Annotated in this window: 38 protein-coding genes, 1 pseudogene and 1 riboswitch; of the genes and pseudogenes, 21 read left to right on the top strand and 18 right to left on the bottom strand. The window is 59.4% G+C overall.

Annotated elements, in window-relative coordinates; translation table 11 throughout:
- From JWR14_RS24355 to JWR14_RS24370, 4 genes are all read right to left on the bottom strand, one after another.
- On the bottom strand, positions 1-416 hold a 416-nt coding region (locus JWR14_RS24355), incomplete at its 3' end, for a low affinity iron permease family protein (protein WP_299713230.1).
- A gap of 157 nt (positions 417-573) precedes the next feature.
- A complete protein-coding gene (locus JWR14_RS24360; RefSeq protein ID WP_299713233.1) occupies positions 574-2,133 on the bottom strand; it encodes a hypothetical protein in 1,560 nt (519 codons plus the stop codon).
- A 93-nt stretch (positions 2,134-2,226) separates the two neighbouring features.
- Positions 2,227-2,979: a helix-turn-helix domain-containing protein gene (locus JWR14_RS24365; protein WP_299713236.1), complete on the bottom strand. Its 753-nt coding sequence runs from the start codon at positions 2,977-2,979 to the stop codon at positions 2,227-2,229.
- Positions 2,980-3,858: 879 nt separating this feature from the next.
- Complete coding sequence (locus JWR14_RS24370) at positions 3,859-6,015, bottom strand: glycosyl hydrolase family 28-related protein (protein WP_299713239.1); 2,157 nt, start codon at positions 6,013-6,015, stop codon at positions 3,859-3,861.
- 411 nt (positions 6,016-6,426) lie between these two features.
- Here JWR14_RS24370 and JWR14_RS24375 point away from each other — a divergent pair, with 411 nt between their 5' ends.
- The 9 genes from JWR14_RS24375 to JWR14_RS24415 all read left to right on the top strand — a co-directional run bounded on the left by JWR14_RS24375 (position 6,427) and on the right by JWR14_RS24415 (position 17,888).
- Positions 6,427-8,649: a GNVR domain-containing protein gene (locus tag JWR14_RS24375; RefSeq protein WP_299713242.1), complete on the top strand. Its 2,223-nt coding sequence runs from the start codon at positions 6,427-6,429 to the stop codon at positions 8,647-8,649.
- A gap of 54 nt (positions 8,650-8,703) precedes the next feature.
- On the top strand, positions 8,704-9,822 hold the full coding sequence (gene gmd, locus JWR14_RS24380) for a GDP-mannose 4,6-dehydratase (RefSeq protein WP_299713245.1): 1,119 nt from the start codon (positions 8,704-8,706) through the stop codon (positions 9,820-9,822).
- Positions 9,823-9,962: 140 nt separating this feature from the next.
- Positions 9,963-11,273 carry a lipopolysaccharide biosynthesis protein gene (locus tag JWR14_RS24385; protein WP_299713248.1) on the top strand — a complete coding sequence of 437 codons (1,311 nt, stop codon included), beginning with the start codon at positions 9,963-9,965 and terminating at the stop codon, positions 11,271-11,273.
- 67 nt (positions 11,274-11,340) lie between these two features.
- Positions 11,341-12,666 carry a glycosyltransferase gene (locus JWR14_RS24390; RefSeq protein WP_299713251.1) on the top strand — a complete coding sequence of 442 codons (1,326 nt, stop codon included), beginning with the start codon at positions 11,341-11,343 and terminating at the stop codon, positions 12,664-12,666.
- A gap of 60 nt (positions 12,667-12,726) precedes the next feature.
- On the top strand, positions 12,727-13,515 hold the full coding sequence (locus JWR14_RS24395) for a glycosyltransferase family 2 protein (protein ID WP_299713253.1): 789 nt from the start codon (positions 12,727-12,729) through the stop codon (positions 13,513-13,515).
- A 331-nt stretch (positions 13,516-13,846) separates the two neighbouring features.
- Entirely contained in the window at positions 13,847-15,034 is a 1,188-nt protein-coding gene (locus JWR14_RS24400) for a glycosyltransferase family 4 protein (RefSeq protein ID WP_299713255.1), read from the top strand.
- A gap of 258 nt (positions 15,035-15,292) precedes the next feature.
- A complete protein-coding gene (locus tag JWR14_RS24405; protein ID WP_299713257.1) occupies positions 15,293-16,738 on the top strand; it encodes a hypothetical protein in 1,446 nt (481 codons plus the stop codon).
- The gene (locus JWR14_RS24410; protein ID WP_299713332.1) at positions 16,719-17,738 is read left to right on the top strand and encodes a glycosyltransferase; all 1,020 of its coding nucleotides are present in this window, start codon (positions 16,719-16,721) and stop codon (positions 17,736-17,738) included. Before JWR14_RS24405 ends, JWR14_RS24410 begins: the two co-directional genes overlap by 20 nt.
- On the top strand, positions 17,739-17,888 hold the full coding sequence (locus tag JWR14_RS24415; protein WP_299713259.1) for a hypothetical protein: 150 nt from the start codon (positions 17,739-17,741) through the stop codon (positions 17,886-17,888).
- Here the strand turns inward: JWR14_RS24415 and JWR14_RS24420 are convergent.
- From JWR14_RS24420 to JWR14_RS24465, 10 genes are all read right to left on the bottom strand, one after another.
- Positions 17,848-19,098 (bottom strand): MFS transporter, encoded by a 1,251-nt coding sequence (locus JWR14_RS24420; RefSeq protein WP_299713261.1) that lies wholly within the window; start codon positions 19,096-19,098, stop codon positions 17,848-17,850. The genes JWR14_RS24415 and JWR14_RS24420 overlap by 41 nt on opposite strands.
- Positions 19,099-19,217: 119 nt before the next feature.
- Positions 19,218-19,526 carry a type II toxin-antitoxin system RelE/ParE family toxin gene (locus JWR14_RS24425; RefSeq protein WP_299713264.1) on the bottom strand — a complete coding sequence of 103 codons (309 nt, stop codon included), beginning with the start codon at positions 19,524-19,526 and terminating at the stop codon, positions 19,218-19,220.
- Positions 19,523-19,801: a YlcI/YnfO family protein gene (locus JWR14_RS24430; protein ID WP_299713267.1), complete on the bottom strand. Its 279-nt coding sequence runs from the start codon at positions 19,799-19,801 to the stop codon at positions 19,523-19,525. The genes JWR14_RS24425 and JWR14_RS24430 overlap by 4 nt, the downstream gene beginning before the upstream one ends.
- A gap of 187 nt (positions 19,802-19,988) precedes the next feature.
- Entirely contained in the window at positions 19,989-20,495 is a 507-nt protein-coding gene (locus tag JWR14_RS24435) for a 6,7-dimethyl-8-ribityllumazine synthase (protein WP_299713270.1), read from the bottom strand.
- Positions 20,496-20,580: 85 nt separating this feature from the next.
- Positions 20,581-20,775: riboswitch (FMN riboswitch) on the bottom strand.
- 116 nt (positions 20,776-20,891) lie between these two features.
- On the bottom strand, positions 20,892-21,707 hold the full coding sequence (locus tag JWR14_RS24440) for an ABC transporter permease subunit (RefSeq protein WP_299713335.1): 816 nt from the start codon (positions 21,705-21,707) through the stop codon (positions 20,892-20,894).
- Positions 21,708-21,742: 35 nt separating this feature from the next.
- A complete protein-coding gene (locus JWR14_RS24445) occupies positions 21,743-22,534 on the bottom strand; it encodes an ATP-binding cassette domain-containing protein (RefSeq protein WP_299713273.1) in 792 nt (263 codons plus the stop codon).
- A complete protein-coding gene (gene tauA, locus JWR14_RS24450; RefSeq protein ID WP_299713276.1) occupies positions 22,531-23,550 on the bottom strand; it encodes a taurine ABC transporter substrate-binding protein in 1,020 nt (339 codons plus the stop codon). Before tauA ends, JWR14_RS24445 begins: the two co-directional genes overlap by 4 nt.
- A 157-nt stretch (positions 23,551-23,707) precedes the next feature.
- The gene (locus JWR14_RS24455; RefSeq protein ID WP_299713279.1) at positions 23,708-24,514 is read right to left on the bottom strand and encodes an amino acid ABC transporter permease; all 807 of its coding nucleotides are present in this window, start codon (positions 24,512-24,514) and stop codon (positions 23,708-23,710) included.
- Entirely contained in the window at positions 24,504-25,247 is a 744-nt protein-coding gene (locus JWR14_RS24460; RefSeq protein ID WP_299713282.1) for an ABC transporter permease subunit, read from the bottom strand. The genes JWR14_RS24455 and JWR14_RS24460 overlap by 11 nt, the downstream gene beginning before the upstream one ends.
- Before the next feature lies 1 nt (position 25,248).
- A complete protein-coding gene (locus tag JWR14_RS24465; protein WP_299713285.1) occupies positions 25,249-26,085 on the bottom strand; it encodes a transporter substrate-binding domain-containing protein in 837 nt (278 codons plus the stop codon).
- 342 nt (positions 26,086-26,427) lie between these two features.
- Here JWR14_RS24465 and JWR14_RS24470 point away from each other — a divergent pair, with 342 nt between their 5' ends.
- From JWR14_RS24470 to JWR14_RS24510, 9 genes are all read left to right on the top strand, one after another.
- A complete protein-coding gene (locus tag JWR14_RS24470; RefSeq protein WP_299713288.1) occupies positions 26,428-27,321 on the top strand; it encodes an amino acid ABC transporter ATP-binding protein in 894 nt (297 codons plus the stop codon).
- Between the two features lie 33 nt (positions 27,322-27,354).
- On the top strand, positions 27,355-27,981 hold the full coding sequence (locus JWR14_RS24475) for a cysteine dioxygenase family protein (RefSeq protein WP_299713291.1): 627 nt from the start codon (positions 27,355-27,357) through the stop codon (positions 27,979-27,981).
- Positions 27,981-29,168, top strand: a complete 1,188-nt coding sequence (gene metC / locus JWR14_RS24480) for a cystathionine beta-lyase (protein WP_299713294.1) — start codon at positions 27,981-27,983, stop codon at positions 29,166-29,168. Before JWR14_RS24475 ends, metC begins: the two co-directional genes overlap by 1 nt.
- Before the next feature lie 33 nt (positions 29,169-29,201).
- On the top strand, positions 29,202-30,824 hold the full coding sequence (locus JWR14_RS24485; RefSeq protein ID WP_299713296.1) for a rhodanese-like domain-containing protein: 1,623 nt from the start codon (positions 29,202-29,204) through the stop codon (positions 30,822-30,824).
- Positions 30,821-31,642 (top strand): transporter substrate-binding domain-containing protein, encoded by an 822-nt coding sequence (locus JWR14_RS24490; protein ID WP_299713299.1) that lies wholly within the window; start codon positions 30,821-30,823, stop codon positions 31,640-31,642. The genes JWR14_RS24485 and JWR14_RS24490 overlap by 4 nt, the downstream gene beginning before the upstream one ends.
- 155 nt (positions 31,643-31,797) lie before the next feature.
- Positions 31,798-33,240 carry an NAD(P)-binding domain-containing protein gene (locus JWR14_RS24495; protein ID WP_299713302.1) on the top strand — a complete coding sequence of 481 codons (1,443 nt, stop codon included), beginning with the start codon at positions 31,798-31,800 and terminating at the stop codon, positions 33,238-33,240.
- 183 nt (positions 33,241-33,423) lie between these two features.
- Positions 33,424-34,515, top strand: a complete 1,092-nt coding sequence (locus JWR14_RS24500; protein WP_299713305.1) for an ABC transporter permease subunit — start codon at positions 33,424-33,426, stop codon at positions 34,513-34,515.
- The gene (locus JWR14_RS24505; protein ID WP_299713308.1) at positions 34,509-35,378 is read left to right on the top strand and encodes an ABC transporter ATP-binding protein; all 870 of its coding nucleotides are present in this window, start codon (positions 34,509-34,511) and stop codon (positions 35,376-35,378) included. The genes JWR14_RS24500 and JWR14_RS24505 overlap by 7 nt, the downstream gene beginning before the upstream one ends.
- A gap of 74 nt (positions 35,379-35,452) precedes the next feature.
- Positions 35,453-36,508, top strand: coding sequence for an ABC transporter substrate-binding protein (locus tag JWR14_RS24510; protein WP_299713311.1), 1,056 nt, complete (start codon positions 35,453-35,455; stop codon positions 36,506-36,508).
- Between the two features lie 34 nt (positions 36,509-36,542).
- On the opposite strand, the gene JWR14_RS24515 is transcribed toward JWR14_RS24510, so the two are convergent.
- Positions 36,543-38,024 (bottom strand): PLP-dependent aminotransferase family protein, encoded by a 1,482-nt coding sequence (locus JWR14_RS24515; protein ID WP_299713314.1) that lies wholly within the window; start codon positions 38,022-38,024, stop codon positions 36,543-36,545.
- A gap of 177 nt (positions 38,025-38,201) precedes the next feature.
- Between JWR14_RS24515 and JWR14_RS24520 the strand changes: the two are divergent.
- Both JWR14_RS24520 and ggt read left to right on the top strand, forming a co-directional pair.
- Positions 38,202-38,900, top strand: a pseudogene (locus JWR14_RS24520) (GNAT family protein); the annotation flags it as partial.
- A 304-nt stretch (positions 38,901-39,204) separates the two neighbouring features.
- On the top strand, positions 39,205-40,827 hold the full coding sequence (gene ggt / locus JWR14_RS24525) for a gamma-glutamyltransferase (protein ID WP_299713338.1): 1,623 nt from the start codon (positions 39,205-39,207) through the stop codon (positions 40,825-40,827).
- A gap of 105 nt (positions 40,828-40,932) precedes the next feature.
- On the opposite strand, the gene JWR14_RS24530 is transcribed toward ggt, so the two are convergent.
- The 3 genes from JWR14_RS24530 to JWR14_RS24540 form a co-directional block, all read right to left on the bottom strand.
- The gene (locus JWR14_RS24530; protein WP_299713320.1) at positions 40,933-42,243 is read right to left on the bottom strand and encodes a UDP-N-acetylglucosamine 1-carboxyvinyltransferase; all 1,311 of its coding nucleotides are present in this window, start codon (positions 42,241-42,243) and stop codon (positions 40,933-40,935) included.
- Positions 42,244-42,436: 193 nt separating this feature from the next.
- On the bottom strand, positions 42,437-43,177 hold the full coding sequence (locus JWR14_RS24535; RefSeq protein WP_299713323.1) for a hypothetical protein: 741 nt from the start codon (positions 43,175-43,177) through the stop codon (positions 42,437-42,439).
- 314 nt (positions 43,178-43,491) lie between these two features.
- Complete coding sequence (locus JWR14_RS24540) at positions 43,492-44,055, bottom strand: TetR/AcrR family transcriptional regulator (protein WP_299713326.1); 564 nt, start codon at positions 44,053-44,055, stop codon at positions 43,492-43,494.
- Between the two features lie 129 nt (positions 44,056-44,184).
- On the opposite strand from JWR14_RS24540, the gene JWR14_RS24545 reads away from it, so the two are divergent.
- Positions 44,185-45,390, top strand: a complete 1,206-nt coding sequence (locus JWR14_RS24545) for an MFS transporter (protein WP_299713329.1) — start codon at positions 44,185-44,187, stop codon at positions 45,388-45,390.
- Positions 45,391-45,443: the final 53 nt, after the last annotated feature.

Raw genomic sequence — 45,443 nt, forward strand, 5'->3', positions numbered from 1 at the left:
AGCTCTTCTTCAGAGGCATCCTCAATCCCGATCAGGTGATTGTCCGCAGACCGGTGAGACGCAAGTAACTCGTTGAGTTTCAGGTGAAGCGCCACGCTGTCCTTGTTCTGGCTTTGCTGGATCAGGAACACCATGATGAACGTGACAATAGTCGTCCCGGTATTGATCACCAGCTGCCAGTTTTCCGAGTAGTGGAAAATCGGCCCGGTTACGGCCCAGACCACAATGCTGATGACCGCAAGGCCGAACGCCACAGGGGAGCCGGTCCAGCGGGTCACGGCGCTCGCGAAGATATCGAAGGCGCGGGTAACAGGGTGACGGGTCGCGTAAGCGGGACTCGATGTGTCAGGGACGGTGCCCAGCGCGTCAGTTGACGATTGCAATGGGGGCAATGGGTGCGAAGTTTCCTTTCGCATGGCTTTCTCCGGGCTATGCTTGTTTCGTGTCACCAGACCACGAGCAAAAATCATTCCGGATACGCAGATGTGCGGAGTGTCGTCTCGCAATTGGTAACGTGACGTAATGTGATTTCGCAAGGGGCAGGCGCGTCCCTGCGCCTCTGTCACGCAGGCGTCAGTGTCCCTCGCTATCCAGACGTCGGCTGGCACCTCGATCGGCAGCAGGGCTAGCCAGAAGCCTGCGTTCCCGGTTGCCGGCCACGACCGTGGCGGCCGATATATAGACCCGGCCTTCAGGACGCAAGCGATTCGACGACCGCCCTCGCACGGGTCGCTTTTGCCATGTGAAGCGGAAGATCCGCATCACGATATTGCGCATGACGATAGCAGTCATGGGAAACAGATAGAACCACGCAATCAGGATGATCGGCCCGCGCATGACGAGGAAAAGCGTGACTAGCGAGGTGAGGTACAGGCCGCATTCCAGCCCATAGGGACGAGCTTGGCGAACGCGGCTGTAGATCCGATAGACGCCCCGTGTCAGGCAAAGGTAGCCAAGGTTGTATAGCAGGATGCCGTACATGCCGGAGTCCGAGATCCGGTCGAAAAGGAAATCGAAGTACATCGGCATGCCGACGATCTTATCGTCGTAGAGGATGGCGGAGACGTCGTAGATTGGCTTGTTAGGGAAGAGCGCGCGCGGGGTGAACGAGCTGACCAGTTGCATGAACCACGAACCGTTATGGTAAAGGTGGTGATCGATGATGTACTGGAGGTACCTGAGATAGTCCGCGGTCGCGTCGCTGTGGGCGAAGTAGTTGCTGTTCTCGGCCGCCGCCCCAATGCCGGGCAGTCCACGGGTGTCCGAGGTCATGGCTGTAATGAGCGACATGCCCATCTGCTTTTGCCAGTCCGCAAGGAGCGAGATGGCCGCGACCAGGGCCAGTAACACAGCGGTCCGGCCTGAAATAACGCGCCAGTTCAAGCGCGGCACCGCAGCTAGCGCAGCGAGGCAGGTGATGGCGATCGGGGCCAGCATGGTGGTCCGGTTCGCGGCACTCGATGAAAAGACTGCGCTCGTATAAATACACATTAACGCGACCAGGCCCCAGCGACCACGCTGGGCGTACGACGCCTGGATCGTTGCGAACGTGACTACCATGAATGAACCCAGGACGGAGGCAAGGGGTATGTCGGACGACTCGAGTTGCACAATGACGGCGTACGCAAGGCTCACCACGATGAAAAATAACAGCCTTAGTGCACCGGTTTTGCTTTCGCGTCCAGCTTTGCGTTTCATGGCTTTCTGACGTGGATCTCCGACGCCGACTTTATCCTTCCAGAAGAGCAGCACCAACATGGTCGAGAGGACTACGCCGTACCCATACATGGTAAGTGCGCCGTTGTACTGCTGCAGCAGCGCGCCGGAATTCTGCGCTAGCAGCGCGACGCCATAGCAGTGGTTAAAACTCCATACTGTTATTGAGAACAGATACACGATCCGGTAGTCGAGCAGGCCACGATAGCGTGGCATGACGGCCAGCAGAAAGCTTAGCGGAAAAATCAAGCTGAGCTGAGCACCCCACGCCGGGTCGGTCCATAACAGCCAAAGCAGACCCGTTCCAATCAGCATCGGAATCATGGGTACAGAGCCGAGTCCCGTTACTCCTACTCCCGTGGCGCGTGTCATGGGTAAAGATGCCGGCATAGGCGTGTCAGTCCCGAATCGGTTCATGTCATGTTCCACGAACGCCACGATGGCAGATCACCCGCGAGGCGCCCATCACTGTTCGTGCTTCCGCTCAGGCGGCTCACTCGGGTAGCTCGCTCAGGCAACACCAACGCGTGCCCGAGTGCGGAATGCAGTCGGTGACATGTTGAGTCGTTTGCGAAAGACCTTGGCTAGCCGTGCACCGCTGCCCATGCCGCTGCGACGGGCGATCTTGTCGATCGGCAGATCGCTTTCCTTGAGCAACTGGCAAGTACGGTTCAATCTCGTGCACAGCAAGTACTCGGAAGGTGTCACGCCCATCTCCTCCCGGAACCGTCGCAGGAAGTTGCGCTCGCTCATTGCTACGGCCCGGGCGGCATCGGCAACGGAGATCAGGCGATCACAGTTCGCCGCCAGCCATTTTGCGGAAGCAAGAATCTTCTCGTTGCCTCTTGAAGCAGGAACTGGGGACTCCAGATGAATCTGGCCGGTTCCGTCATTGAACTGGAAGCGCGCCGTCCAGGGTTGAGCAGGTGCAGAGTCGACGTGGGCGCTAGTTACCGTCGATGCACTTGCCGGCGCTTCATGCGGTTCCGGGCCGTACTGCGTGACGGACGTCGGGTGAGGACCGGTTCGAGGCGCGAGCAGTAGCCGCACGTTATAGTTACGGCCATCTGCTCCTTCCAGCGACGGGATCTCACTGACCACGTGCAGCACGCCGGTGATCGTATCCGGCACGTTGTCCGAAGTGCCATGCCCGAAGTCCTGGAAAAACACGATGCCGACTTGTGCGGTCGCAGGGTTCCAGTTGTGACTTGGCGCACTCTCGCCGAGACCCAACAGGTGCAGATTGCGTTCAGCGTCGCCCATACAGCCTCCTTAACAGAAGGGATTGCTTTTTTTCGTGGCGGTGGGAACCTGCCGCACCGCGCCCAAATACGATCGATCGGCCCTGGCTGACTTTTTTATTTCCCTAATGGACTGACTTATATCGACCATAGGGAAGGCTGGATTTTTCCTTATCAAAAGACAATTGACATGAGTGTCTTTAAATCGAAATTATATTGATGCAGGAATTAAAATAACAAGTGCTTACTGCTGCCCGCAAACGTTGTCCTGAAGTCACCAATGCAACTGCTGGATGAAAACAATATCAGTTGTAAATCCAGCTATAAAAATCAGAAAATTATTTATTAATTTTCAACTGTGCGGTACCGCACATTCGATCGAACGTTTCTCTTTGCGTCCGGCTTTCCGATACCATCCAGGCACGCCCCGATGAGACAAACATGAACGTTCGCGATGGCTCATTTCGACTCCGCACGGTTGGGCGAGCGGCGCATGATGGCTGTAATACCGTTGCCATCATGTCCGTAACACAATCTCACTGCTGTATCTCATACGATCATTACGGAAACGCGAAATGCCCAGACCTCCACCATCGGGACGTTCCGCTGAGTTAGTTTGACGCGACGACGTTTCGAACCACCGCGTCGTCAAACGACAAGTGGCGAAATCGCAGGAATTGAGCAACCCGTCATTGCGGCTAATAGTACATCTTTAAAATTAAGTCAGACTAAGTGAATGGAATTTAACAACACTTTCGATGTGCCGATGACAAAATTACCAGCATATTTTTGCTACTTAATCTTAATAAGATTAAGAAAACGATAAGGATATGGACTTGGGAATCGTGACTGAAGAAGCGTGTCGCGGTAGATGCGACATTAAGACTTGTCAGGTTGGTCTTCAGGCAGATGAAGCACGCGACAAGGCAAGCCAGTCTATTCCCGACACATTCGCGTTGCTGCTCGTCGCCCTTATCCAGCCGAGCACGCCCTCGCCAATGCCGGGCACCGGCCGTCCATGCCCCGACGCTGAATTCCATACGAAGTCGCCCTGTGTCCACGTGCCGCGAGCCGGCATGGACGGCGCCGAGAAGGTCGGCACAGCGACCACGGGCACAATATAGAGGGCACCCGAAGGGCCAAAGAGCACGTTGCCAAGCGCTGCCACCAGGTATTGGCTGGAAGACGGGCGGGCGGTCAGCTCAACACGAGCGAAGGCGGCTCTTGCCGGCGGCACAATATGTTGTGAGTAGATCGTGGACGTGCGTGCATTCTGGATAAAGCCATAACCGTTAGTCGGCGATACGCCGCCAAGCAGGAAAACGCCGGCGTTCACACCTTCGCCAATGCGGCGTTTGCTTGCGTCATGAAACGTGACCTGCACGCCGACATCGCCGCCGGCTGGCACCGCGGCCGCTCTCAACTGCACGAATACGTCTGCGGAAAAATCATAGCAAGTGGTCGGGTCGACGGGAATGAACCACGCCATGGAGTTCGCTGTGTCGAGCGATGCGCCATAAAGCCATCGGCCGCCGCGCTGAACGGGCGAGGCGAAACCGATGAGGCTCTCTGCATCGAAGGAATCGTCCGACAGGTATGAAACAGGAAGATGCCGCACTCCGATCGCGGACGCGTAATCAGACACCAGGCTGGGTGCACATTCCGTGCGCGCGGACAGCGCAAACGTTTCATGTCCGCATATCACCGCCGCTACGCCGGTAATATTCCGAAGGCTATAGAGACGATGATCGAACGCCGCGCTGGTGTTAGCCGCCGGGTTTGTAGTCGCGTCGGGCTGCTGCACCGCGGAGCTTAGCGTAAGTTGTTTATCGAAGCATCCACGTCCGATATCCAGTCCATCGATATCAACGGTAGTACCCAGTCCGCCGATGTTGATCAGATCGACAACGCCCTTATAGGCGACATCGGCGACCACGTTTTCGCCGTTGCATTTTCGAATGCGCAAGACTCCCTGCGTAGTAGTTAGCATCGCGATCCCGCCCATCAGGTAACAATGGTCCAGGTAGATGTTGGAGCCTCCTGAGTCGCACTGTTCGTGAATGGCATAGGTGTGCTGCTGTGCGACCGAGGGAGCCGACAGGAGTGAGTTGCTGAACTGGATGTCGCCGGCGTTGTTTAGTTGCAGGGTGTAAAGCGCATGGTCGTTTGCGTTTTCGAACGAGCACGTGTCGAATTCAATGTTGACGCTTTGTTGCCTGGCCGCCTCGAATGCGAAGCACTGGCTCAGCAGCCTCTGCCCGCCGCTATCGAGCGCCGCCAAAGGATCAAGGCTTCCGTCTGAGAATTCGATAACCTCCGAGTGAAATACGCAATTGCGCAATTGCATCTGCGCAAAGTCCACCGTCATGGCGGTTCCACCGGTCGGTGGATCGATCTCGAAGCCGTGTTTGCCCGACCTTGAGAATCGGCAAGCTACGCCGCCTGAAAAGCACACGCCGGCATATCGGATATCTACTTCCTCCAGAACATTCCGCCAGAACGTCCCGTTACCGAGCACACCATAGAACGGCGTATGGTAAGCATCCCCAAGGTACTTCCGGCCGCCCACCAGTGCGAGTCGCCTGAGGCCGACAAAGCCCTGGAGAAAGATCATGGGTTTTTTTGCGCTCGACATCGGCACGCGGCTGGCCCAGAGCAGGTAGGTGGAGTGCGGGCCGTCGCCGGTCAGCGTGATCGCGGTCACGTTGTTTGCAAGGTCCTTTCCGTTCGGGCTGTACTTGTGCGATAGCTCTAGCGTCTCCGTGATCAGGTAGCAGCCGGCAGGTGCGTAGACGCTCCTGCCCGTATCGAACGCGTGCGAGATGGCCGCCCTGAAGGCCGCGGTGTCGTCCGCACGGCCGTCCCCCCTGGCGCCGAACTGCATGACATTGATGTGCTCTTTGGCTTGAATGCAAAGCACCTCGGCAGGTGTCGGAGGAAACGCCCGCGCGTTGACTTTCGCTGTGGGCAGCTCAGGCTTGTGAGTGTCGGGCGTGTTATTTGCCGCGAAATGATCGGGCGCCGCTCGCTTCGTGGGCGCCTGGGCTGCGCTTGTCATGCTTAGCGCGCAGCCTGCGAGGCATGCCCTTAGGGTGTCTCTTCTCGATGGCAACTCAGGATCTCCGTTGGGCCTTCGGCGAAAATGATTAAGCAAGACGAATTAAAATTGGCTGCGAGGAATGGCTCTTCAGAACGTGTTTCGTTCTCGCGATGACGCTCAAGCATATCGCTTAAGCCGGTTGCTATCGAGATGACAAATGGTACCGGCTGTTCCTCACGCGCCAACATCTTGTCCACATCGGTCAAGCCGGTTGCGCCATCAATTCGGCTGCGTATGATCTGAAGCGTCAAACCAGCCCAGAGGATTCGAATGTAATGAATGCGGGTGCATGCAGGGGCATGCCTTGCGTTAGCGATCAGTAGTCCGCATTGAAAAAGTCATTCAGGAACGCACCCGGGAAATGATCCTATGAATCAGGCTTCAGAAAACATTCCAATGGACTCGACGAATGGCAACGACTTTCATATCGGTGACTACTTTGCTTTCGTGCTTCGAAACTGGCGCATCATCGCTGCAATAACGTTCGCAGTTTTGGTAGTCGGTCTCGCCTACGCTTGCTTTGCACCGCCGGTCTATCGCGCCGATGCAAGTATCCAGGTGGAAGCAGACGGCCCGGATAATCGCGAGCAGGTCGGCCAATTGCAGGAGATCTTCGACTCGAGGGCCAAGACAACCGCAGACACGGAAATGGAGTTGATGCGCTCGCGCCTCGTCATCACGGCGGCCGTGCGCAAGTTAAACCTGGATATTCAGGCCGCTCCGCGCTACTTTCCTGTGGTTGGCGCATGGTGGGCTTTGCATCATCCGGTAGACCAGCCGGCAGATCCGGTGCTCGGACTGTCGCAATACTCGTGGGGCGGCGCAACAATAAGCGTGTCGCGTTTCGATGTCGCGCCCGCTCTTGAGGGAAAGGAATTTTTCGTCGTCGCGGGAAATAACGGATCGTTTGAGCTTGTCGATCCGGACGGTGGCGTTCTCGCTCGCGGTAAGGTGGGTGAGAACGTGTCGGCCATGAGCGCCAGGGGACGCGTTGAACTAAACGTGGGTCAGCTTCAGGCACGAGCCGGAACGGAATTCAAATTGACCCGCGCGTCTGAATTGCAGACGATCACGGACCTCCAGGAGGCGCTGTTCATCACGGAAAGAATCAAGCAATCCGGTCTCGTATCGGTGTCGCTTGATGGACGTGATCCGAAGCGTCTGGCGCAGATCGTCAATGCGGTCGCTAACGAATATGTAGCCCAGAACGTCAACAGAATGTCGGCTGAGGCGGAGCACTCGTTAGCGTTCCTCGAGCAGCAGTTACCTGTGTTGCGCGATGAGCTCGAAGCGTCTGAGCAGCGGTATAACGCGTTCCGAAATGAAAAAGGCACCGTCGATCTTAGCGAAGAAGGACGTTTGTTATTGCAGCAAATAGTCGATAACAAGTCCAAGACGATATTGCTCGAGCAGCGCCGTGCCGATGCGGCGCAACGTTTCCAGCCGTCGCATGAAGCGGTCGCCACGTTCGATGCCCAAATAGCATTGCTCACCCGGGAGTTGGGCGTGTTGACCAAGCGCGTGGCCGCGCTTCCGGACACGGAGCAGAGCGCGCTGCGTTTGTCGCGTGACGTTCGGGTCAATACAGAGCTCTATACGAACTTGCTGAATAGTGCGCAGCAGCTAAGGGTTATCAAGGCCGGGAGGATCGGTGGCGTGCGGCTGGTCGACAGCGCCGTAGTGCCGGAAAGGCCGGTCGCACCAAACCGGCGGTTCGTGGTGTCGGCAACGGTCTTGCTGGGAGTGGTGCTTGGTATTGCCGTGGCGCGGGTGCGTGCAGCGATTAACCAGCGTGTAGAGAGGTCGGTAGAAATAGAGCGGGTCTCCGGTATTCCGGTTTATGCCGTGGTGCCTCACAGTGCTCGGCAGTTGCATATGCAGCGGCGCTTGCGGCGCGGCCGGGACGGTGCACGGGTGCTGGCGCTCGAAGCGCCCCAGGACGTAGCGGTAGAGAGCCTGCGGGTGCTCCGGACAGCGCTGCAGGGGCTGGCTCTTAGCGCCAGCAACAATATAGTAATGATCACGGGAACGCGACCCGATGCCGGGAAGTCGTTCCTGTCAGTTAATTTCGCGGCGGTCTCGGCGGTCGCGGGACGGCGTGTGTTATTGATCGACGCGGACATGCGATGCGGCAACCTGCACACCTATTTCGGACGTGGTTGTGAAACGGGCTTCGCCAACGCGCTTACAGGCACGGATGCAAGGGGACTAGTCGTGCACGACGTGATGCCCGGTGTGGATTTTTTGCCAAGAGGGGTGCCTATTGCGGCACCCGACGAACTGTTATTGGGGGATCGCGCTCAGGCCATCCTGGCGCAATTCTCCCGTGAGTACGACGTGGTCATAGTCGATACACCGCCGTTGCTTGCGGTAACTGACACCGCACTACTGTGCAAATGCGCGTCCACTACCTTGCTGGTCGTGAGGTATGAACAGCATTCGGCCGAGGAAATTGCGGAAGCGGGCAAGCGCCTGGGGCACGTCGGCGCGGCACTAAGCGGCATTCTTGTGACGGATGTTCCGAACGGGGCGTTCGCGTATAAGTCCGGTTACAGCAAGTATTACAAATGGGACGACGCGCATGCGGTTTAGCCGCACCTGACCATACCTCCTTTCATCCGAAGCATTGCTCGCAAGAGGTTTTCAATGAATAGAACGGTTGCCTTGATCACGGGCATTACCGGCCAGGATGGCTCATATCTCGCTCAGCTTCTGCTCGACAAAGGGTATGAGGTTCACGGGATCAAGCGCCGCACCTCGCTGTTCAATACCGATCGCATTGACCACCTTTATCAAGGACCCTATGTAGCGGACCGTCGGCTCGTCCTGCATCACGGTGACATGACTGATTCGATGAGCCTATTGAGCATCATCCAGCGTGTGCAGCCGGACGAAATCTACAATCTCGCGGCTCAGAGTCACGTTGCAGTATCGTTCGAGGAGCCTGAATACACTGCGAATGTAGACGGAGTGGGTACCGTGCGGATTCTCGAGGCCATCCGCACGCTTGGAATGCAGAGCAAGACGCGCTTTTATCAGGCGTCGAGTTCGGAACTGTTTGGTCTGGTAGAGGAGACGCCGCAAAGCGAAACGACGCGGTTTTATCCGAGAAGCCCGTATGCCGTGGCAAAGTTGTATGCCTACTGGATTACGGTGAATTATCGGGAAGCGTACGGTATCTACGCGTGCAACGGCATCCTGTTCAATCACGAATCACCCGTGCGCGGTGAGACCTTTGTTACCCGCAAGATAACACGCGCGCTAGCGCGGATTGCGGTCGGAAGCCAGGACTGTCTGCATCTCGGGAACCTCTCGGCTTTGCGGGATTGGGGGCACGCGAAGGACTATGTAGAGATGCAATGGCTCATGTTGCAACAGCCTGAGGCGCAGGACTTCGTTATTGCCACAGGCATTCAATACAGCGTGCGTGAGTTCGTGTCGGCCGCGGCGGCTGAGCTTGGCATCACCATGCGGTTCGAGAAAAGTGGCTCCGACGAGGTAGGGGTTGTCGAGAAGGTGTCAGGAAAGCAGTTGCGCGTGCAGCGCGGCGACGTGATCGTGCGCGTCGATCCGGCCTACTTCCGGCCGACCGAAGTCGAAAACCTGATGGGCGACGCGACCAAAGCGCATAAGCAGCTAGGCTGGTCGCCAAGCACGTCGTTCGAGACGCTCGTCAAAGAAATGGTGCAAAGCGACTACCAGGTAGCAAAGAGGGATGCGCTTGTCACGCTCGCCGGGTTCAAGGCGTTCGCCTATAACGAATAAATTCGGGGTCTTTTTTAGTAGGTGCTCGCCGCGTGAAAACGTGAACGGCGGTTCGTGACGCGGACCGCGCCCGCAGCCGGAAAGACACTCGGTCACTGGAACGGGCTGTCCTCCCGTCTAATCGATGGTGCCTTGACAACATGAATCGAACGCTTCATAGGATTTCGCTCGGCCTGGGGGCGAATGCTTTCGGGCAGATCGTTACTGTCGCCATCCAGTTGATTTCGTTACCGGCCTTCCTGCATTTCTGGCCCCTCTCGCGTTATGGCGAGTGGCTGTTGCTTGCCGCGATCCCTGCGTATCTGTCGGCGGTGGACATCGGCATCCTGTCGGTTGGTATGAACCGCATGGCGATCCTCGCAGCAATGGGCGACATCAAGGCTGCGGAACGGATTTTCCAGAGCCTGCTGTGCTTCGCAACGGCGGTGATCCTGGTAGTAGCTTGTGTGGTGCTTCCGACTATATGGTTCATTCATGTCGGCGATTGGGGCACGAACTTCGAGCACAGATTGACCTTGTCCCTGTTGGTGATTGCCGACCTTGCGTGTATTTACACGGGCCTGTTCGAAGCGGTGTTTCGCGTATGCGACCGCTATGCGCTGGGCGTCGTGGCCCTGAACTTCGCGCGGCTCGCGGAGTGGCTTGGCAGCCTTGTCGGGCTGGTGATGGGAGGCACGCTCGTCGATGTTGGATTGGGGCTGCTGGCCGGACGCCTGATTGCGACGGCGTCTACTTGCATCTACCAGATCTACCGTTACCCGAATTACCGGTGGAGTTTTCGTGGCGCAAGCAAGGCTGAGCTTGTCAGCATGGTCGCTCCTGGCTTGTCGTTCCTGGCTTTGCCGGCAGCCAACGCACTCAGTATCCAGGGCATGGTGATCCTGATTGGCACCATGTTCGGAACACCGGCTTTGGCTGTGTTCAGCGCTTATCGGACGCTGTCGAGGATTGCCTTCCAGTTAATCAACATGCTTAGCCGGGTTTTGTGGCCGGAGTTCTCCAAGCGATTCGGAGAAAAGGCTTACGGGACCATGCACGAGTTGTGTCGCTACGGCACTCTTGCGACGGTAGTGGCTTCGTTAGGCGGCGCGGCCGTACTCTATTTTATCGGGCCGCTTTTGCTGCATTGGTGGACGCACGGGAAGATCGTCTACATTCCCGGACTTTTCAATATTCTCCTGGTCGTCACTGCGTTCTCAGGGTCCTATCAGGTTGGCTTGATCCTGCTCGCTGCAGTCAACAAGCTCGCTGGCCTGTCCATCGTATATATCAGCGCGTCCTTGCTAAGTGTCGGTGCGTCGTATCTCGCCGGCAAGCGTTTTGGGATCGACGGAGCAACCGCCGCCATGATTCTTACTGAGGTTGTGATGATCTGCACATGCTACTTCTACGTCAGGGGATTCTTCGATGAACACACTCCCAGGCGGACACCATCGCTAGCCCCGCAGTGAACGCGCGGCACGATGTGCGAACAGACAATCCCGATTGCCAGGCGGCGTCGATATGCCGGAGTCCGCGATGTATAAGGTGATCATTTCGAATGGCGTCTTCCGCTTCCACCTTGTAACGGCTGCCGTCGAAGCGGTCAGGCGCGGAACGCTGGCGCTTTTCCTGACCGGTGCGTATCCGAAAGGTTGGCTTGCGAAAGTGTTGGAAAGGAAGATTGGGCTTGCCTCGCCGGGGATGCTGCGCTTCATGGACAGAGCAAATCCGGAGTTGGAGGAGCGCCAGGTCAGGCCGCTTTGGATTCCGGAGATTCTTATTCAGGGGGGCGTGGCCTCAGTTCGGGTGCTTCGTCTGCATCGGGCCAATGAATGGTTACAAGGCGTGGGGCTGTGGACTTACGGCTGGCTTGCGTGCCGTTCGATCAAGAGGAGCGACGCCGATATTTACCACTATCGAGCTGGCTACGGGGGACGATCAGTACTACTTGCAAAAAGCAGAGGAATGTTGTGCCTATGTGATCACTCGGTCGTGAGCCCGCTTGTGTTTGATTTCATGGTCCATAACCAAGGGCGGATTCCGGGGCGCGAGGCGATTGCCGGGACACGGCTTTCGCCGGCCTGGAAACAGGTGTTGGCGGACATAGAAGCCGCCGATCATATTCTCGCCAACTCCGAACTGGTCAAGACGACATTGGCATGTCACCAGATAGGACGCGAGCGTGTCAGTGTGATCTATCAGGGTCTTGACGACAAATTTGCTGAAGGTGTCCCTTCTGGGCCGCATACGGAGCCTCGCGCCAGGAATCACATCCTGTTTGCAGGCGAGGTCTCCCGAAGAAAGGGTTTTGATTTCGTCATTCAAGCTCTCGAAGCTATTCCTCAGTCGGATTGGGTACTGACTGTTGCCGGTGGTATCGACGAAGTCACGGCGAAGGAATACGAACCGTTCCTGAAGAGAGGCAACGTGCGCCAGGTCGGATTTGTTTCGAGACAAATATTGGCAGTACTTATGGAAAAGACACAGATATTCATTTTCCCGTCGCTTGCGGAAGGATCGGCCCGAGTGGTGTTCGAGGCGCTTGCATGCGGCTGTTACGTGATTACAACGCCGAACGCCGGGAGCGTGGTCGAGGATGGACGCCACGGCGCCGTGGTGCCGCCGGGCAACACGGAAGCGCTGCGGGCTGCAATTGCATCGGCTTTGAGAAACCCTGAACTTGTATCGGAGATGGGGATGCGCAACCGGGACTTCGTGCGCCTTCACTACAGCCAGTCTGCGTACGGCGATCAGTTGGACGCACTGTACCGGGGGCTCTTGACGAATCGTGGGCCGTCAGCAGTCCGACGTGGCGAAAAAGCGGCTCCGCATCACCACCCGTTATCTAGCGACCGGGTCTGATTCGGCATCCGGGTATTTTTTGGCAGTCCTTTATAGGTTCTCAAGAGAAAGGAGGGGAACATGAGCAAGATATCGGTCGTGACCATTTCTTATAACCAGGGAAAATATCTGCGCCGGTGCATCGACTCGGTACTCTCTCAACGAGATGTCGAAGTGGAGATGATTGTTGTCGACCCGGGGAGTAAGGACGACAGCCGTTCAATCATAAGTTCATACGGAGACCACGTGATTCCTGTGTTCGAGTCCGATACCGGCCCCGCAGACGGCTTGAATCACGGTTTTAGCCGGGCGACCGGGCAGATTTACTACTTCGTTAACGCCGACGACTTCCTGCTTCCAGATGCATTGAGTTTTGTCGACCACTTCTTTAGTCGCGAGCGTGAGGTCGACGTGTTGCATGGGGGCGGATACGTAGCTGACCAGCACGACAAACTGGTCAGACGTTATTATCCGTCGCTGTTCGGAACGCGGCTTTTTGCCTACGGCGCAATCAATCTCTTCCAGCAGGGATTTTTCTTCCGCTCAGGTGTCTATCGTGCGTCGGGAGGCTTCAACGAAAATAACAGGGTGTGCTGGGACGGAGAGTTATTCCTGCAATTCAAATTGCACGGATCGCGCTTTTATGGCGTGTCACGGCCGCTGGCCGCATTTCGTCGCTACCAGGAAACGATTACGGGTGGGCCATCTTACAGACGTAACCTGGATGTCGAGTACAGTCGGCTGTTCGCGGACGCAATGGGCCGCGCAAGGAAGCCCTACGACAGAAGGCTCGGTCAGGCGCTATGGGGTGCCAAGCAACTCACGATAATTTTTATTCTGCTGCGCTCATGGGTCCGCGGTTACGCCTAGTGCCCGAAGTTTGTTTTGGAAAACGTTGAAGCATATCTTCGTAAACACCGGCGGATAGATGCGGGTTTTAGACGGATGTTACTGCGCCTTACGGAATACCATCTAGTTAGCTTTGGCTGGCGACGCGGCCACGCAGAGTGCGTGGGCTGAGTGCCACGCTTTGCGCCGGGTCGTGCTCATGCCTTGGAGCCGCTTGCTCGCTTCAGCCCGGTTCCGGTTCAAGGGGCAGCTCTGGATCGCCTCGGGAGGATCGGCGGAACCGGTTTCGATGGAGCAAGGCTGTGGCTTGCCTTTGGGATGTCGATATGGATTTTCCTTGCGGAAATGCATTATGAAAATTGCCTATGTGACGCCATATGACTCAAACGACCCTAACGCGTGGTCAGGCGCCGGCTACCAGATACCCAGAGCGCTTGCGGACGCCGGGGCGGAAATTGTCTACATAGGGGGCTTGCGCAAGATGCCCAGTGCGGCGGGGCTCGCAAGGGGTGTCGCTGCGAAAATGGCTGGCAAACTTCACCAGCTTGAACGCGAGCCGTCCGTCATGCGGAGCTATTCGGCGCAGATCGGCCGGCGCCTGCAAGGGATGCAGGTCGACGCGGTCGTCTCGCCCGGCACGATAGCGGTCGCATTTCTCGAGACGACGGTTCCCAAGATCGTCTGGACTGATGCGACCTTCGGCGCGATTGTTGATTATTACCCTGAGTTTCGGAAGATGACGCGCCGAAACCGGCAGGACGGAGACTCGCTTGAACGTCAGGCATTGAGCTCGTGTGACCTCGCGGTTTACAACTCTGAGTGGGCTGCAGAGTCCGCTATTTCCCGTTACGGGGTGAGCCCGTCGCAGGTCAAAACAATTCCCTTCGGCTCGAATTTCCATAGCGGGCTCCTTGCGTCGGACATCGGTGAACTGGCGTTGAAAAGGCAAGCGGCTAAATCCGTTGACTTGCTCTTCGTCGGGACTGCGTGGATTCGCAAGGGTGGCGACTTCGCTTTGGCGGTGACCGAAAAGCTGATCGAAAGAGGGGTTGCCGCGCATCTGACCATTATTGGCGCTGCTCCCGGCGCTAATAAGCCATGGGCTACTGAACACGGCTTTCTCTCTCAGGCCAACGAGCCGGAAGCAAGGGTCATCAGGGATTGCTTCACGAATGCCGCCTTTCTTATTCACCCGGCGATTGCGGAGTGCAATGCGAACGTCTTTTCCGAGGCCTGTTCTTTTGGCGTGCCAGTCCTGGCTAACAGGACCGGTGGAATACCGACATCGATTCGTTGCGGGGAAAACGGCCACCTGTTCGACCTTGGCGAATCGCCTGAGAGATGGGCCGATTATATTGTGGATACTTTGCGTGACCAGGAGCGCTATGCCAGCTTATGTGCAGGCGCGTTCCGGCAATTCAGCACGCGCCTGCAGTGGCCCGTTGCCGGCGCCAGCATGCTTAGGGCGATCGAAGGCGTCGTCAGGGCCGGCAGGTGTCAGGATGAATATGTCGGAGAGTACTTCGCGATGGCGCGCTGACGCCACGTTGTCGTCAACTGAATCAAGTTAATACCACGCCCTCAGGCGGGAGCGAAGTGATGAGTATCGGGGTCTTGCTCACCTTAGTGCGCACATTCGTGTCTTGCGGGGCGGCGCGTTTGCTCGGCAAAGGCATGACGGGGGAAAACGGAACAAGACCATCGGCTCGCGCATGTATAACGTGCGCGATTATGCTTCGGGCATTGAATCCACTACGGGTCCAATGCCGCGATGCATCGCTTTCGTTAGGGGTTGTTCATGCGAAATGAACGTTATCCGCTGACGCTCAGAGGATGGATGCTGATCGAACAAAAGATCTCGAAGCGAGTGAGCGACGCTTCGCTAATTGCGAAACCCGCGCAAGCAGATCTGTATGTTTTGTACAACGGCAAGTCCGGAACAGCGGCGCTCTGGAAGATTCTGATTGCAGGTGCTACGCCGCACATTCAGGTTGTTTGGTTGTCACCGCAAGATAGACAAATTCGCTTGCTAAGCGAATCGCGTGTGGCGATTCCCGACAAATTATTCTTTTGTGCCTCCCTACGCCTGTGCATCGGGCGGCGAGAGAGCCTTCTTTCCAGAGCGCGAGAGCGCCTGAAAGATATGAGCTCGGTACCTGCTGCACCGCAGGAGATCGTGATGGAACGCGGGACGGTCTCTGCACGCAATGTGATCGGTTTTGCTGTTCGTCACCTAAGCTATCGAGCGGCCAGGAAAGTGTCGGGGCTGCTTTATAGAAACGACCACTGGATGATCGCAGTGGCAGATCGAACAAGCGCCGACAATGCAGTCGATACAGTGCAGTCGTTATGGTGTGAGTTGCCGGGTTCTGTCGATCGCTTTCGGGCCGATCCGTTCGTGTGGCACGACCGGGCGGGACAGTACCACCTGTTCTTTGAAGAGCTGTCCTATAGCGACAACCGCGGGGTGATCAGTCACGTCTTGATCGATCGGAAAACTCACCGTTGGACGGGTGATCCACAAATGGTCTTGAGTCGGCCCTATCACCTTTCGTATCCGTTCATATTCGAATACGAAGGCGACATGTTCATGATTCCGGAAACATCGGAAAACAGGACGGTAGAAGTGTATAGGGCCACTCAATTTCCGGACTGTTGGGTGCTTCATAAAACGATAATGACCGACGTTATTGCCGCCGACACGACGCTTTATCAAGAGGGACAAACCTGGTGGATGTGGACGAGTCTCGCCCGCGAGGGTGAACCTAACTACGACGAGTTGTCGGTCTACTTCGCAGCCAGTCCCTTCGGACCCTGGACCAGTCATCCGATGAATCCGGTCGTATCGGATTGTCGATGTGCACGCATGGCCGGCAGGCCTTTCATAGATAAGGATAACAAACTGATTCGACCGGCACAGAATTGCGAGAAAGAGTACGGCGCCTCATTGCTTTTCTGCGAAGTAGTCAAATTGACCAAAACGAGCTATTCAGAGCGCGTGGTCGGTACCCGCATGCCTCCGAGGGGATACCAGGGCACACACACGTGGAATGCGATGGGGGATATAACCGTGATGGATTTGAGACGCCATGTCCACCGGTGGATCGGGACGGATCGGCCCGGGCCGCAGATTGGAGGAGCAAGGAATGAAGATCGCGATCTTGTGCTTCGGGAGACCGGGCAGAGGCGGGATGGAGACAGTGATACGGCGGGTAGTCGTGGAGATGACGCGGCAGGGGCATGAGGCAAAGCTGTTCCTGATAGGCGGATCCCAACACGAGGAGTGGCTTGCCGGTTTGACACATCGCTCGATAGGACGTCCGACGGACAGGAGATGGCATCGCCATATCAAGTACGCAACGCTCTTCCCTGCGTCGGTATTGAGCTTCAGTCCAGATGTACTGATCTGCGCCGATGGCGCGGCACTTCGGCTCGCGTGGCTTATCAGACGGCCGTTCCTGTCCGCAACGCCTATCGGGTCATGGTTTCACCAGCTAGTGTCGAAGTCGCACGACCGTTCATTGCGGTTGGCGGATTTCCATCTTTGCATCAATGGTGCGAATCATGCGCACCTTATAGATAACGCTGATTTTAGCCAACGTAAGTCATATCTTGTGTATAACCCCGTGGAGACCGAACACAGGGAGCCGCTCATAGCGAGGCCAGATGAGCAGGCTCACTTCATGTACGTGGGTCGGCTGATCTACGACGGTCCAAAGAGCGTACGCGAGTTTATCTGCGCGCTGGGTGACGTTCCCGGAAACTGGGTCGCATCGATCATCGGTGACGGCGAGGATCGGGAAAGACTGTTGGCGCTTGCCAAGGAGCTGTCGATCAATGACAGAATTATCTGGGCGGGATGGCAGGACCACCCTTGGGAATCGGTTGCACCCGTTTCGGCTCTCGTACTTACATCGGAGTCCGAGGGATTTCCGACGGTCCTCACCGAGGCTATGTCGAGGGGCGTTACGTGCGTCAGCTCTGACTGCCAGGGCGTGCTGGATATCATGCAGGAAGGCGTGAATGGTTGGGTCTATCCCGTTGGTAACACCGGCGCTTTGTCTGACATTCTCGCTGAGATCGTGAGTGGAGAACGGCAGTTGCCTGATGCGGCTACCGTGCGTGCGTCGGTGTCGCGCTTCGCGTCTGGCTGCGTGGTCAGGTCGATCACGAACGCGTGCGAAGCAGAGGTCGTGCGTCGAGGGGGCACACCGATGCGCGCGATCGGCGCTAATCCGAGATAAATGAAGCGGGCTCTTGTTCGGCGGGATGGCGATGTCGTTGGTGCGCCGGCGGTCGGCGGCCTGCCGGAAGACGAGGACGAACGGGTCGCGCAACTGGGTGTCGCGGCTGTCATGGCGATGCAACTTCCGGAAGGGCCGCCAGTTGCGTGACCGGAGACAGAACGATTACCCCTAACTGGATTGCAAAAGCGACGGTCGACATCAGCAGGCACGCGCTCACGCCGGTCTGCGTTGCGAGCGCGGCGCCGAGCAACGCGCCGACCGGACGCGCTCCATAGGTCGAGGTGCTCATGATGGCCGACACTCTGCCGAGCATGGCGTGGGGTGTGATCGCCTGACGCACCGTGGTTGAACCAATCGTCCATAGCACTGGACCGGCACCGAGCAAAAAGAAGCTCACGCAGGCCATCCATACCTGCGGAAAAAACAATGTTGCGCTCATCAGCACCGATGCCAGGAACCCGCACATAGGGCCGATCACGAGTGTCCGGCCAAAGGAAAGCCGCCTTGACACTTCCGGTCCCGCCAGCGCACCGGCCACCATGCCGGCACCATAGGCCGCCAGGCTCACGCCGATCACCCATGACGACATATGCAGGTGGTGCGCCGCGTAAGCAACGTAGACCGCCTGCAATACGAAATAGCCCAGGTTAAAGAAAACTGCGGTGAGAAGAATGGGGCGAAGCAGCGGATCGCGAAATACGAACGCGGCGCCCTCGCGGACCTCGGCGAGGAAATGCCTGCTGGTTCTGGGCAGATGCACCGAGACGGGCAGTGCGCGCAGCAGCACAACGGCGAAGGCCGACAGTATGGTCGCTAACGCGTAAGCCCAACCCGCGCCCACGGAGCCCACGATGACCCCGCCTATCGCGGGCCCGGCGGAATACGCGACGCTTCTGGCCAACTCAATGCGGCCATTGGCTGCCGGCAGTGCATCGCGAGGCACGAGGGAGGGAATGAGCGAAGGCGCCGCCACGCTGTAGGCGACCGTACCCGCCGCGCCGATAAAACCGCAGACAGCAAGCATCGGCAGTGTGAGGAGATGGGCTCCGATCAGCACGAGGATCGTGATCATCGCCAGCACGCGAACCGCTTCTGCGCTCGCCATCAGTCCGCGTCTGGAGTGACGGTCGGCATAGACGCCCATCGGCAACGAGAGCAGCAGAAAGGGCAATGTCTGGGCGGTTTGCAGCAAGCCGGTTTGCGCGGCGCTTGCGCCTAGCAGGAACACTGCAACAAGCGGTGCGGCGGCAAGACTGATCTGCTCGGCGGACTGCGCCAGCAGATTTGACCAGGCTAATCGATGGAATGCGCACGGCAGGTTAATGCGCTGATTGCGCTCGTTTTGCGAAGAATGCATGACGTGGGGCTCCTTGGGAGGCGGCCCAATCATCATGGCGTGCAGAGGCGCACGATGCGCCCCGGATCTTGCGCTTACGTTCAGCTGCATTCATACGCGAACGGTTTCGTCACGGACGATTAATAGTAGTCGTCTTTCACGTGACGCCGTATCGCTAACATCGTCACTGTATTGCTATCGTCAATTTCGAATAGCGCTACATATCCGGATCGCCCGAAAGGGATAATCAGCTCTCGCAGAAAGGGGAGGTTTGGCTGCGCCTTTCGACAGGTAAAGGGGGAGGCACGAAGCGTGGCGATGCCGCCGTAGATTGCGAGAAGTGCACGCTCGGCGAGTGATACGTCCAGCGTATCGCGTGTGAGGATGAAGTCGTAAAGTCGTTCGAGATCTTCTGCGGCACCACCTGTAAAGCGTATGTCGAACGTCATCGGCGCGTCTTGTCCCGGGCCTTTGCTGCGTCTAGCCGTTTACCCAAGCGAGAAAGCACCTCCTCTGCCGAAATGTAGTCGCCGCTACGCTTAGCGTCGTCACGAGACGCAAGTCCTCGAGCGACGAACTCACTATGATGCTGGCGACGCAGGATATTCTCGCGGATCGCCTGCTCGACAAAACCGGAGAGGCTCTCACCTTCCTGCAAGACGCTTTCGGCGGCCTCGCGCAATTCTGGCTCGACCCGCACTGACGGGAAAGTCGCTGTTTTCATGATTCACGCTCCATGCATCGCAATTGCGCTACATTGTCGTGTGTTTTAGAAATGAACGCAAGCGAATCCAATCAATGGCTGCGCCGGATCAGGCGGCTTTGATGTCCCGAGCGTGCTGTCGATGCAAAAAGCGCCACGTAGACTGACATGTCCGCGTGGCGCTCCTTGTGTTTGCATCTGCCCTACATTACCGGACGTTCGCTAGCGCTGCGATCTTGCGGATGGTATCGGCGCAAGCAGTGGCGGCCTCCACGCCCTTCACGACGAAATGTTCGCGGAAGAACTTCGTGTGTTCTTCGCCCGAGTGAAAGTGATGCGGTGTCAATACAGCGGACAAGACCGGCGTGCCCGTTTCCAGTTGCACTTGCATCAAGCCGTTGATGACAGCCTGCGCCACGAATTCGTGCCGGTAGATACCGCCATCGACCACGAGACCCGCGGCAACAATAGCCGCGTAGCCGCCACGTTGAGCGAGCAGCTTCGCGTGCAGCGGGATTTCGAAGGCGCCGGCGACTTCGTAGAGATCGATGTCATCGCGGCTGAATCCTTGTGCCTGGATGGCACTGAGGAACGACGCTTTGCATTGGTCGACAATGTCGCGATGCCAGCACGATTGAATGAACGCGATGCGCGCACGCGGCTTGGCGGCCGTGCTAACGGCGGGATTACTTTCGAGAGTAGTTGTGAGCGTCATAAATGTAAGCCTGTTTGTGTGAACAGGGCGAAGGAAGGCATGTTTCCTCTAACGCAAATGCTTTCGCGCGAGCGGACACATGCCATCCCGTTCTCTTTCATCCGGACTATGACCGTCGGCCCCGGGATCAAACCGGGTCTGCTGACCTTTGTGTTTCGCCATGCCCTCAGGGAAAACTCAAGGAACATTCAAGGCAAAACACAAAGCGCTCGCGGGCTACGCGCAGAAGCTGTGCGCGATTACCGCCGGTGGGGAGTTTCACCCCGCCCCGAGAACTCGTTCTTAGTGAACGGAACGTAAATTATCACGATTATTAAAAGTACGCCGTACCTGGCTGAGTATTCAACGATGGCGATGGGGTTTCTTCCGAACCATCTCGCCCACGACGGGCACTCGTTAAGCCTTCCCGCGCCACGGCACCAACCGTCGCTCCAGCGCGCGCATACCGAGATCGAAAGTCCACGCGATCAAGCCAATCAACACGATCCCCATCACCACGACATCGGTTCTGAGAAAGCTCGACGCGTTCAGCACCATCTGCCCGAGTCCCGCCGTTGCCGCCACCATCTCGGCCGCGACGAGCGTGGTCCAGCCAAACCCGATAGCGATCCGCAAGCCCGTCAGGATCTCGGGCAACGCGGCCGGCAGCACGACAAACCGCACGACCTGTGCAAAGCTTCCGCCAAGCGAATACGCTGCGTTCACCTGCTCGGCGGTCGCGCTCCGGGCGCCGGCCCGCGCAGCCATCGCGATCGGCGCGAAGCAGGCGAGATAGATCACGATCAGCTTCGCGGTTTCATCGATACCGAACCAGATCACGACCAGCGGCAAATACGCGAGCGGCGGCAGCGGCCGGTAAAACTCCAGCGGCGGATCGAGCAGCCCCCGCGCAATGCGGCTCACTCCCATCAGGATGCCGACAGGCACGGCCGTCACGCTCGCCAATGCGAACGCGCCGAACACGCGAATGGCGCTCCACAGCAAATGCTCGGACAGCGGCAAGCCGCCTTGAATACGGCCATTCCACGCGTCAATGAATGCGCTCCACACCGCTTGGGGTGAAGGCAGGAAAAGCGGCGCCACCCAATGAAATGACGTTGCTGCCCACCAAAGCACGGCAATGGCTGCGATCGACAGCACACTCAAGGCAGCGGTCGGACCTTCGCCCGGAAGACCGCGCCGTGGTTTGCGTTTTTGCTTAGGTCGCGACATGGCGGCGGCGGGCGGCAACGAGTCGATCGAACTCATCAGATCACCTCCTGCAGCGTAGCGTGGGACCCGCCATGCAGTCGTCGAACCAGCCGCTCGCGCCACTCGATAAACTCGGGCGATGACTTCACTGCGCGGGCATCGCGGGATTCAAGAAACTGCCGCGCAAACGGCAAAGTGTGGCTTTCGGCGATACGGCCGGGACCCGGTGTCATCAAGACCAGCCGCGTGGCGAGGAACAACGCTTCCTCCACGCTATGCGTGATGAAGAAAATGGTCTTGCGGGTGCGGCCCCAGACATCGAGCACGAGTTCCTGCATGGTCTCGCGAGTCAGTGCGTCGAGCGCGCCCATGGGTTCATCCATCAGTAACACCTGAGGATCGCTGGCAAGCGCGCGTGCAATCCCCACGCGTTGCTGCATGCCGCCCGAGAGCGCATAGACCCGCGCGTTCGCGTGTTTTTCCAGGCCGACCAGGGCCAGTGTTTCGCGCGCAATCTCACGACGCCGCGTCCGGCCCACACCCTGGAAACGAAGCCCGAGCGCGACGTTGTCGATCACATCGAGCCACGGCATCAATGCGTATTTCTGAAAGACAACACCGCGTTCGGCACCGGGTCCAATGATCGGCTCGCCGTTCAGCCGCGCCTCGCCGGCGGTCGGATCGATAAAGCCTGCGAGGCAGTTCAGCAGTGTCGTCTTGCCGCATCCGGAGGCACCGAGCGTGACCACGAACTCGCCGCTGTCAATCTGCAGATCGACGCCCTCCAGAGCGGCCGTTGTCGCGCCTTCATAGGTCACGCCGAGGCCGCGAATGTCCAGCGTGCTCATCGCGATGCTTGCTGTACGAAGCGTGGGTCAACGCCAACCGAATAGTCGGGCAGCAGGTTCTGGATCGTGCCCTGCGTCTTCAGGAAGGCCGCTGTTGCCGCCAGCGACTTCGCCGCGCCCGACTGAGCACCACCGCCGAGCCAGGCCGGTGAAGCCTGCTCGGTGAGGGTCGGGAACGCATAAAGCGCGAGACTCGCAGGTACGTCGGCAGCGGTCGCGCCCGATTCCTGCGCCACGCCTTCGACTTCCTTCGACCCGGCTGTCCAGGCGGATTTGTTGTTCCGATATTGCGCGTCGGTCGCAGCGAGAACCTTGACGAGGCCCGTCACAAACGCTTCGTTATCCTGGGCAAATTTTCGGCTAACGGCGAAACCGTCGAAGGTCGCCTTGCCGGTTTCCTTCGCGACTTCCCCCGATGTAATCAGCACCTTGCCGTTCTTCTTGACCTTCGCCAGCACCGGATCCCAGATATAGGTGGCGTCAATATCGCCGCGTTCCCATGCCGCAGCCACCTCAGGTGGCCGCAGGTTCAGGATCTTCACCGTCGACGGATCGACGCCGGCATTTTGCAACGCGACAAGTGCATGGAAGTGCGAGGTGGAGACGAACGGCAGGCCGATCTTCTTGCCCTTGAGATCGCTTATCTTCGTCACACCGGAGCCGTCGCGGGCAACGAGTGCTTCGGCGTCGTTGATGTTGTCGAGAATCCAGAACAGGGAGATGTCCACGCCCTGCGAGAGGCCGGCCGCGATCGGGCTGGATCCGGCTTCACCCAGCTGAATTGACCCGGATGCGAGCGCGCGGATCACGTCGGCGCCGCTGCCAAGCTTGCGATACGTCACCTTATAGCCCGTCGCTTTTTCCACTGCACCGCTCACTTGAGCGTAGCGCCAGGGCACAACCATGTCCTGGTAACCGATCACGACTTCGCGCGACTGCGCGTGAGCGGCGCTGGCGACCACGGCGAAAAGTGCAACGCCGGCGCACGCGCGGAGAGAGGAGAAAAAGCGTTTCATCGAAAGCCCCGGTTCAAGTGTGTCTCGTGGAAGGGTTTCGACTATAAGCAATCCGCGCTCAAGCGGTTAGAAGCATTCGTGCGTTGCAAATGACGTTGTTCAAGCGTTGCTTTTCACGTTGCGTTGCACGCTTCGTTGGAAGGTTCGAGCCCGCGCTTCATGCAGCCCTCAGACGTTTTTCGAACGTGCGCGTGAGCCACGAAATGGGATAGCAGTAGGCGAAGAAGATCACAAGAGTCGCGACATAAGTCAGCACCGTAAAGCTGCTGCGCGCGACCGTGCTGCTGGCGATCTGCGCGGTGTCCAGCAGGTCATGAATGCCGACCAGTGATGACAGCGCGGTCCCCATGGTGATGATGGCGTACACGTTCATCCATGGCGGCAACATACGGCGTACGCATTGCGGCACGACTATTTTCAGCAGAATCTGCCAACGAGAAAATGCAAGCGAGGCCGCCGCTTCCCACTGCGCTGAAGGGATGGAAGACACCGCGCCGCGAAACACTTCCGCAATGTTCGCGCTTGCCGGCAGAGCGAGGCCGAGCATGACCTTGAGCCAGTCGGGAAACGGCACGGCGGCGCCGAACACATGGATCTCGAACGGAAATACATAGGTGGTGAAGTAGATCAACACGAGCCACGGCGCGTTGCGGAAAGCGACAATCCACACTCTCGCCAGCTTCCCCGCGAATGATTTCGACATCGCGAGCGCACCCGCGAGCAGACCGATCAACGTTCCTAGAAAGATTGCGCCGATACTGATCAGCACGTTCATCGCAAAGCCGTGGGCCAGAGCCGGAGCCCATTCCACGAGGCGTGCCAGCGTCTCGCCGCGGGAGCCGGTATCAGGCGCGAGTGACCACAATACGGCTCCCGTTGCGAGCACGCCGAGCACGCCATAGAGGCTGGGCGGCAAGCGGTTGACCGCGAGCTTGCCCGCGGTGGAAGCGGAATCAGTAGCCATAACCGGGAATCCTGTAACGGCGTTCGAGCCAGCGGCCGGCGAGCGTGACCAGCCAGGTGAGCACGCCGAAGAACGCGAGAATCAGCAGCATCAACGCGAGCACGTTGTCGCGCTGGGTCCAGATCATGATGGACTGGTAGGTGACGTCGCCCACCGCGATGGCCGATGCCACCGCCGACGCTTTCACCAGTTCCACCATGTTGTTGACAAGTGCAGGCAGCGCCGCGCGCAACGCGAGCGGCAGCTCGATGCGCCAGAAACGCGTGGCGCGGCTGATACCGAGCGAGGCCGCACCTTCTAGCGTTTGAGAAGGCAGTGCGTCAAATCCGGCCCGCAGCGCTTCGGCGTGAAATGCCGCCTTATGCAGCGACAACACAAGTACGACCCAGAAGAAAGGCTTGAACGGGTTATCGATACCGCGCGCATGCAGCCACTGCGTAATCAGCATGTTCAGCACGAGAAACGCGCAGTACAGCTGCACCAGCGTGGGCGTATTGCGGGTGACTTCAATGAAACCGCGCGCCAGCCCGGAGATCAACCGGTTGCGGCCGCGCAATGCGAGCAGCAGCACGAGCCCTGCAACGGCACTGGCGGTCATGGTAAAAACAATGATCTCGATGCTTATACCCAAGCCCTGCACAAACGGCACGCGCTCGTAGTCGTCGAGCAGGAAGCGGTAGTCGAGCCCAATACGCGCTGTCGCCGTGATGAAGCCGTGCAGCAGCGTGTCCATGCTAGTTCTCCACGGGCAATTGCCGGTGCCACTCAGCCAGTGCGGGCGACGGCGGGTTGAGGCCGTTCTTCGCCTCGGTTGAAATAAACCAGCCGTTACGATGCAGATCGCGCACGAACGTATCCAGTTTTGCGGCGGTATCGTGTTCGCCCTGACGCACCCAGATCACCGACGGTGCGGGTTCTATCTCAGGTTGCAGCGCACGGTAGTCATGCCACTCGGGGTCGCTCTGCAATAGCGGATAAAGCAGTGGTGCTGCGTCATGTACGGCTGCGACGCAACTGCCGCCGCGCAACGCGAGCAGCGACTGGGAGGCGCCTGGAAAGGCTCGCGGGATCGCGCCGTAGCGTTCAACTATCGGGCGGATATAACTGCTGCCCTGCGAGATGCAGACCGGCTTGCCGCGCAGATCTTCCCATCGCGTAATACCGCTTGTTTTAAGGGTGATTGCCGTACCGCCAACGCGGTAATAAGGCGTGGCTACGTGATCCAGGATCTCGCCTCGCTGGGCGTTGTACTCCATGTTCGCGATCAGGATGTCGACCTTGCCCTGCTGAAGAAACTGAACCCGCGTGGAAGGCAACACGGACACCAGTTGCACCTTCGCACCCAAGCGTTTGCCGAGTTCGTTCGCCAGGTCCACGTTGAAACCACGGGGTTGTTGCGTCGCGGGATCGAGTGAACCGAACGGACTGCCTCCGATCAACACACCGACCGCGAGTTCGTGGCGGGAGTTGATTTTGTCGAGGGTGGCATCCGCGTGTGCGGCAAAGGATGCGGCCGCGGCAGATGCCAGCACGAGAGGTGTAAGCAGGCGGCGGAGGTTCGTCAGGGTCATGGCGTTGCTTGGCGGCAGGAGAGTCAAACAGAATAGTTAAGCGCCAGCGCGTCGCCAAGGAAGCGAATCTGCTAAGCAAATTACCGGGGCGGTAGATTAAGCCCTTCATTGAGGCTTTAATTGAGGCTTTAAAAGGTAAACGGGGTGTTGAGTGCATCTTTAGCAAGGAGGCTGCTATCGATTCGACGAATGCTTGGTTATCGAAAAAGGGCGCGGTTCTTAGAATCTTCGCTCCAGCATGCTTTTGTGCGCTCGAGAATTGAGAAGGAACTCCGCGATGACACAGTTGATTCGTTCGAAACGTGAGGTCAGCGCTCCTGTGACAACACCCGTGGAGGTCGCATGAGTCTTCTAGCGCTCGCGCTCGATCCGCTTCAGGACGCTCCGCCACTTGCCTACGCGCCAGCACGGCCGGGCGCTGCCGGAAGTGCCGATCCCGTGCTGGTTTCATTACGCGACGTCCACCTCTCCTACGGCGCGGCGCCGGTACTCAAGGGAATTGATCTGCGTGTGCGGCGTGGCGAAGCCGTTTCTATCATCGGGCCATCCGGCTCCGGTAAGTCGACGCTTCTGCGAGTGATCAACGGCCTTGTCGCGCCACAGCAGGGCGAAGTACATGTCGACGGCATCGATGTTCGCGCGCAGCACACCGACGCGCAGAAGATTGCGCTGCGCAAGCGCATTGGCTTCGTGTTCCAGCAATACAACCTGTTCCCGCACCTGAACGTGCTTGCCAACCTGACCATTGCGCCCATGAGCGTGCTTGGGCGCAGCCGCGCCGAAGCCGAGCACGACGCACATGCGCTGCTCGCGAAGGTGCGGTTGGCTGACAAGGCCCATGCGTATCCGGGTGAGCTATCCGGCGGGCAGCAGCAGCGTGTCGCAATTGCACGGACGCTTGCCATGCGCCCCGACCTGATCCTTTTCGACGAAGTGACTTCCGCGCTCGATCCGGAAACGGTGGGCGAAGTGCTCACGGTGATTGGCGAACTTGTCGACGATGGCCAGACCTGCGTGCTCGTTACGCATGAAATGCGTTTCGCCGAGGATGTCAGCGACGAAGTGTTTTTTACCGAGGGCGGCGTGATTGTCGAGCACGGCGCTCCGTCGCAGATTTTCAGCGCGCCGGAGAATGAACGCACCCGCTTGTTCCTGCAACGTGCGCGCGGCGACGACCGACGCGCGCTGCGCAAACGCTCGCGAAACAGTGCTGCTCTCGCTTTGGCTACTCCCTGATTCTTGCAAGACTTATTACGAACCTATTCCTAAATGACCGCAACCACCACCCCCGACCAAATTGGCGAACGCCAGGCCGCTGTTTCCGCATTGCTGGACCATGTACGTCATATTGTGGCCAAGCAGGGTGTGACCCGTGGCGCGCTCGATGACATCAGCGAGCACTTGCAAGCATTTGCCGCGGAACGCGCCGAGTTGTTTACTGCGGCAGATTTTCCGCCGCCGCAAGTGGGCAGCGGCGACACGTCGACGCGATACCGGTTGAATCCCGGCGAGGACGGTTTCGCGCTTTATCTGAACTCGCTGCTGCCCGGCAAGACCACGATTCCGCATAATCACGATACATGGGCGGTCATCGCGGCGCTCGAAGGCGAAGAGCTGAATCGTGTCTATCAGCGCACGGACGATGGGTCGGACGCCGAACGTGCGACGCTCAATATCGAGCGTGAAGTCGTGGTGCGTCCGGGTACACCGATCGCGTTCCTGCCCGAGGACATTCATAGCATCCACGTAACCGGCGCCGCACCCACGCTGCATTTTCATCTGTATGGCCGGCCGCTGGAAATGCTTTCAGGGCGCCTGGGTTATGAACTCGATACCGGGCGTGTGGTGCGCTACAACACGACTCATATGCACCGTGGCACGCAGGCGGTTGGCTGATGAGTCCGCCGCTGTTGCGCAAGGCCACGCGCCTGGTGCGTGCCGGTGCGCCGAAGTTCGTCGATGGCGCCGCGCCAGTCAATGTGCCGGTCGAACGCACGAGCACGGTGCGTTTCGAGAACACATCGAGCCATGCGACGCTGCATAAACGGCGCGAAGCGGGTGAGGCGGTCAGCACGTACGGCCGGCATGGCACGCAGACGCATCGGGCGCTGGAAGCGGCTATCGGGGAACTGGAAGGGGCGCGTGACGTGCTGCTTGCCCCCTCAGGTTTGTCGGCAATTTCACTGGTGTTCATTAGCTTGTTGTCGCCGGGCGATCACGTGCTGGTTCACGACGGTGTCTACGGGCCCGTACGCGAACGGATCGAACCGCTGCTGACGCGGCTGGGTGTTGAATTCACCTACTTCAGCGCAGCGGAGGGTCTGCCGCATAAGCTGCTTCAAGCGAATACACGACTGATTTATGCAGAGTCACCGAGTTCGTTTCTCTACGAGATCATCGATCTGCCGGCGCTTGCGGATTTTGCGCACGAGCAAGGGGTCTTGCTCGCCGCTGACAACACGTGGGGCGCGGGCTTGCTCTATCAGCCGCTGGCGCTGGGCGTGGATATCTCCATTCAGGCTGTCACCAAATATCTGGGCGGACATTCGGACTTGATGCAGGGCGCCGTATCGACCTCTGATGCAGCCATCGGGCAACGCTTGAGGGAGACTCACGACGCACTGGGCTTAAGCGTCAGCGCCGACGACGCTTACCTCGCATTGCGCGGCATCCGAACGCTGCCCGTACGCCTCGCGCAACACGGGCGCGGCGCGTTTGCTGTTGCGTCATATTTGCAGCGCGTAAGGCAAGTCACACGCGTCTTCCATCCGGCGTTGGCCACTGATCCCGGACATGCATTGTGGTCGCGAGATTTCCACGGCGCGAACGGGCTTGTCTCGTTCGCTGTACGTGACACCGATACCAGCCAGGCTGCGGCTCTGATCGACGCGTTGAAGCTATTCAGCATTGGCGCGTCATGGGGCGGATATGAAAGCCTCGCCCTGATCGCACCGCCGCGACGTTTGCGTTCCCAGAGTTATTGGCAGGGACAGGACGCCGTGATCCGGTTGCACGTCGGGTTGGAGGATGCGGACGATCTCATCCTCGACCTCGCACAAGCGTTTCGCAGCGTGCTGTCCTAAAAGCAGTCCATAGCTCATTCTGGCCCTTCTCCCATGACCTCAATCCGAAACGACGCGGCTTTCATCGATGCCTCCGTTGTCCGCGCATGGCTTAACGATGAAGCCGAAATCGCCTTGCTCGATGTTCGCGAAGCTGGGCAATTCGGTGAAGGGCATCCGTTCTTCGCCATCCCGTTGCCGTACAGCCGGCTGGAAATAGATGCGCCGCGACTGGTGCCTAGACCCGACACGCGGATCGTCTTGCTGGACGATGGCGAAGGTATCGCGGTACACGCTGGACGTCGTTTGAGGGCGCTTGGTTACACGAATGTCTCCGTCCTGCGCGAGGGTGCGCGCGGCTGGCTGGCGGCTGGTTATACGCTGTTTAAAGGGGTGAATCTGCCATCGAAGACCTTTGGCGAACTCGTTGAACACGCGTATGGAACGCCGCATTTGTCACCGGAAGAACTTGCGGTGCTGATTGAAGAAGGACGAGCACATGCGTTGTTCGACGGACGTACGCTCGATGAACATCGGAAGATGACCATTCCTGGCGCTATTCCTGTCCCAAACGGCGAGCTCGCGTACCGGATCGGAACGCTTGTTGCCGACCCTGCAACGCCGATCGTGATTCATTGCGCTGGCCGCACACGCAGCATTATCGGCGCGCAGACCTTGCGCAACCTTGGCGTGCCGAATCCGGTGATCGCGCTGGAGAATGGCACGCAAGGCTGGGCGCTGGCGGGACTCAAGCTCGAACATGGCAGCGAGCGCCGCTATGCGGAGGGTCTGAACGAAGCGGCGGTAGCTGACGCGCAGACGCGCACGGCCAAGCTTGCCGCGCGCTTCGACGTTGCGACGCTCGATGCTTCGGCCGCGCAAGAATGGCTTGCTGATCCGCACCGGACGACCTTCCTGATCGATGTCCGCACACAGGAAGAGTTCGCGCACGATTGTCTGCCAAACGCCATTCACGCGCCCGGAGGGCAATTGGTGCAGGCGACCGACCAGACCATCGGTGTGCGGGATGCCCGCGTTTTGCTAGTTGATTACGACGGCGTGCGTGCTCCTGTGATTGCTACATGGCTCGTGCAACTGGGCTTTGAGGCCGCGTTGATCGATGCCCGCAATGCCGCTACGCTGCACATCGGCAAGCAGATTGCGTCGGCGCAATCGTCCTTGCCGCTGCTCGACACAGCCGCGTTGCGCGAAGCCGGAACGGGTCAGGTGTTGCTGCTTGATTTGCGATCGAGTGCCGCCTACAGGCGGGAACATGCTGCTGGTGCGCACTGGTCGATTCGCCCGCAACTCGCGAAAACGCTCACCGCGCTTAAGGCCGCACCGGGCGACACGCTGCTGCTATTCGCAGACGAACCTGCAGTAGCAGGCATCGCGGCGACGGACCTGCGCGAGCTGGGTTTCACGTCGCTTTATCTTGCCGCCAATGGAATCGATACCTGGAGACAAGCGGGCTTGCCGCTGGCATCGACGCCGGATATTCCCGCCGATGCCGAACGCATCGACTATCTGTTCTTTGTCCACGATCGCCACGATGGCAATCTCGATGCCGCTCGTCAATATCTCGATTGGGAGACCGGTCTGATCGCGCAGTGCGCCCCGGATGAACTCGCTGTTTTTCGTATCGATGCACCCGTCACAGAAAATCCCAGCCGATGAAATTTCGCTTCACCACCTTCTTAAGCGTTTCCCTGACCGCGTTTGCGCTCTCGCAAACCGTTCACGCCGACGCCACCCTCGACCGGATCAAGTCACGCGGCACGCTTACCGTTGGAGTCGTGCTCGACGGCACCTACGGTTCACTCGACCCGCAGACTCGCGAGCCCATCGGCTACAACGTTGAACTTGCCCAAGATCTCGCCCGGCGTCTTGGCGTGAAATTTGAAGCCGTGGAAGTCACGCCTCCGAACCGCGTGCAATTTCTCCAGCAGGGCAAGGTCGATGCGCTGATCGCCAGCATGCAGTACACGAAAGAGCGCGACGAGATACTGAGTCATGTGCCCACGCCGTTCGAGGAGATCGGCGGCTCCGCGATGGTTCACAAGGGAGCGGGTATCCATAGTTGGAACGATCTGCGCGGCAAGCCTGTTTGCGTATCGCAAGGCAGTAACTACACGCGTCCGCTGATTGAACAATACGGGGCACAGGTCAAGGGTTTCAAAGGCATGCCCGAAGCGCTGCTGGCGATGCGCGGCGGGACGTGCGTGGCATCGGTTCACGTGACGCCCGGTATCCAGGCCCGGCTCGCGAGTACTTCGGGCGAGTGGCAGGACTATGAGTCGCCGATACCTGACCAACTGATTCCGTCACCCTCGGTGATCTGGGTGCGCAAGGGTGAGACCGACACGGTCGCGGCGCTCGACAAGATTGTGAAGGAGTGGCACCGGAGCGGTTTTCTCATCGATGAAGGTAATAAGTGGCACATGCCTCCCTCACAGCAATTGCTCGCGTGGCATAGGGAGCATTCGTCGAAATAAGGTGGGGGGCTGGTTATAGGGCTGGTGATTGGGCTGGCTATAGCCGTTGCGTTCCGTAAAAAGCGTCTAAGCAAAGTTGAATTGCTTGGTTGCCAGTGCGAGCGTCCCTTTTCAATATCTCGATCATCCCTCCATTTCCGGATTGAACCCGCTCGATGACAGCCACCCCCGATCCCGATGCAAACGCGCTCGACGCGCTGCGACTGCTAGGTCCCGACCCGGATAACTGGGTCCCCGACCGGGCAGGTATTGACCATAACGTCGTGATCGTTGGCGGCGGGCAGACGGGCGCCGCATTCGCATTCGCGCTTCGGCGCGCCGGTATTGGCAAGGTGTCGGTGATCGACGCGGCAGCCGACGAAGCAGGCGCGGGCGTCTGGCTCAACCGGGCGCGCATGAACAAATTGCGTACACCGAAGACACTGACCGGGCCCGAACTCAGCGTCGCGGGGTTGAGCTTCCAGGCGTGGTTTGAAGCGCGTTGGGGCGCGGCGGCCTATGCGGACATCGACCGGATTCCCCGCGCGCGCTGGGCCGAATATCTTGGATGGTATCGGCATTTCCTGAAGATCCCGATTCGCTACGGCACACGGCTCGCGCGGATAGAACCGGTGGACTCGCACTTCCGGTTGCGCCTGCTGAACGCGGCGGGCGAGGAGCATGTCGAGACAGCACGCAAGGTGATCTTGTGCAACGGCGTAGCGGGTAACGGTGCCGCGCAGATACCGGCCGTGCTGCACGAGAACCTGCCGCGCTCGCTCTACGCACATACGTCCGAGGCTATCGATTTCAATGCGCTCAAGGGGAAAGTGGTCGCGGTGATTGGCGGTGCGGCATCTGCCTTCGACGCGGCCGCCACGGCGCTGGAAACGGGCGCGGCGCAAGCGCATCTCTTCGTGCGCCGCGCCGCGATTTCCGCCGTTCCCATTACGCGTACTCGTGCGTATCCGGGTGCGTACGACAACTATCCTGCGTTACCGGACGCTGTGCGTTGGCGTCAGGCATTACGCTTTCGGCAGGCGGGTTCAACGCCGCCGGTCGATGCCGTGGAACGCGCGACGAAGCATCCAAACTTCCATCTGCATCCTGGCGCGGCCTGGAGCCACGCGAGCGCGGAGGGTGGACGGATTGTGGCCCGTGTGGGCAACGAACAATTCCACTTCGACTTTGCCATCGCGGGTACGGGCTACCTTATCGATCCGGCCGTTCGACCCGAGCTTTCAGCGGTATCGAAAGATATTTTGCTGTGGCGCGACCGGTATGTTCCCGAGGACCACGAGCGCGATGATTACCTCGGCGCCCATCCCTATCTTGGTGCGGCGCTCGAGTATCTGGAGAAAATTCCTGGAACGGCGCCTCATCTGGCGAACCTTCACGTCTACAACCCCGCGGGCCTCGTGAGCTTCGGTGTGCCGGTAGGCGACGTGCCAAGCATGAAACGCGATATTCCGGCGGTGGTGAGCCGGATCAGCCGCGATCTGTTTCTCGCCGATCTCGACCGGCATGAAGCGCGTCTGAATGGCGACGTGCCGCCCGACTTCAGCGAGACCCTCTATGCGCATAGCGTGTGGCAAGGCGAGAAGGCTGACATCGCCTGAACCATCATGGAATCAATAAAGCGCCTGGCCTCATAACCATATCGCAAACGAATAATTGTTAAGAGGCCGAAGCGTCGCTAGTCTTGGCGTTTGTAGCTTTTCAACGCGCCGTGGCAATACACCAATACCCGGCTTCAGAGCCTGCGCACAGGGCTTATTTCAACATACGAGGGCCTTCCCATCATGTCCGGCACTCCTCATTTCGATCAGGCGTCGGGACACCCCGGTGTCGGGTTCCAGCCGCATGCCGCAAGCATCCGGACGCAACCAGCCCGCGTGAGCGCGGCGTCATCGAGCGCGTCGGGCACGAGCCTGCTGCCGGCGTGGCTAGCGGCGTTGGCGTGGCTCGCCAGTGCGGGCCTGACACGCTGGTGGCCCGATGCGGATGAGTGGCCCTACACCGGCCATCTGATTGTGCTCAAACTAGTGCTCGCGTTGACGGCGCTGCTGATTGGCGTGGCGGCGCGCAGAAGCCTGCTGGCGCGCCAGCCCGATGCGGCGCAATCACGCGCTGAACGCTGGCTCAAGGCCATGCCCTGGCTGGTCGCGCTCGCGGTGGGTGTGACCGCGTGGGAAGTACTTACCGCGAAACTCGAATGGCTGCCTCGACCGTTTTTTGCTCCCCCTCAAGCGCTGATCGCAGTTTATTTCGATGACTTCCCGCGCCTTGGTTCAAGCGTCGCTCATTCATTCGGATTACTTGCTTATGGGTATGTGATCGGTGCGGTGGTGGGATTTGTGACGGGCGTTGGCATCGGCTGGTCGCGGGCGGTGGGGTACTGGCTGCATCCGGTATTACGGCTGATCGGTCCGTTGCCCGCCACGGCCTGGTTGCCGCTGGCGTTCTTTTTCTTCCCGTCGAGCTTCAGCGCCAGTGTTTTCCTGATCGCGCTCGCAACCGGGTTTCCTGTAGCCGTGCTTACTTGGTCGGGTGTCGCCGGAGTCAACAGCATGTTCTACGATATCGCACGAACGCTGGGCGCACGCCCCGGTTTCCTGATCCTGAAGGTTGCTATACCGGCCGCGTTGCCGTCGGTGTTCGTCGGACTTTTCATGGGACTGGGCGCGTCGTTTTCCGTGCTGATCGTGGCCGAGATGATGGGCGTTAAAGCAGGGCTCGGCTGGTATTTGCAATGGGCGCAGGGATGGGCGGCTTATTCGAACATGTACGCGGCGTTGCTGGTCATGGCGTTGATGTGTTCCGGGTTAATCACGTTGCTGTTCCGCTTTAGAGACCGGTTACTCGCCTGGCAGAAGGGGTTGTTGAAATGGTAAGCACGCAAGGCATTGCGCACGCCGGGCAATCAGCGCAGCAGGCATTCAAGGCCCCGGCAACCGGCGCGCGTATCGACGTCACTGAAGTCAGTCATCGGTTCTCGCTGCACGGCGCAGCGCTGCCGGTTCTCGACGATGTCAGCTTCTCGGTCGCCCCGGGTGAATTCGTCGCGTTACTCGGGCCCAGCGGCTGCGGCAAGTCGACCTTACTCAGACTCGTGGCGGGACTTGATGCCCCCGCGGTGGGTACCGTGTCGTCGAACGGGGTGGCTATACGCGGACCGGACCCGTCGCGGGTCGTGGTGTTTCAGGATCCGACGTTGTATCCGTGGCGCACGGTACGCGGCAATGTTGGCTTGGGCCCTGAGGCGCAACGAAGGCGCCGGCGGTTTCCGTGGAGCACGCCGCGCTCGGCCGAACCTCTCCCCGAAGGCGCGCGTTCGGCGGAACAGCGTATAGACGCAGCGTTGCAACTGGTCGGTCTGACCGACTTTGCGGCGGCGTATCCGCATCAGTTGTCGGGTGGCATGGCGCAGCGTGTTGCGCTGGCGCGGGCGCTGGTCAACGATCCTGAGTTGCTCGTACTCGACGAGCCGTTCGGCAAGCTGGACTCTCTCACGCGACTGCGCATGCAGGGTGAACTGGTGAAGTTGTGGCTGGACGCGCGCTTCTCGGTCCTGCTCGTGACACACGATGTAGAGGAGGCGTTGTTCTTGGCGAACCGGGTGATTGTTTTCAGCGAGCGTCCGGCACGCGTGACTGCGGAAGTGCGTAATGACGCGCCTTATCCGCGTCATCGCGATGATCCCAAGCTGGTCGAACTCCGGCGCGAAGTACTGGCATTACTCGGTCTGGTTGCTTGATTTGGTGAGCAAGTTTTCCGACGAAAATCACACAGACAAAACATCAATAACGAATGACCCGTGGAGAATATTTGATGAATCGTCCTGATGCCGATAGCGGCGAAAGAATCGTCGTGCCGGAAAACATATCGCGCCGCGACTGGTTGCGAAAGACCGCGTGGACTGCCGGCGCGGCGGCACTTGGCGGGGCGTCGTTTGGCCTTGTCGGACTGCCTGCCCGTGCCGACGACGGCAAGTTGAAACAGTTGAAGTTATCGTGGAACGCCGGATCGATTTGTACGGCGCCGGTACCGGTGGCCGTCAAGCAAGGTTTCTTTGCCAAGCGCGGCCTGGACGTCGAGTTGATCAACTTCGCCGGGTCGACGGACCAGTTGCTCGAAGCTATTGCGACCGGCAAGTCGGATGCTGGTGTTGGCATGGCGCTGCGCTGGATCAAGCCGCTGGAACAGGGTTTCGACGTCAAGCTCACTGCCGGCATTCACGGCGGCTGCATGCGCTTGCTCGCGACACGCAGTTCGGGAATTGTCGATCTGCAGGGCTTGCGCGGCAAGACCATAGGCGTGAGCGACATGGCGAGTCCCACCAAGAATTTCTTCGCCGTTGTGTTCAAGAAGCTCGGCATCGATCCGGACAGCCAGGTTCAGTGGCGGCAGTATCCTGCCAACCTGCTGGGCGAGGCGTTGAAGAAGGGCGAGGTCCACGCGATTGCGGACGGAGACCCGACCATCTGGATGCTGCGGGAATCGGATCACCTTTATGAAGTGTCGAATAACCTGTGCGGCGAGTATCAGACGCGTGTGTGCTGTGTACTCGGCGTGCGTGGGTCGCTGGTGAGGAAGGATCGCGCGGCGGCCCAGGGATTGACGCAGGCTTTGCTCGATGCAACGGAATGGACGGCGAACCATCCCGCGGACGCAGCGGCGATCTTCGCGCAGTACGCACCGCAAGCGGATGTGGCGCAACTGACCGCCATGCTCAAGAGCCACACGGATCATCATCATCCAACCGGCGACGCGTTCAAAAAGGAAATCGCGCTGTACGCAGACGACTTGAAGACCGTGGGGGTGTTGAACAGTGGCACGGATTCGAACCACTTTGCTAACCGGGTGTTTTCAGATGTTCTGGTTTAGAGCGTGCTGAACCATGCCCGCTCCAGCAACCGCTTTAAACCTTCACACCGCGAACCAGTCTAGCCAAAAGCCGGACCAGAGGCTCAAACAACTCCGCCGATGTATTTCCATACCCGAGCACGAGTCCGTTATCCTCGGGCATGGGATGCAGCGCGAAACTGGATAGCGGAGTGGGCGCCATGCCATGCTGCCGGGCTGCATCGGCGATCTCGCGGTCCGGGTAGCACGCTGGCAGCCGTACCGTTAAATGCAAGCCGCAATACCCGCCTTCAATGACATGCGTCATCGGCATGTGCCGCGTCAGGGCATCTCTTAACGCATGCTGCCGGTCGCGATACAAACGCCGCATGCGGCCCAAATGCCGGCTGAACTGACCGCTTTCAATGAACTCGGCCAACGCGAGCTGTTCGTAACGATGACCGCCTCGCAGCATATCGTCCAGCGGTGTGTGCATCTGCGCTACGAGGGTCTCCGGCAGCACAAGAAACCCCAGGCGCAACGACGGGAACATTGTCTTGCTGAACGTGCCCACATACAGCACGGGCGCCTGCGCCACTAAACCCTGCATGGCGCCAATAGGCTCGCCCGCGTGGCGGAATTCACTGTCGTAGTCATCTTCGATAATCCACGCGCCATGCTGCTGCGCCTTCGCGATCAGCTCAAGCCGGCGCGCGACGGTCAGCACCGCGCCCGCGGGATATTGATGCGAAGGCGTGGTGTAGATCAGCCGTGGCGGCTGCGAATTCCAGTCGCTTTCACTAGCGATCAGGCCATCGGCGTCAACGCGCATCGGCACCATGCGCAGGTCGCCCGCCCGCATCGCAGCTTTTGCTCCCCGATAACCCGGGTCCTCGATCCACGCCGTATCGCCGGCATTGGTCAGCAAGCGCACGCAGAGCGACAGCGCTTCTTGTGCGCCCTCGGTAATTACGACCTGAGCCGGCTCACATCGCACACTTCGGGCTAAGCCCAGATGCCGCGCAATCGACGCACGCAACGCCGGCTCACCCGGAGGATCGCCGTAACCAAGCGCCGATGGCCCCGCGTTTCGAATCGCACGATCGATCGCACGCTGCCACGCAGCCAGTGGGAAGTGCGACAAGGCCGGCACACCCGGGCGCAACGCGGCGCTCCAGTCGGACGGCGGAGCGGCGACCTGAACCTGAATGCGCGTCAGCCGCTGTGCAATGACTGGCGCCAGCGGCGCATTGCGCTTGCCTTGCAGTGGCGCCGGACGTGACAACGTTGCTACCCGCGTGCCTTGCCGGTCAGGTTGCACATACCCCTCCGCCGCGAGCAAGTCGTACGCGGCGGTCACCGTGTTGCGGGAGATCGCCAGCGACTCTGCCAGCGCGCGCGAACCCGGCAGACGGCTTCCTGGCGCGAGGTGGCCGCCCAGGATGGCTTCCTTGAATCGATGATGCAACTGGCGTTGCATGGGCGCCGCGCCGGGACCTTTGGCGAGCGGCGCCTCAAGCAGGGTTTGGGGCACAGGCGACGAAGCGGCGGTTGTCATAAGCGCGTCAGGAAATTGCGAAAGTGCATGCCAGCAGGCTAAGCGAAAAGCGTGGAGCCATGAAAAATAGGGAATGTGGCACTTTTTAAGGTTCCATGATGCGCGTACGTTAGCACATGCTTCGCCTACGTTTAAGCTTCTGCTTCACGACCGCCCCATGCCGCCCTAGGAACCGTTATGCCCAGCATCTTGAATCAGTATCAGCAACCCATTGGCGAGTCCGTGCCCCACTGGACTGCGCGTGTGCACCCGCCGCGCTATCCCATCGAAGGACAATACTGCCGGCTGGAACCGCTCGAACCGCAGCACGCGTCCGATCTCTTCGCCGCCTTTAGCCAGGCCCCGGATGGCCGTGACTGGACCTACATGCCGGTAGGCCCGTTCGACGATGCAGCGAGCTATCGCGAGTACGTCGAACGTGCCGCGGTCAGTCCCGATCCACAGCACTATGCAGTCATCGACCTGAAGAGGGGAACCGCGATCGGCACGCTGTCGCTGATGCGGATCGACCGGGCCAATGGGGTTATCGAAGTCGGCAATGTGGCGTTCTCACCGCTGCTCAAACGCACGCCGATCTCGACAGAAGCCCAGTTCCTGTTAATGAAACATGCGTTCGATGAACTCGGCTACCGCCGCTACGAATGGAAGTGCGATGCGTTGAATGCACCTTCGCGGCAAGCGGCTGCGCGGCTGGGTTTTCAGTTCGAGGGTATCTTCCGGCAGGCCGTGCTCTACAAGGGGCGGACACGGGATACCGCGTGGTTTTCAATCATTGACAGCGAATGGCCCGCGCTGCGTGCGGCGTTCGAACAATGGCTCGCGCCCGAGAACTTCGACGCAGACGGCGGGCAGCGCAAGTCGTTGACCGACCTGCGCACTCAGCTATCCCAAGCAGGCTAGGCCCGGTTTTTCTACTGCGGCTTTTGCGGGTTTCCGTTTGTAATCTTTGTTGGTATTGTGCGCGGTACTGGCTTTCCGGTTGAACCGGGACGCCAGGTCACTGCTGCACAAGCGTTCTCTCGCCTCTCGCACGTTCCTCGCAGGTTCCTTTTACTCAGCAACGGACACTCAAACAATGAAATTCGATCGTCTGGCCCAGTCGCTTCTTGCGGCGGCGCTCGTCATTTGCTATGCCGGCGCGCAGGCGGCTTCGCAAGCCCCGGTAGCCGCCGAGAACGGCATGGTCGTTACCGCGCAGCATCTCGCCACGCGCATTGGCGTCGACGTGCTCAAGGACGGCGGCAACGCAGTCGATGCGGCCGTTGCTGTCGGCTACGCACTCGCGGTGGTCTATCCTGCGGCCGGCAACATTGGCGGCGGCGGTTTCATGACGATCCAGCTCGCCGATGGCCGCAGGACCTTCCTCGATTTTCGCGAAAAAGCGCCGCTGGCCGCCACCGCGAACATGTACCTGGATAAGGACGGCAACGTGATCCCGGGACTGAGCACCAAGGGTTATCTGGCGGTCGGCGTGCCGGGCACGGTGTCCGGCATGGAAATGGCGCTGACGAAATACGGCACCATGAAGCGCGCCGAAGTGATCGCGCCGGCCATCAAATATGCTCAAGAGGGCTTCGTGCTCGACCAGGGCGACATCGATATCCTCGGGACCGCGACGGACGACTTCAAGAAGGATCCGCACGGCTCCGGCGCGATTTTCCTGAACCACGGCGAACCGTACCAGGTCGGCCAGCGGCTCGTGCAAAGAGACCTCGCGAAGACGTTGCGCGAGATCAGCGCCAAGGGTCCCGACGGCTTCTACAAGGGCTGGGTCGCCAATGCGCTCGTTTCGTCGACGCAAGCCGGCAAGGGCATCATCACGCAGGCCGATCTAGACCAGTACAAGACGCGCGAACTCGCACCGGTCGAGTGCGATTATCGCGGTTACCACGTGGTCTCGGCGCCGCCGCCGAGCTCGGGCGGGGTCGCTATCTGCGAGATCATGAATATCCTCGAAGGCTATCCGATGCAAAGCCTCGGCTTCCGTTCAGCCCAGGCCATGCAGTATCAGATCGAGGCCATGCGCCACGCTTATGTGGACCGCAACAGCTATCTGGGGGACCCCGATTTCGTGAAAAATCCGCTGGACCGTCTGCTCGACAAAAACTACGCGGCCAAGATCCGGGAGGCAATCGATCCGCACAAGGCGGGGGTATCGCAGGAGATCAAGCCGGGTGTCGCGCCGCATGAAGGCACCAACACGACACATTATTCGATCGTCGACAAATGGGGCAACGCGGTGTCGGTGACCTACACGCTCAACGACTGGTTCGGCTCGGGTGTGATGGCAAACAAGACAGGCGTGATGCTCAACGACGAGATGGATGACTTCACGTCGAAGATCGGTGTGCCTAACATGTATGGGCTGGTGCAGGGCGAGGCTAACGCGATTGGACCGGGGCGTCGTCCGTTGTCGTCCATGAGCCCGACGATTGTCACGAAGGACGGCAAGGCCGTGATGGTGGTCGGCACGCCGGGTGGCAGCCGCATCATTACCGCTACGCTCCTGACCATGCTCAACGTGATCGACTACGGGATGAACATTCAGGAGGCTGTAGATGCACCGCGCTTTCATCAGCAATGGCTGCCGGAAACGACGAATCTCGAGCGCTTCACGCTGAGCCCCGATACGCAGAAGATCCTTGAAGGATGGGGTCAGAAGTTCTCGGGTCCGCAACCGGCCAACCATGTAGCGGCCATTCTGGTGGGCGCGCCGTCACTGGGCGGCAAGCCGGTGGGCAAGAATCGGTTCTATGGCGCGAACGATCCGCGTCGTAACTCGGGACTTGCGCTCGGCTATTGATTTGATGCAGCGGAAGTCGTGCCGGTGGATGTTTTACGGTCACCGGCACGGTTCAAGCTTGATGGCGTCGCGGCTACCGGCCGCGACGCCTATTTACTTCTTATGTCACTCGCTGCTGGTCCACTCCACGTCTGCACCGACCGAGCGCAGGTTCTCTACAAAGCGCGGATGTGCACGGCGTATTGGCAGTGCATTGATGATCTCCGAACGCCCCTTGATGCTTGCCGCGACCATCAGCAACGCGATCGCCACGCGGATAATGTACGGGCTCTCCACTTTCGCAGGACTCAAGGGCAGGCCGCCGAACGTGATCAACCGATGCGGATCCGACAGGAACACGTGAGCGCCAAATTTCGATAGTTCGGTCGACCACCCCATGGCGCCGTCGTAGACCTTGTTCCAGAACATGGCGCTGCCTTCGGCTTTCACGCCGAGCGCAATGAAGATGGGCAGCAGGTCGACCGGCAGATACGGCCAGGGCGCAGCTTCCACCTTGGTGAGAATGTTCTGCGTGAACGGCCGGCGCACGCGCAATGGACCGTCCTGGAATGCACGCGACCAGCCGTCTTTATGCTCCACGTTCACACCAAACTTCGCGAAGGTCCTGTCGATCAGCGGGAACTGGTCGGGCGCGGTATTCCTCACCGCGATGTCGCCGCCAGTGATCGCTCCGAGCGCGAGGAAGGTCGCAATTTCGTGGAAGTCCTCGCTAAAACGAAACTCGCCGCCGCTAAGCTTGCGGCCGCCCGTGATGCCCGTAACGCTTAGACGCGACGTGCCAATACCTTCGACGGGCACGCCAAGCATCGCGAGGAAACGGCAAAACTCCTGCACGTGCGGTTCCGATGCCGCGTTGACCAGCGTCGATGTACCGTTCGCCGCGGCCGCGCAGAGCGCGAAGTTCTCGGTGGTGGTGACCGAGGCATAGTCCAGCCAGTGATGATTCGCGGTCATCTGCTTGGCGGCCCGCACGATAAGCGAGTCGGGCGTGCGTTCGACCTTCGCGCCAAAACGCTCGAATACCTCTACGTGCGGATCTATTTCCCGAACGCCCAGCGTGCAGCCCTTGACGTCGTTTTCCAGCCGCGCCACACCGAATCGCGCAAGCAAAGGCGGCACCAGCATGATGGAAGAGCGCATCTCCTCGGGCAAATGATGCGCGACGGGGTCGAAGCTCGTTGCGTGATGATGCAGGTCGAGGATGCCAGTGGAAAAGTCCATCGACACGTTGCTGCCTAGCGTACGGAAAATCTCGAGGATCTTTTTGACGTCGGTGATTTCAGGGACGCCGATGAGACGCAGCGGCTGATCAGTCAGCAGCGTGGCGCAAAGGATGGGGAGGACAGCGTTTTTATTGGCGGACGGCGTGATCTCCCCGCGTAGCGGGACGCCGCCATGTACGATCAGATTCGACATGTTCGCAAGAGGCTCGTGGAAGAAGCGAGGGGACAATGATGCCACTGTGTGATGCGCAAGGACCAGCGTGTTGAGGCTAATTTTGCCGCGCTGCCAAGGGGTCGTATCAGCTACGCAACGTGGGATGCATGAGTCGAGGTGAGGCGGGCATGGGCTATAACAGTTGCCGGCTGATTCAAGTATCGAGCGATGGCTAACCAGACTTCACCAGACTTCGGCGCTCATGCCGATTACGTAGCAGACCCGCGCCCACGGCGCCGATGACCAGCGATGCGTAAAGCATCAGGAGATCGCGACGCCATTCATCCAGCGCGTCCCGATGCGCCAGGAGTTTTGGATCAGCGGCGGGAAGGTGGGCGCTAGCCGCCTCCACTGTCCGCGTCATGTGCATGAAGCCGGCCGCCGACAGCAGCGGCAAACCAATAAGCAACGCCAACAACGCGGGCTTGGAGCGGCGCATGAAATCGTGGTGGCGATAACGTAGCCAAAGTCCGAGGCAGCCGTGCACCCAGCCCGGCGCGAGCAGCGCAAGTTGCAAACCCTGTGTGCCGCTCGAAATCAGGGAAATCACTATTTTTTCGTAGTCCGGTTCGAAGCCGTAAAGCGAGGCGGCGAGGCGGGTTCCCACTGCATGGCGGATCAGCAGCAAAGGCAGGCTGAGTCCTGCCCAGAGGCGAATCCATTCGGTGGCGGGCAGCACCCAGTGGCGACGCGCGTAGAGTGTGCGTAAGGCCAACGAGAAATGGAGCGCGGCCGAGCCGTAGAGCAGGATCGTGCCGGGCGTGCTGTGCCAGAGCCTGATGGCAAGCATCAGACCTCGTCCAGCCAGATCCAGTGACCAGATGCCGAGCGCATGGTTGACCAGATGGAGGAACAAATAGAGTAGCAACACCACGCCCGATGCAAGCTGCAGATGACGCGAAATCGGTTGCATCTCCATTCCCCTTGACGTCGGACGTAATTGGGTACGTTGTACCCAATCGTTATTCCATGCGCAACCGCGTCCATGAGACCTGGTAACAAGACTGCCCGCCTGCCTGATTTATTCCCCTTCGACCCATTCTGGAATAAGTCGCGCCCGCCTGACCGATTTCATCCGGACTTCGAGCTTGCCCGATGCGCTCCGGCACGACGATCCCATGGTTGAAAACCATTCATCATGATCGGCAGGCCTAAGTAGATGTCCAGAATGTCTTTCACGAAATGCCTGGTACCGGCCGTCAGCCGTGAAAAGCGCGGGCACGGCGCTCACCGGCCCGGGGCCAGCAACATCGCCATGCGGCTGCGGGCGAATGCCGGGTCGATCGGGGCATCGTCGAAGAGCAGGCGATAGATGAGCGGTGCAACCACGTTATCCATCACGTTATTGATATCGGGCGGCGTTTCGCCTCGTTCGACCGCCCGGTCCAGAATCATCTGGATCTGCGAGCGCGTAATGGCCGCGCACTGACAGGCAGGGCTGCGGGTATCGTTGCTTGCCAGCACATCGCGTGTCATGGCGCGGCCGGGTTCCGACGACATCTCCTCCTGGTATCCCTGCGCCCATGTTTCCAGATCGCTGCGCAGCGAGCCCATGTCGGCCGGTCCGTTATCCGGATGAAAACGCTGCAGGGCGACATCGGCGAGAAGGGTGGGTAAATCACCCCAACGGCGGTAGATGGTGGACGGCGTCACCCCGGCGCGCGCCGCGACCTGCGGCACGGTGAGTTCCTCGCGCGCCATTTCGTCCAGCAACGTCCTGACTGCGTGATGCACGGACTCCTGCACTCGCGCGCTGCGTCCACCGGGTCGCAACCCTTCTCTTGCTGCCATTGCCTGTTCCTCTCCGCCTTGCGCGCTCGTATCGATTAAACTCGTTAAAGCTAAAACGTTGCATTAACGAGAAACAGCGCGCACAATTCGCTAAAGCAATTATTTTGCGTTTATTTTCCGGAGCGTGCAATGGCCGTTAATACCGATCCTCCGTTTCTTCCTGACAGGACGCGTTACGCGCTGCCGCTTTATGCGTTCATCGCGGCACTGTTCTTTGCCGCATCGAGTGCGCCGACGCCGCTTTACCGGCTGTATCAGGAGGCGTGGGGGTTCTCGTCGGCGACGTTGACGCTGGTATTCAGCGTCTACGCATTCAGCCTGCTGGTCGCGCTGCTGACGACCGGGTCACTGTCCGATCACATTGGCCGACGACCGGCGATTATCGGCAGCATGGTGCTCGAGGTCGTGGCCATGCTGATCTTCGCTAGTGCTCACAGCGTCCAGGTGTTGATCCTGGCGCGTGTCCTTCAGGGCTTCGCAACCGGTACGGCAACGAGCGCACTGGGCGCGGCGATTCTCGATGCAAGCCGCACCCGCGGGTCGCTGGTCAATACGCTTTCGCCGCTGCTTGGCATGGGGGTGGGCGCGCTTGGCACGAGCTTGCTGGTCGACTATGCACCCGCGCCCATGCAGACCGTCTACTACTTGCTGGTCGCGATGTTCGTGCTTCAGGCGGTGGGCGTGTGGATGCTGCCGGAGACGGTGAGCCGCAGCCCGGGGACGTTGGCTTCGCTGCTGCCGCGCGTGCGCGTGCCCCGGGCGGCGCGCGCCGCAATGTTGCGCATTGCACCGGTCAACGTCGCGGTATGGGCGCTGGGCGGGTTCTATCTGTCGTTGGGACCGACGCTTGCACGCGCCGTGACAGGCGACAACGACGTCATGACGGGCGGCTGGGTCGTATTTGCTTTAACGGGTGGCGGTCTGGTCGCTGTGCTGCTGTTGCGCGCGTTGAGCACGCCCCGGTTGCTGATGACGGGTGCGGTGGTCCTTGCGGCCGGATTGCTGGTGACGCTGGCGGGGGTACACGCGGGGAATGCGGGGATCTTTTTCGCCGGGACTGCCTTGGCAGGCATGGGCTTCGGTTCGGCGTTTCAAGGCGCATTGCGCTCGGTCTTGCCGCTGGCTGAAGCGCACGAACGCGCAGGGCTGATGGCGGCGTTTTACGTGCTGAGTTATCTGGCGTTCAGCGTGCCGGCGATTATCGCGGGGACGATGGTCCATGTCGTTGGGTTGCGTCTGACTACCGACGTATATGGCATTACGCTGGTGGCGCTGGCGGGAATGACCGTTGTTGCCAGCGGGTGGGGAAGGGGACGGCGGATGGTTGGCGGATAGTTGGCGTCGCGGGCGTTTGCTCATCGAAGGGCAAATACCAAAGCGACATCAGC

Source organism: Caballeronia sp., assembly GCF_028292365.1.
Taxonomy (GTDB): Bacteria; Pseudomonadota; Gammaproteobacteria; order Burkholderiales; family Burkholderiaceae; genus Caballeronia.

What these genes read in the sequence shown, in the direction of transcription:
- JWR14_RS24360 (WP_299713233.1), bottom strand. Translation starts at nt 2,133, where the DNA reads ATGAACCGATTCGGGACTGACACGCCTATGCCGGCATCTTTACCCATG.
- JWR14_RS24365 (WP_299713236.1), bottom strand. Translation starts at nt 2,979, where the DNA reads ATGGGCGACGCTGAACGCAATCTGCACCTGTTGGGTCTCGGCGAGAGT.
- JWR14_RS24370 (WP_299713239.1), bottom strand. Translation starts at nt 6,015, where the DNA reads ATGACAAGCGCAGCCCAGGCGCCCACGAAGCGAGCGGCGCCCGATCAT.
- JWR14_RS24375 (WP_299713242.1), top strand. Translation starts at nt 6,427, where the DNA reads ATGAATCAGGCTTCAGAAAACATTCCAATGGACTCGACGAATGGCAAC.
- gmd (WP_299713245.1), top strand. Translation starts at nt 8,704, where the DNA reads ATGAATAGAACGGTTGCCTTGATCACGGGCATTACCGGCCAGGATGGC.
- JWR14_RS24385 (WP_299713248.1), top strand. Translation starts at nt 9,963, where the DNA reads ATGAATCGAACGCTTCATAGGATTTCGCTCGGCCTGGGGGCGAATGCT.
- JWR14_RS24390 (WP_299713251.1), top strand. Translation starts at nt 11,341, where the DNA reads ATGTATAAGGTGATCATTTCGAATGGCGTCTTCCGCTTCCACCTTGTA.
- JWR14_RS24395 (WP_299713253.1), top strand. Translation starts at nt 12,727, where the DNA reads ATGAGCAAGATATCGGTCGTGACCATTTCTTATAACCAGGGAAAATAT.
- JWR14_RS24400 (WP_299713255.1), top strand. Translation starts at nt 13,847, where the DNA reads ATGAAAATTGCCTATGTGACGCCATATGACTCAAACGACCCTAACGCG.
- JWR14_RS24405 (WP_299713257.1), top strand. Translation starts at nt 15,293, where the DNA reads ATGCGAAATGAACGTTATCCGCTGACGCTCAGAGGATGGATGCTGATC.
- JWR14_RS24410 (WP_299713332.1), top strand. Translation starts at nt 16,719, where the DNA reads ATGACGCGGCAGGGGCATGAGGCAAAGCTGTTCCTGATAGGCGGATCC.
- JWR14_RS24415 (WP_299713259.1), top strand. Translation starts at nt 17,739, where the DNA reads ATGAAGCGGGCTCTTGTTCGGCGGGATGGCGATGTCGTTGGTGCGCCG.
- JWR14_RS24420 (WP_299713261.1), bottom strand. Translation starts at nt 19,098, where the DNA reads ATGCATTCTTCGCAAAACGAGCGCAATCAGCGCATTAACCTGCCGTGC.
- JWR14_RS24425 (WP_299713264.1), bottom strand. Translation starts at nt 19,526, where the DNA reads ATGACGTTCGACATACGCTTTACAGGTGGTGCCGCAGAAGATCTCGAA.
- JWR14_RS24430 (WP_299713267.1), bottom strand. Translation starts at nt 19,801, where the DNA reads ATGAAAACAGCGACTTTCCCGTCAGTGCGGGTCGAGCCAGAATTGCGC.
- JWR14_RS24435 (WP_299713270.1), bottom strand. Translation starts at nt 20,495, where the DNA reads ATGACGCTCACAACTACTCTCGAAAGTAATCCCGCCGTTAGCACGGCC.
- JWR14_RS24440 (WP_299713335.1), bottom strand. Translation starts at nt 21,707, where the DNA reads ATGTCGCGACCTAAGCAAAAACGCAAACCACGGCGCGGTCTTCCGGGC.
- JWR14_RS24445 (WP_299713273.1), bottom strand. Translation starts at nt 22,534, where the DNA reads ATGAGCACGCTGGACATTCGCGGCCTCGGCGTGACCTATGAAGGCGCG.
- tauA (WP_299713276.1), bottom strand. Translation starts at nt 23,550, where the DNA reads ATGAAACGCTTTTTCTCCTCTCTCCGCGCGTGCGCCGGCGTTGCACTT.
- JWR14_RS24455 (WP_299713279.1), bottom strand. Translation starts at nt 24,514, where the DNA reads ATGGCTACTGATTCCGCTTCCACCGCGGGCAAGCTCGCGGTCAACCGC.
- JWR14_RS24460 (WP_299713282.1), bottom strand. Translation starts at nt 25,247, where the DNA reads ATGGACACGCTGCTGCACGGCTTCATCACGGCGACAGCGCGTATTGGG.
- JWR14_RS24465 (WP_299713285.1), bottom strand. Translation starts at nt 26,085, where the DNA reads ATGACCCTGACGAACCTCCGCCGCCTGCTTACACCTCTCGTGCTGGCA.
- JWR14_RS24470 (WP_299713288.1), top strand. Translation starts at nt 26,428, where the DNA reads ATGAGTCTTCTAGCGCTCGCGCTCGATCCGCTTCAGGACGCTCCGCCA.
- JWR14_RS24475 (WP_299713291.1), top strand. Translation starts at nt 27,355, where the DNA reads ATGACCGCAACCACCACCCCCGACCAAATTGGCGAACGCCAGGCCGCT.
- metC (WP_299713294.1), top strand. Translation starts at nt 27,981, where the DNA reads ATGAGTCCGCCGCTGTTGCGCAAGGCCACGCGCCTGGTGCGTGCCGGT.
- JWR14_RS24485 (WP_299713296.1), top strand. Translation starts at nt 29,202, where the DNA reads ATGACCTCAATCCGAAACGACGCGGCTTTCATCGATGCCTCCGTTGTC.
- JWR14_RS24490 (WP_299713299.1), top strand. Translation starts at nt 30,821, where the DNA reads ATGAAATTTCGCTTCACCACCTTCTTAAGCGTTTCCCTGACCGCGTTT.
- JWR14_RS24495 (WP_299713302.1), top strand. Translation starts at nt 31,798, where the DNA reads ATGACAGCCACCCCCGATCCCGATGCAAACGCGCTCGACGCGCTGCGA.
- JWR14_RS24500 (WP_299713305.1), top strand. Translation starts at nt 33,424, where the DNA reads ATGTCCGGCACTCCTCATTTCGATCAGGCGTCGGGACACCCCGGTGTC.
- JWR14_RS24505 (WP_299713308.1), top strand. Translation starts at nt 34,509, where the DNA reads ATGGTAAGCACGCAAGGCATTGCGCACGCCGGGCAATCAGCGCAGCAG.
- JWR14_RS24510 (WP_299713311.1), top strand. Translation starts at nt 35,453, where the DNA reads ATGAATCGTCCTGATGCCGATAGCGGCGAAAGAATCGTCGTGCCGGAA.
- JWR14_RS24515 (WP_299713314.1), bottom strand. Translation starts at nt 38,024, where the DNA reads ATGACAACCGCCGCTTCGTCGCCTGTGCCCCAAACCCTGCTTGAGGCG.
- ggt (WP_299713338.1), top strand. Translation starts at nt 39,205, where the DNA reads ATGGTCGTTACCGCGCAGCATCTCGCCACGCGCATTGGCGTCGACGTG.
- JWR14_RS24530 (WP_299713320.1), bottom strand. Translation starts at nt 42,243, where the DNA reads ATGTCGAATCTGATCGTACATGGCGGCGTCCCGCTACGCGGGGAGATC.
- JWR14_RS24535 (WP_299713323.1), bottom strand. Translation starts at nt 43,177, where the DNA reads ATGCAACCGATTTCGCGTCATCTGCAGCTTGCATCGGGCGTGGTGTTG.
- JWR14_RS24540 (WP_299713326.1), bottom strand. Translation starts at nt 44,055, where the DNA reads ATGGCAGCAAGAGAAGGGTTGCGACCCGGTGGACGCAGCGCGCGAGTG.
- JWR14_RS24545 (WP_299713329.1), top strand. Translation starts at nt 44,185, where the DNA reads ATGGCCGTTAATACCGATCCTCCGTTTCTTCCTGACAGGACGCGTTAC.